The sequence below is a fragment of the Streptomyces sp. A012304 genome (assembly GCF_026008495.1).
In the GTDB taxonomy this organism is placed as follows: domain Bacteria; phylum Actinomycetota; class Actinomycetes; order Streptomycetales; family Streptomycetaceae; genus Streptomyces.
In genome coordinates this window covers 10,189-65,414 of record NZ_BQUN01000134.1, presented here as the reverse complement: position 1 = coordinate 65,414, position 55,226 = coordinate 10,189, and the positions used below count along the sequence as shown (strand labels likewise).

Annotated in this window: 57 protein-coding genes and 1 tRNA gene (1 of these 58 running past the window's edge); 25 read left to right on the top strand and 33 right to left on the bottom strand. The window is 72.5% G+C overall.

Annotated features, from left to right (window positions below):
* The 4 genes from ALMP_RS33425 to rsmI all read right to left on the bottom strand — a co-directional run.
* Window positions 1–359, bottom strand: the beginning of a protein-coding gene (locus ALMP_RS33425; RefSeq protein WP_375803566.1) for a ubiquitin-like domain-containing protein. The gene continues 955 nt to the left of window position 1, outside the view; 359 of the gene's 1,314 nt are visible here — the first part of the coding sequence; it begins with the start codon at window positions 357–359; its stop codon lies beyond the left edge, outside the window.
* A gap of 210 nt (window positions 360–569) precedes the next feature.
* On the bottom strand, window positions 570–1,460 hold the full coding sequence (locus ALMP_RS33420; RefSeq protein WP_264935270.1) for a TatD family hydrolase: 891 nt from the start codon (window positions 1,458–1,460) through the stop codon (window positions 570–572).
* A gap of 73 nt (window positions 1,461–1,533) precedes the next feature.
* Window positions 1,534–1,935: a hypothetical protein gene (locus ALMP_RS33415; protein WP_264935268.1), complete on the bottom strand. Its 402-nt coding sequence runs from the start codon at window positions 1,933–1,935 to the stop codon at window positions 1,534–1,536.
* A gap of 218 nt (window positions 1,936–2,153) precedes the next feature.
* Window positions 2,154–3,011 (bottom strand): 16S rRNA (cytidine(1402)-2'-O)-methyltransferase, encoded by an 858-nt coding sequence (gene rsmI, locus ALMP_RS33410; RefSeq protein WP_264935266.1) that lies wholly within the window; start codon window positions 3,009–3,011, stop codon window positions 2,154–2,156.
* A 63-nt stretch (window positions 3,012–3,074) separates the two neighbouring features.
* On the opposite strand from rsmI, the gene ALMP_RS33405 reads away from it, so the two are divergent.
* The 3 genes from ALMP_RS33405 to ALMP_RS33395 all read left to right on the top strand — a co-directional run bounded on the left by ALMP_RS33405 (window position 3,075) and on the right by ALMP_RS33395 (window position 8,494).
* Window positions 3,075–4,826: a dolichyl-phosphate-mannose--protein mannosyltransferase gene (locus tag ALMP_RS33405; protein ID WP_264935264.1), complete on the top strand. Its 1,752-nt coding sequence runs from the start codon at window positions 3,075–3,077 to the stop codon at window positions 4,824–4,826.
* 168 nt (window positions 4,827–4,994) lie between these two features.
* Window positions 4,995–6,635 carry a penicillin-binding transpeptidase domain-containing protein gene (locus tag ALMP_RS33400; RefSeq protein WP_264935262.1) on the top strand — a complete coding sequence of 547 codons (1,641 nt, stop codon included), beginning with the start codon at window positions 4,995–4,997 and terminating at the stop codon, window positions 6,633–6,635.
* Window positions 6,636–6,823: 188 nt separating this feature from the next.
* Complete coding sequence (locus tag ALMP_RS33395) at window positions 6,824–8,494, top strand: penicillin-binding transpeptidase domain-containing protein (protein WP_264935259.1); 1,671 nt, start codon at window positions 6,824–6,826, stop codon at window positions 8,492–8,494.
* Between the two features lie 61 nt (window positions 8,495–8,555).
* On the opposite strand, the gene ALMP_RS33390 is transcribed toward ALMP_RS33395, so the two are convergent.
* The gene (locus tag ALMP_RS33390; protein ID WP_264935257.1) at window positions 8,556–8,912 is read right to left on the bottom strand and encodes an SsgA family sporulation/cell division regulator; all 357 of its coding nucleotides are present in this window, start codon (window positions 8,910–8,912) and stop codon (window positions 8,556–8,558) included.
* 179 nt (window positions 8,913–9,091) lie between these two features.
* On the opposite strand from ALMP_RS33390, the gene ALMP_RS33385 reads away from it, so the two are divergent.
* The 6 genes from ALMP_RS33385 to ALMP_RS33360 all read left to right on the top strand — a co-directional run bounded on the left by ALMP_RS33385 (window position 9,092) and on the right by ALMP_RS33360 (window position 13,906).
* A complete protein-coding gene (locus tag ALMP_RS33385) occupies window positions 9,092–10,147 on the top strand; it encodes an energy-coupling factor ABC transporter permease (protein ID WP_264935256.1) in 1,056 nt (351 codons plus the stop codon).
* Window positions 10,148–10,153: 6 nt separating this feature from the next.
* Entirely contained in the window at window positions 10,154–10,915 is a 762-nt protein-coding gene (gene cbiQ, locus ALMP_RS33380; RefSeq protein WP_264935254.1) for a cobalt ECF transporter T component CbiQ, read from the top strand.
* Window positions 10,903–11,661: an energy-coupling factor ABC transporter ATP-binding protein gene (locus tag ALMP_RS33375; RefSeq protein WP_264935252.1), complete on the top strand. Its 759-nt coding sequence runs from the start codon at window positions 10,903–10,905 to the stop codon at window positions 11,659–11,661. Before cbiQ ends, ALMP_RS33375 begins: the two co-directional genes overlap by 13 nt.
* Complete coding sequence (locus ALMP_RS33370) at window positions 11,658–12,119, top strand: MarR family winged helix-turn-helix transcriptional regulator (protein ID WP_264935250.1); 462 nt, start codon at window positions 11,658–11,660, stop codon at window positions 12,117–12,119. Before ALMP_RS33375 ends, ALMP_RS33370 begins: the two co-directional genes overlap by 4 nt.
* A gap of 134 nt (window positions 12,120–12,253) precedes the next feature.
* Entirely contained in the window at window positions 12,254–12,700 is a 447-nt protein-coding gene (locus ALMP_RS33365; RefSeq protein ID WP_264935248.1) for an organic hydroperoxide resistance protein, read from the top strand.
* A 36-nt stretch (window positions 12,701–12,736) separates the two neighbouring features.
* Window positions 12,737–13,906, top strand: a complete 1,170-nt coding sequence (locus tag ALMP_RS33360; RefSeq protein ID WP_264935246.1) for a serine hydrolase domain-containing protein — start codon at window positions 12,737–12,739, stop codon at window positions 13,904–13,906.
* Window positions 13,907–13,927: 21 nt separating this feature from the next.
* On the opposite strand, the gene ALMP_RS33355 is transcribed toward ALMP_RS33360, so the two are convergent.
* Window positions 13,928–14,203, bottom strand: coding sequence for a DUF1876 domain-containing protein (locus ALMP_RS33355; RefSeq protein WP_264935244.1), 276 nt, complete (start codon window positions 14,201–14,203; stop codon window positions 13,928–13,930).
* A gap of 5 nt (window positions 14,204–14,208) precedes the next feature.
* Window positions 14,209–15,054, bottom strand: coding sequence for an arylamine N-acetyltransferase (locus ALMP_RS33350; RefSeq protein ID WP_264935242.1), 846 nt, complete (start codon window positions 15,052–15,054; stop codon window positions 14,209–14,211).
* 149 nt (window positions 15,055–15,203) lie between these two features.
* Between ALMP_RS33350 and ALMP_RS33345 the strand changes: the two genes are divergently transcribed.
* Window positions 15,204–15,602 carry a VOC family protein gene (locus ALMP_RS33345; protein ID WP_264935240.1) on the top strand — a complete coding sequence of 133 codons (399 nt, stop codon included), beginning with the start codon at window positions 15,204–15,206 and terminating at the stop codon, window positions 15,600–15,602.
* 1 nt (window position 15,603) lies between these two features.
* Complete coding sequence (locus ALMP_RS33340) at window positions 15,604–16,092, top strand: N-acetyltransferase (protein ID WP_264935238.1); 489 nt, start codon at window positions 15,604–15,606, stop codon at window positions 16,090–16,092.
* A gap of 41 nt (window positions 16,093–16,133) precedes the next feature.
* Here the strand turns inward: ALMP_RS33340 and ALMP_RS33335 are convergent, their stop codons facing one another.
* The 7 genes from ALMP_RS33335 to ALMP_RS33305 all read right to left on the bottom strand — a co-directional run bounded on the left by ALMP_RS33335 (window position 16,134) and on the right by ALMP_RS33305 (window position 19,469).
* Window positions 16,134–16,328 (bottom strand): hypothetical protein, encoded by a 195-nt coding sequence (locus ALMP_RS33335; protein WP_264935236.1) that lies wholly within the window; start codon window positions 16,326–16,328, stop codon window positions 16,134–16,136.
* Window positions 16,329–16,445: 117 nt separating this feature from the next.
* Window positions 16,446–17,291, bottom strand: a complete 846-nt coding sequence (locus ALMP_RS33330) for a DMT family transporter (protein ID WP_264935234.1) — start codon at window positions 17,289–17,291, stop codon at window positions 16,446–16,448.
* The gene (locus ALMP_RS33325) at window positions 17,288–17,779 is read right to left on the bottom strand and encodes a YbaK/EbsC family protein (RefSeq protein ID WP_264935232.1); all 492 of its coding nucleotides are present in this window, start codon (window positions 17,777–17,779) and stop codon (window positions 17,288–17,290) included. Before ALMP_RS33325 ends, ALMP_RS33330 begins: the two co-directional genes overlap by 4 nt.
* Window positions 17,780–17,820: 41 nt before the next feature.
* Window positions 17,821–18,012, bottom strand: a complete 192-nt coding sequence (locus ALMP_RS33320) for a DUF397 domain-containing protein (protein ID WP_264935230.1) — start codon at window positions 18,010–18,012, stop codon at window positions 17,821–17,823.
* 41 nt (window positions 18,013–18,053) lie between these two features.
* Window positions 18,054–18,356, bottom strand: coding sequence for a hypothetical protein (locus ALMP_RS33315; RefSeq protein ID WP_264935228.1), 303 nt, complete (start codon window positions 18,354–18,356; stop codon window positions 18,054–18,056).
* 76 nt (window positions 18,357–18,432) lie between these two features.
* Window positions 18,433–18,627: a DUF397 domain-containing protein gene (locus ALMP_RS33310; protein WP_264935225.1), complete on the bottom strand. Its 195-nt coding sequence runs from the start codon at window positions 18,625–18,627 to the stop codon at window positions 18,433–18,435.
* Window positions 18,624–19,469 (bottom strand): helix-turn-helix transcriptional regulator, encoded by an 846-nt coding sequence (locus ALMP_RS33305; RefSeq protein ID WP_264935223.1) that lies wholly within the window; start codon window positions 19,467–19,469, stop codon window positions 18,624–18,626. Before ALMP_RS33305 ends, ALMP_RS33310 begins: the two co-directional genes overlap by 4 nt.
* Before the next feature lie 138 nt (window positions 19,470–19,607).
* On the opposite strand from ALMP_RS33305, the gene ALMP_RS33300 reads away from it, so the two are divergent.
* Entirely contained in the window at window positions 19,608–20,093 is a 486-nt protein-coding gene (locus ALMP_RS33300; protein WP_264935221.1) for an ATP-binding protein, read from the top strand.
* A gap of 3 nt (window positions 20,094–20,096) precedes the next feature.
* Here ALMP_RS33300 and ALMP_RS33295 read toward each other — a convergent pair whose 3' ends face one another.
* The 3 genes from ALMP_RS33295 to ALMP_RS33285 form a co-directional block, all read right to left on the bottom strand.
* Complete coding sequence (locus tag ALMP_RS33295) at window positions 20,097–20,666, bottom strand: lamin tail domain-containing protein (protein WP_264935219.1); 570 nt, start codon at window positions 20,664–20,666, stop codon at window positions 20,097–20,099.
* Between the two features lie 292 nt (window positions 20,667–20,958).
* Window positions 20,959–23,193: an MMPL family transporter gene (locus ALMP_RS33290; RefSeq protein WP_264935217.1), complete on the bottom strand. Its 2,235-nt coding sequence runs from the start codon at window positions 23,191–23,193 to the stop codon at window positions 20,959–20,961.
* A 122-nt stretch (window positions 23,194–23,315) separates the two neighbouring features.
* Complete coding sequence (locus ALMP_RS33285; RefSeq protein ID WP_264935215.1) at window positions 23,316–23,918, bottom strand: TetR/AcrR family transcriptional regulator; 603 nt, start codon at window positions 23,916–23,918, stop codon at window positions 23,316–23,318.
* Between the two features lie 177 nt (window positions 23,919–24,095).
* Here ALMP_RS33285 and ALMP_RS33280 point away from each other — a divergent pair, with 177 nt between their 5' ends.
* Complete coding sequence (locus ALMP_RS33280; RefSeq protein ID WP_264935214.1) at window positions 24,096–27,329, top strand: S41 family peptidase; 3,234 nt, start codon at window positions 24,096–24,098, stop codon at window positions 27,327–27,329.
* Window positions 27,330–27,512: 183 nt separating this feature from the next.
* On the opposite strand, the gene ALMP_RS33275 is transcribed toward ALMP_RS33280, so the two are convergent.
* The 4 genes from ALMP_RS33275 to ALMP_RS33260 all read right to left on the bottom strand — a co-directional run bounded on the left by ALMP_RS33275 (window position 27,513) and on the right by ALMP_RS33260 (window position 31,221).
* A complete protein-coding gene (locus tag ALMP_RS33275; protein WP_264935212.1) occupies window positions 27,513–27,734 on the bottom strand; it encodes a hypothetical protein in 222 nt (73 codons plus the stop codon).
* Window positions 27,735–27,824: 90 nt separating this feature from the next.
* Window positions 27,825–28,709, bottom strand: coding sequence for an SDR family oxidoreductase (locus ALMP_RS33270; protein ID WP_264935211.1), 885 nt, complete (start codon window positions 28,707–28,709; stop codon window positions 27,825–27,827).
* Window positions 28,706–29,623, bottom strand: coding sequence for an alpha/beta fold hydrolase (locus ALMP_RS33265; RefSeq protein ID WP_264935209.1), 918 nt, complete (start codon window positions 29,621–29,623; stop codon window positions 28,706–28,708). Before ALMP_RS33265 ends, ALMP_RS33270 begins: the two co-directional genes overlap by 4 nt.
* Window positions 29,620–31,221 carry an NAD(P)/FAD-dependent oxidoreductase gene (locus tag ALMP_RS33260; RefSeq protein WP_264935207.1) on the bottom strand — a complete coding sequence of 534 codons (1,602 nt, stop codon included), beginning with the start codon at window positions 31,219–31,221 and terminating at the stop codon, window positions 29,620–29,622. Before ALMP_RS33260 ends, ALMP_RS33265 begins: the two co-directional genes overlap by 4 nt.
* Before the next feature lie 127 nt (window positions 31,222–31,348).
* Here ALMP_RS33260 and ALMP_RS33255 point away from each other — a divergent pair, with 127 nt between their 5' ends.
* The gene (locus tag ALMP_RS33255; protein WP_264935205.1) at window positions 31,349–32,005 is read left to right on the top strand and encodes a MerR family transcriptional regulator; all 657 of its coding nucleotides are present in this window, start codon (window positions 31,349–31,351) and stop codon (window positions 32,003–32,005) included.
* Between the two features lie 44 nt (window positions 32,006–32,049).
* Here the strand turns inward: ALMP_RS33255 and ALMP_RS33250 are convergent, their stop codons facing one another.
* Complete coding sequence (locus ALMP_RS33250) at window positions 32,050–32,853, bottom strand: exodeoxyribonuclease III (protein ID WP_264935204.1); 804 nt, start codon at window positions 32,851–32,853, stop codon at window positions 32,050–32,052.
* A gap of 78 nt (window positions 32,854–32,931) precedes the next feature.
* On the opposite strand from ALMP_RS33250, the gene ALMP_RS33245 reads away from it, so the two are divergent.
* Window positions 32,932–33,423 (top strand): GNAT family N-acetyltransferase, encoded by a 492-nt coding sequence (locus ALMP_RS33245; protein WP_264935203.1) that lies wholly within the window; start codon window positions 32,932–32,934, stop codon window positions 33,421–33,423.
* A 7-nt stretch (window positions 33,424–33,430) separates the two neighbouring features.
* Here the strand turns inward: ALMP_RS33245 and ALMP_RS33240 are convergent, their stop codons facing one another.
* A complete protein-coding gene (locus tag ALMP_RS33240) occupies window positions 33,431–34,072 on the bottom strand; it encodes a response regulator transcription factor (RefSeq protein WP_264935306.1) in 642 nt (213 codons plus the stop codon).
* The gene (locus ALMP_RS33235; protein WP_264935202.1) at window positions 34,063–35,421 is read right to left on the bottom strand and encodes a sensor histidine kinase; all 1,359 of its coding nucleotides are present in this window, start codon (window positions 35,419–35,421) and stop codon (window positions 34,063–34,065) included. The genes ALMP_RS33240 and ALMP_RS33235 overlap by 10 nt, the downstream gene beginning before the upstream one ends.
* A 167-nt stretch (window positions 35,422–35,588) precedes the next feature.
* Here ALMP_RS33235 and ALMP_RS33230 point away from each other — a divergent pair, with 167 nt between their 5' ends.
* Window positions 35,589–36,362 (top strand): ABC transporter ATP-binding protein, encoded by a 774-nt coding sequence (locus ALMP_RS33230; protein WP_264935201.1) that lies wholly within the window; start codon window positions 35,589–35,591, stop codon window positions 36,360–36,362.
* Complete coding sequence (locus ALMP_RS33225; RefSeq protein ID WP_264935199.1) at window positions 36,356–38,821, top strand: FtsX-like permease family protein; 2,466 nt, start codon at window positions 36,356–36,358, stop codon at window positions 38,819–38,821. Before ALMP_RS33230 ends, ALMP_RS33225 begins: the two co-directional genes overlap by 7 nt.
* A gap of 99 nt (window positions 38,822–38,920) precedes the next feature.
* On the opposite strand, the gene ALMP_RS33220 is transcribed toward ALMP_RS33225, so the two are convergent.
* The 7 genes from ALMP_RS33220 to galU all read right to left on the bottom strand — a co-directional run bounded on the left by ALMP_RS33220 (window position 38,921) and on the right by galU (window position 44,627).
* Window positions 38,921–38,994, bottom strand: a tRNA-Ala gene (locus ALMP_RS33220).
* A 100-nt stretch (window positions 38,995–39,094) separates the two neighbouring features.
* A complete protein-coding gene (gene glpR / locus ALMP_RS33215) occupies window positions 39,095–40,480 on the bottom strand; it encodes a gephyrin-like molybdotransferase receptor GlpR (RefSeq protein WP_264935198.1) in 1,386 nt (461 codons plus the stop codon).
* 171 nt (window positions 40,481–40,651) lie between these two features.
* Window positions 40,652–41,299: a GNAT family N-acetyltransferase gene (locus tag ALMP_RS33210; RefSeq protein ID WP_264935197.1), complete on the bottom strand. Its 648-nt coding sequence runs from the start codon at window positions 41,297–41,299 to the stop codon at window positions 40,652–40,654.
* Window positions 41,300–41,316: 17 nt separating this feature from the next.
* Window positions 41,317–41,832, bottom strand: a complete 516-nt coding sequence (locus tag ALMP_RS33205) for a molybdenum cofactor biosynthesis protein B (RefSeq protein ID WP_264935196.1) — start codon at window positions 41,830–41,832, stop codon at window positions 41,317–41,319.
* Complete coding sequence (gene moaC / locus ALMP_RS33200; RefSeq protein ID WP_264935194.1) at window positions 41,829–42,308, bottom strand: cyclic pyranopterin monophosphate synthase MoaC; 480 nt, start codon at window positions 42,306–42,308, stop codon at window positions 41,829–41,831. Before moaC ends, ALMP_RS33205 begins: the two co-directional genes overlap by 4 nt.
* An 85-nt stretch (window positions 42,309–42,393) precedes the next feature.
* Complete coding sequence (gene glp / locus ALMP_RS33195) at window positions 42,394–43,719, bottom strand: gephyrin-like molybdotransferase Glp (protein WP_264935193.1); 1,326 nt, start codon at window positions 43,717–43,719, stop codon at window positions 42,394–42,396.
* 5 nt (window positions 43,720–43,724) lie between these two features.
* Entirely contained in the window at window positions 43,725–44,627 is a 903-nt protein-coding gene (gene galU / locus ALMP_RS33190; protein WP_264935192.1) for a UTP--glucose-1-phosphate uridylyltransferase GalU, read from the bottom strand.
* 93 nt (window positions 44,628–44,720) lie between these two features.
* Between galU and ALMP_RS33185 the strand changes: the two genes are divergently transcribed.
* Complete coding sequence (locus ALMP_RS33185) at window positions 44,721–45,335, top strand: 5-formyltetrahydrofolate cyclo-ligase (protein ID WP_264935190.1); 615 nt, start codon at window positions 44,721–44,723, stop codon at window positions 45,333–45,335.
* Between the two features lie 69 nt (window positions 45,336–45,404).
* On the opposite strand, the gene ALMP_RS33180 is transcribed toward ALMP_RS33185, so the two are convergent.
* Entirely contained in the window at window positions 45,405–48,239 is a 2,835-nt protein-coding gene (locus ALMP_RS33180; RefSeq protein ID WP_264935188.1) for a penicillin acylase family protein, read from the bottom strand.
* Window positions 48,240–48,456: 217 nt separating this feature from the next.
* Here ALMP_RS33180 and ALMP_RS33175 point away from each other — a divergent pair, with 217 nt between their 5' ends.
* The 6 genes from ALMP_RS33175 to mscL all read left to right on the top strand — a co-directional run bounded on the left by ALMP_RS33175 (window position 48,457) and on the right by mscL (window position 54,354).
* Entirely contained in the window at window positions 48,457–50,007 is a 1,551-nt protein-coding gene (locus ALMP_RS33175; RefSeq protein WP_264935186.1) for a potassium/proton antiporter, read from the top strand.
* 277 nt (window positions 50,008–50,284) lie between these two features.
* Entirely contained in the window at window positions 50,285–51,577 is a 1,293-nt protein-coding gene (locus ALMP_RS33170; protein WP_264935184.1) for an MFS transporter, read from the top strand.
* Window positions 51,578–51,643: 66 nt separating this feature from the next.
* Window positions 51,644–51,961 (top strand): FmdB family zinc ribbon protein, encoded by a 318-nt coding sequence (locus ALMP_RS33165; RefSeq protein ID WP_264935183.1) that lies wholly within the window; start codon window positions 51,644–51,646, stop codon window positions 51,959–51,961.
* A 100-nt stretch (window positions 51,962–52,061) separates the two neighbouring features.
* The gene (locus ALMP_RS33160) at window positions 52,062–52,895 is read left to right on the top strand and encodes an S-methyl-5'-thioadenosine phosphorylase (protein ID WP_264935182.1); all 834 of its coding nucleotides are present in this window, start codon (window positions 52,062–52,064) and stop codon (window positions 52,893–52,895) included.
* Between the two features lie 250 nt (window positions 52,896–53,145).
* Entirely contained in the window at window positions 53,146–53,769 is a 624-nt protein-coding gene (locus tag ALMP_RS33155; RefSeq protein WP_264935181.1) for a hypothetical protein, read from the top strand.
* Between the two features lie 111 nt (window positions 53,770–53,880).
* A complete protein-coding gene (mscL, locus tag ALMP_RS33150) occupies window positions 53,881–54,354 on the top strand; it encodes a large conductance mechanosensitive channel protein MscL (protein WP_264935180.1) in 474 nt (157 codons plus the stop codon).
* Window positions 54,355–54,360: 6 nt separating this feature from the next.
* Here mscL and ALMP_RS33145 read toward each other — a convergent pair whose 3' ends face one another.
* Window positions 54,361–54,543 carry a hypothetical protein gene (locus ALMP_RS33145; RefSeq protein ID WP_264935179.1) on the bottom strand — a complete coding sequence of 61 codons (183 nt, stop codon included), beginning with the start codon at window positions 54,541–54,543 and terminating at the stop codon, window positions 54,361–54,363.
* A gap of 98 nt (window positions 54,544–54,641) precedes the next feature.
* Between ALMP_RS33145 and ALMP_RS33140 the strand changes: the two genes are divergently transcribed.
* Window positions 54,642–55,226: P1 family peptidase (locus ALMP_RS33140; protein ID WP_264935177.1), on the top strand; the 585-nt coding region annotated here is incomplete at its 3' end.

Sequence of the window (55,226 nt, the reverse complement as noted above, 5' to 3'; positions counted from 1 at the left end):
GTGTGCAGAGTGCGGGGCCTGCCGTCGACGGTCAGCTCGACCGCCTTGTCCTTGGCGAGGAAGGCGGTGGTGCCGCCGGCGAGGAACGCCACGACCAGGGCCTGGGGCAGCAGGCGGCGCATCGGGGAGTCCGGGCGCTCGGCGGAACGCGTCCGGCGCCGGCGCGCGGCCCGCCGTCCCGCTCCCCACCGGCCCTCGCTCGCGTCGCCGCTCCCGCCGGGCAGCACCAGCGTCTCCGGCGGCTCCCGCGGCACCCGCGGCTCGGGGGGGTCCGGGACCTCGTAGGCGGGCCGGTAGGTGTCCTCGTACGAGCCGGGCGCCGCGTACACCCCGTACGCCCGGGTCTCCGCGCCGTGCACGTCGGGCTGCGGGGCGTAAAGGTCGTGGGGGTCGTGGGGCTCGCTCGGGCCGTACGGTGTCTCGAACGTCTGGTGGTGGGGGTTGCTCACGCCGACACGCTCCAGGGGGCCGGAGGGGTCCAGGGGGTCCGGATCGGGCCCCCAGAACCTAGCGGAGCGATCGTCACTCTCCAAAGCGACGCGGCTACTGAGAGTTGTGTTCGGATCGGTTCAGTAGGCGAAGGCGCGGGCCGTGTTCGCGGCGAGGGCCGTCGCCATCGCGTCCTCGTCGACGCCCCGGACGGCGGCCATCGCGCGCACGGTGACCGGCACCAGGTACGGGGCGTTGGGCCGACCGCGGTAGGGCACCGGGGTCAGGAAGGGCGCGTCGGTCTCCACCAGGACCAGCTCCAGCGGGGCGACGGCGAGCGCGTCGCGCAGGTTCTGGGCGTTCTTGAAGGTGACGTTGCCGGCGAAGGACATGAAGTACCCGGCGCGGGCGCAGATCTCGGCCATCTCGGCGTCGCCGGAGTAGCAGTGGAAGACGGTGCGCTCGGGGGCGCCCTCCTCCTTGAGGACGCGCAGGACGTCGGCGTGGGCGTCGCGGTCGTGGATGACCAGGGCCTTGCCGTGCCGTTTGGCGATCTCGATGTGGGCGCGGAAGGAACGCTCCTGCGCCTCCTTGCCCTCGGGGCCGGTGCGGAAGTGGTCGAGACCCGTCTCGCCGACGCCCTTCACATGGGGGAGCGCGGCCAGGCGGTCGATCTCGGCGAGCGCCTCGTCGAGCGCCGCCGCGCCCCCGGGCTCGCGCGCGCCCTGCCGGGACCAGCCGTCGGGGTCGCCGTGGACGATGCGCGGGGCCTCGTTGGGGTGCAGGGCGACGGCCGCGTGGACGGCGTCGTGGGCCGCGGCCGTCTCGGCCGCCCACCGGGAGCCGCGCACGTCGCAGCCGACCTGGACGACCGTCGTCACACCGACCGACGCGGCTTTCGCGAGGGCCTCCTCGACCGTGCCGGACTGCATGTCGAGGTGGGTGTGGGAGTCCGCGACCGGCACCTGGAGGGGGGCCGGGAGCGGCGGCGGCGTGTTCTTGTCGGTGCGGTCGGAGGCGTTCGAAGGCATGCCCCGATCCTACGGAAGGGGTCCACCCCCGGACCGCCGCCCGGCCGCCCCGCACGACCGCCGCGGCGCGGGGTCAGCCGGCCTTGCGCTGGAAAGGGTGGAGCAGGTCGGACAGGTGCCAGTGGTGCTCCCGTCCTTCGCGCCGCTGGGCGGGCACCGGCACCTCGACCGGTCCGGCCGGCGGCGCCGGCCGCCCGCGGGCCGCGTCGAGCGCCGAGGAGACCTGTCCCGCCCGCATGATGCGCACCAGGTGCCCGTCGCAGTTCTGGCACGTCGGACGGCTCAACGGGGACGGCACGGTCCGGCCGTCGGCCACGTAGAGGACGAACTCGTGTCCGTCGCCGTCCGTGTGGTGCTCGATCTCGTACGACTGCTCCCAGCCGTACCCGCAGCGCATGCAGGCGAAGGAGTACGACTCGTGCACGACGGGGATGGCCGTGGTGTGCGGGCGGGTCTGCCCGGTGGTCTCGCTCATGCCAGCTCCTCTTGTCCGCTGGACCAGGGGGACGGGTGCGTCCTGCGTCCAGTGGACTCCTCCCGCGGCCCGGACGGAGCGGACCTGTCGAGTGTTGGAGCCGTTTTGGGCTGTCCTTGCCGAAGCGGTTCACGCGGGGCCTGTGAGCTTTGCTTTTTACATTCGCCCTTTACCCGTGCATGACGAACGCCCGTCCATGACGACGTGGCCGGGCCGGTTCAGCCGGTGGCGTGCTTCGCCGCCACCACCGCGTCGAACACCTCACGCTTCGGCAGCCCCGCCTCCGCCGCCACCGCCGCGATCGCCTCCTTGCGGCGCTCGCCGGCCTCCTCGCGCGCCCGTACCCGCCGCACCAGCTCCTCCGGGTCGGGCTTCTCGGCGGCGCGCTCCGGCGCCCCGGAGACGACGACGGTGATCTCGCCGCGCACGCCCTGCGCGGCCCACGCCGCCAGCTCCGCCAGCGGGCCGCGCCGGACCTCCTCGTAGGTCTTGGTCAGCTCCCGGCAGACGGCGGCCCGCCGCTCGCCGCCGAACACCTCGGCCATCGCGGCGAGGGTGTCGTCGAGGCGGTGCGGGGCCTCGAAGTAGACGAGGGTGCGGCGCTCCCCGGCCACCTCCCGCAGCCGGGTGAGTCGCTCCCCCGCCTTGCGCGGCAGGAAGCCCTCGAAGCAGAAGCGGTCGACGGGCAGCCCGGACAGGGCGAGGGCGGTCAGCACGGCGGACGGGCCGGGCACGGCGGTGACCCGGACGTCGCGCTCCACGGCCGCCGCGACCAACCGGTAGCCGGGGTCCGACACCGACGGCATCCCGGCGTCGGTGACCAGCAGCACGCGGGCGCCGCCGAGCAGTTCCTCGACGAGTTCGGGGGTGCGGGCGGACTCGTTGCCCTCGAAGTACGACACCACGCGCCCCTTGGGGGCGACGTCCAGAGCCTGGGTCAGGCGCCGCAGCCGCCGGGTGTCCTCGGCGGCGATGACGTCGGCGCCGGCCAGCTCCTCGGCGAGCCGAGGGGGTGCGTCCGCGATGTCGCCGATGGGGGTGCCGGCAAGGACCAGGGTTCCGGGTGTGACTGTCACGTTTCCAGTCTCGCAGGGGGTGAGGCACGGGAATCCCACAGAAGGGTTCCCTACGATGGCGCGGTGACCAGTACCGCGTCCTCCATGGACTCCACGGACTACCGGCAGGGCCACGCGCCGCAGGACGAGCGGCCGCTGTGGCGGCAGCGACTGCGCCGTTTCGGATACGCGGCGGAGCCGGCCGGCGACGTCCGCGAGCGGCTGGTGCCGCCGTACACCGAGCCCGGACCGCGGCTGTGGCAGGCGCTGGGCGTGCCGCCCACGCTCGCCGGCCGGATCACCCGCTGGTCCGGCTGGGGCGGGCCGCTGCTGGTGACGCTGCTGGCGGGCGTGCTGCGGTTCTGGAACCTGGGCAGCCCGAAGGCGGTGATATTCGACGAGACGTACTACGCGAAGGACGCGTGGGCGATCGTCCACCGGGGTTTCGAGGTCAACTGGGACAAGAACGCCAACAACCTGATCCTCTCCACGGGCGGCGACGTCTCGGTTCCGACGGACGCGTCGTACGTGGTGCATCCGCCGGTCGGCAAGTACGTCATCGGGCTGGGCGAGCTGCTCTTCGGGTTCGATCCGTTCGGCTGGCGGTTCATGACGGCGCTGCTGGGCACGCTGAGCGTGCTCATGCTGTGCCGGATCGGGCGCCGGCTGTTCCGGTCGACGTTCCTGGGCTGCCTGGCGGGCGCGCTGATGGCGGTGGACGGGCTGCACTTCGTGATGAGCCGCACCGCGCTGCTCGACGGCGTGCTGATGTTCTTCGTGCTGGCGACGTTCGGCTGTCTGCTGATCGACCGGGACAGGGCGCGGGCGCGGCTCGCGGCGGCGCTGCCGTCGGACGCGGACGGCCGGTACCGGCCCGACGCGCACATCGCCGAGACCACCCGGCTGGGGTGGCGGCCGTGGCGCTGGGCGGCCGGGGTGATGCTGGGACTGGCCATCGGCACGAAGTGGAACGGCCTGTACATCATGGTCGCGTTCTGCCTGATGAGCGTGGTGTGGGACGTGGCCGCGCGCCGGGTGGCGGGCGCCCGCCACCCGTACGCGGCGGTGCTGAAGCGGGACACGGGCCTGGCGTTCCTCGCCACCGTGCCGGTCGCGCTGGTGACGTACCTGGCGTCGTGGACGGGCTGGATCCTCTCCGCCCGGGACGGCTCGGGCGGCTACTACCGCGACTGGGCGACGGCGAACGGGCGCAGCAGCAGCTGGTCGTGGCTGTTCCCGGACTGGTGGCTGAGCCTGTGGCACTACGAGCACGAGGTGTTCGAGTTCCACACCCATCTGACCTCGCCGCACCGGTACCAGTCGAACCCGTGGAGCTGGATCGTCCTGGGCCGGCCGGTGTCGTACTTCTACGAGTCGCCGACGCCGGGCAAGGACGGCTGTCCGGTGGACGCGGGTGAGAAGTGCGCGCGGGAGGTGCTGGCGCTCGGTACGCCGATGCTGTGGTGGGCGGCCTGCTTCGCGGTCCTGTTCGTGCTGTGGCGCTGGTTCTTCCGCCGGGACTGGCGGGCGGGCGCGATCGCCTGCGGTGTCGCGGCCGGGTATCTGCCGTGGTTCCTGTACCAGGAGCGGACGATCTTCCTCTTCTACGCGGTGGTCTTCCTGCCGTTCCTGTGTCTGGCGGTGGCGATGATGGTGGGGGCGATCGTCGGGCGGCCGGGGTCGAGCGACACCCGCCGGGTGGTGGGGGCGACGAGTGCGGGTGTGCTGGTCCTGCTGATCGCGTGGAACTTCATCTACTTCTGGCCGCTGTACACCGGTCAGGCCATCCCGATCGACTCCTGGCGTTCACGTATGTGGCTGGATACCTGGGTCTGATTCAGCCCCTGGAACCCCAAATGCCGGTCTCCCTTCGGACAACTTCCGGAAACTCCCGTCACAGGAGGCCCTGGGGCCGCATACAGTGCGAGCATGACCGGCCTTCCTGAACGCGTTCAAAAAGGTTCGGGAGGGTCGCACGGGGACTGAACGGGGAGGGTTCGCGCCATGCGCAAAGGGGCCAAGGCGACGATCGTCGGCTCGGTGTTCGCGGTGATGGTGGGCGGGGCCGGATACGGCGCCTACAACCTCGTCAACGCGCTCGACGGGGACGGGGGCGGCGGCTCCTCGGGGACGAGCGGGCCGGCCGAGGTGAAGAAGAGCGGGCCGCCGAGCAGCTCCGAGGTGAAGGAGACGGCCACCGCCTTCTTCGCGGCCTGGGAGAAGGGCCAGGCGGCCGCGGCGGCCGCGCTCACCAACAACGAGGCGAAGGCGGAGCCGCTGCTCACCTCGTACGCCGTGAACGCCCACATCACCGGGGTGAGGATCACCCCGGGTGCGGCGACCGGCGCCACGGTGCCGTACACGGTGAAGGCGACGGTGTCGTACGAGGGCACATCCAAGCCGCTGGTCTACCGGAGCCGGCTGACGGTGGTGCGGGGGATCACCACCGGGAAGGCGCTGGTCGACTGGCAGCCCTCGGTCGTCCACCCGCAGCTGAAGTCCATGGACGACACGCTGGTCACCGGTGACTCGGCGGCGCCGCCCATCGAGGCCGTGGACCGCGACGGCAAGGTGCTGACCAAGGAGAAATATCCCTCGCTCGGCCCGATCCTGGACGAACTGCGCGCCAAGTACGGCGACAAGGCGGGCGGCACGCCCGGCGTCGAGCTGGCGATCCGGCACGCCACCCCGGACACCGCCGACACCCCGCTGCTCACCCTCGCCGAGGGCAAGGCGGGCCGGCTGCCCACCACCCTCAGCGCGGGCGTGCAGGCGGCGGCCGAGAAGGCCGTGCAGAGGTACGGCGAGTCGTCGGTGGTGGCCGTGAAGCCGAGCAGCGGTGAGGTGCTGGCGGTCGCCAACCACCGTGGTGACGGCTGGAACGCGGCGTTCCTGGGCGAGGTGGCGCCCGGCTCCACCATGAAGATCGTCAGCGCGGCGATGCTGATCGACAACGGGCTCACGACGGCGACCGGGCCGGCGCCCTGTCCGCCGGAGGCGGTCTCGGAGAGCCAGACCTTCCACAACATCAAGGACCTGACACCGAACGAGAGCGCGACGCTCTCGTGGAGCTTCGCCCGCTCCTGCAACACCGCCTTCATCAAGTTCGCTGACGAGATCCAGGTCGACTCGCTCACCAACGAGGCGAAGGATCGATTCGGCATCGGTCTGGACTGGAAGACCGGCATCCCCTCCTTCGACGGCTCCGTCCCGGCGGCCGGCGGATCGGACACCGCGGCCGCCCTGATCGGCCAGGGCCAGGTGCAGCTGAACCCGCTGAACATGGCGTCGATCACGGCGACCGCGATGACGGGCACCTTCCGGCAGCCGGTGATCGTGCCGCTCAGCCTCGACGGGCGGGAGCCGGCCCGCGCCCGGGGGCTGGACTCCGCCACGGTGCAGCAGTTGCGGTCGATGATGAACCGCACCGCGACCAGCGGCACGGCGGCCGGGGTGATGTCGGGCCTCAGCGGCCGGATCGGCGCGAAGACGGGCTCCGCGGAGGTCGACGGCAAGGCCACGTCCGACAGCTGGTTCACCGGCTACCGCGACGACGTCGCGGCGGCGGCGCTGGTGCAGTCCGGCGGACACGGCGTCGACGCGGCCGGCCCGATCGTCGCGTCCGTGCTGGGGGCGGGCGGCTGAGACCCCACGGCCGTTCCGCGGCCGTTCCGCGGCCTTTCTCGGCCGTTCCCCCGGGTGGCTGACGTCACACCTGACGTCGGAGCGGGGCACGGGACTCTAGGCTGGTGGCCGTCGTTGGGGTCAGTGAGGGCAACGAGGGCACTGGGGCGTGAGGGCCGCCCCTCCGGGAGCGCGGAGGATCGCAGGCAGTGGGCAAAAGAAGGCGCGTCACGGAGCGGCGGAGCAAGCGTCCCGCGGTCGTCGGAGGGGTGATCGCCGTCGTGGTCGGCGGCGCCGGCCTCGCGGGCTACGCGCTGTTCGGCGGCGGGGCGGCGGCCGAGGACGGCTCGGCGAAGGCCACCGAGAAGGCGTCGGCCGTCAGGACCGGCCCGCTGACCGCGACCGAGGTCACCACCGCGGCCCGCGCGTTCCTCACCGCCTGGCAGCAGGGCAGCGTCGCCCGGGCGGCGGCCGCCACCGACGACCCCGCGGCGGCGACGGCCCTGCTCACCGGCTACACCAAGGACGCGCGCGTCACCGGCGTCGCGCTCACCCCGGGCGCCCGCTCCGGCGACAAGGTCCCCTTCTCCGTGAAGGGCACGGTCACGTACGAGAAGGTGAGCAAGCCGCTGGCGTACGGCAGCGCGCTGACCGTCGTACGGCGGGCGACGGACGGCAAGCCGCTGGTCGACTGGCACGCCTCGGTCGTCCACCCCGCCCTGGCCGACGGCGACACGCTGGTGACCGGCGAGGCGGGCGACCCGCCCGTCAAGGCCCTGGACCGCGACGGCGGCGAGCTGACCGCGAAGAAGTACCCGTCGCTGGGCACGGTGCTGGACGGGCTGCGCGAGAAGTACGGCAAGAAGGCGGGCGGCACGGCGGGCGTCGAGCTGCGCGTGGTGCGCGGCAAGGCGTCCAAGGCGAAGAAGGCCTCCGACAAGACGCTGCTGGAGCTGAGCGAGGGCACGCCGGGCACCGTGAAGACGACGCTGAGCCCGTCCCTCCAGGCCGCCGCCGAGCGGCAGGTGGCGAGCCGGGCGCGGGCTTCGGTGGTGGTGATGCGCGCCTCGACCGGCGAGATCCTCGCGGTGGCCAACAGCAACCCGAACTTCAACACCGCTTTCCAGGGCTCCCTGGCGCCCGGCTCCACCATGAAGGTCGTCACCGCGTCGCTGCTGATCGAGAAGGGCCTGGCGTCGGCCGACAAGGCGCACCCGTGCCCGAAGTACTTCCCGTACGGCGGCTGGAAGTTCCAGAACGACGACGAGTTCGAGATCAAGGGCGGCACGTTCAAGGCGAGCTTCGCGCGGTCCTGCAACACCGCCTTCATCAGCCAGGCGGGCGAGCTGGACGACGACAGCCTGACGAAGCAGGCGCAGCAGGTGTTCGGCCTGTCGATGAACAACTGGGCGATCGGTGTGCCGACCTTCGACGGCTCGGTGCCGGTGCAGTCGAAGGCGCAGATGGCCGCGTCCCTCATCGGGCAGGGCGGGGTGCGGATGAACCCGCTGAACATGGCGTCGGTCTCGGCGACCGTCACCTCGGGCCGCTTCCACCAGCCGTACCTGGTCGCGCCCTCCGTCGACGGCCGGGCGCTGGCGACGGCCGCGCGCACCATGTCGTCGTCGACGCTGGCGCAGCTGCGGGAGCTGATGAACTACACCGCCGCGTACGGCACGGCCGCCGAGGCGATGTCCGGCCTGGGCCCGAACTACGGCGCGAAGACCGGCTCGGCGGAGGTCGACGGCCAGGAGAAGCCCAACGGCTGGTTCACCGCCTACCGCGGCGACATCGCCGCCGCGGGCGTCGTCCAGGCCGCCGGCCACGGCGGCGAGACGGCCGGGCCGATCGTGGCGTCCCTGCTCAAGTCGGCCGGCTGAACCACCTTCAGGCGCGTCGACGGGCCGTGAGGCGCGTCGGCGGGCCTGGCCGGAATCCGGCTCAGTGGGTGACCGGCTGGGCCGCCGCCATGTAGGTGCGGCGGAGGAAGCGCAGGAGGGTCTTGGAGTCGAACTGGACGACCTGGACGCCGTGCGGGGAATGGAACTCGACGACTGCCTGGACGCGGCCGCAGGGCCAGACGCGGACCTCGCCGCTGCCGACCGGGGCGCGCAGGCCCTGTTCGAGGAGGGTGCGGGCGATGGGCCACTCATGGCGGTCGGGCAGGCCGACGCGGACGGTGCGCGGATCGTCCTCGGGGTCGTAGCGCAGGACGACGGGGACCGCCGGCTGTTCCGTCCCGATCAGATCCGCGTCGGTGACGATGTGGGCTCGCGCGTACTGCTCGACTACAGACATCGACCGGCCCCTTCACGCTGGGTGACCTTTGTGGAAGCTGTGCGTCCACCCCCCTCCCAATGTCGCACATTTTCCGGAAGCCGCTTCCCGGGACCGAGGTATCTCACATGTGCGATACACCGGTCATACACGACAGACTCGCTCTTGCAACCCGTTCGCATTTGGCCAATCATCTAACGGTGCACGTACCTGACGGATTCATAGACGCCCCCACCTCCGCCGCGGCCGGCCTGGTCGCCGCCGGCGCCGTCGCCGTGAGCCTGCGCGGCGCGCGCCGGGAGCTCGACGAGCGCACCGCGCCGCTGGCCGGGCTGGTGGCCGCGTTCATCTTCGCCGTGCAGATGCTGAACTTCCCCGTCGCGGCGGGAACCAGCGGCCATCTGCTCGGCGGCGCGCTCGCCGCGATCCTCGTGGGCCCCTACACAGGGGTCCTGTGCGTGTCCGTGGTCCTGCTGATGCAGGGCATCCTCTTCGCCGACGGCGGCCTGACCGCGCTCGGCGTGAACATCACCGTCATGGGCGGCGTGACGACGGTCGTCGCGTACGCCGTCTTCCGCGCGCTGGTGAAGGTGCTGCCGCGCGGCCGCCGTTCCGTGACCGCCGCCTCCTTCGTCGCCGCGCTGCTGTCGGTGCCGGCCGCCGCCCTCGCCTTCACGCTGCTGTACTGGATCGGCGGCACCACCGACGTCGCGATCGGCAAGGTCGCCGGCGCGATGGTCGGCGTGCACATCCTGATCGGCATCGGCGAGGCCGCGATCACCGCGCTGACCGTCGGCGCCGTCATCGCCGTACGCCCCGACCTCGTGTACGGGGCGCGCGGGCTGCGGCAGAGGCTCCGGCTGCGGGTGAACGGCGAGCTGGTCGACGTGCCGGACGCCGAGCCCGAGGCAGCGCCCGCGCCCGCCCGCGCCTCGCGGCGCACGCTGTGGGTGTCCGGCCTGGTCACCTCCCTCGTCCTCGCCGGGTTCGTCAGCTTCTACGCCTCCGCGAACCCCGACGGCCTGGAGAAGGTCGCCGCCGACAAGGGCATCGACGAGAAGGTCGAGGAGCACGCCGCCGCCGACTCCCCGCTCGCCGACTACGGCGTCAAGGACGTCGAGAACGCCCGCCTGTCCGGGGGGCTGGCGGGCGTCATCGGCGTCGGCGTGACCGTCGTCGCGGGCACCGGGGTGTTCTGGGCGGTGCGCCGGCGCCGCTCGGCCGAGGCGTCGCCGTCCGCCGTAGAGAACGTCTGACGCGGGATGGGCGCCGGGCACGCGCACAGGCTCTACCGGCACGGGCACTCGCCCGTGCACGCCCTGCCGCCGCACACCAAACTCGCCGCCACCTTCGCCTTCGTGGTGGTCGTGGTGTCGACGCCACGGGAGGCGATGTGGGCGTTCGGCGGGTACGCGGCGCTGCTCGGCGTCGTCGCGTTCCGCGCGCGCGTGCCGGCCGGTTTCCTGCTGAAGCGGCTGCTGATCGAGGTGCCGTTCGTCGCGTTCGCGGTGCTGATGCCGTTCGTGGCGGAGGGCGAGCGGGTGGACGTCCTCGGGATGTCGCTGAGCGTGAACGGCCTGTGGGGGGCGTGGAACGTCCTCGCCAAGGGCACCCTGGGGGTCGCCGCCTCGGTGCTGCTCGCCGCCACCACCGAGCTGCGCGAGATCCTCCTCGGGCTGCAACGGCTGAAGCTGCCGCCGCTCCTCGTCCAGATCGCGTCCTTCATGATCCGCTACGGGGACGTCATCACCGACGAGATGCGGCGGATGCGGATCGCGCGGGAGTCGCGGGGCTTCGAGGCGAGCGGCGTCAAGCACTGGGGGGTGCTCGCGAAGTCCGCGGGCGCGCTGTTCATCCGCTCCTACGAGCGCGGCGAGCGGGTCCACCTGGCCATGGTCAGCCGCGGCTACGCCGGCGCGATGCCGGTGATCGACGAGGTGACCGCCTCACGCGCGCAGTGGTCGTACGCCCTGGCGCTCCCCTTGTCCGCGCTTGTCGTCTGTGTGCTGGGATGGACGCTGTGACCGCTTCCCTCGAGGTCTCGGGCCTCGCCTTCGCCTACCCCGACGGCCATCAGGCGCTGTTCGGCGTGGACTTCTCGATCGCGCGCGGCGAGCGGGTGGCGCTGCTCGGGCCGAACGGCGCCGGCAAGACCACCCTGGTGCTGCACCTCAACGGCATCCTCGGCGGCGGCACCGGCACGGTGACCGTCGCCGGGCTGCCCGTCGGCAGGCGGCACATGGCGGAGATCCGGCGCCGGGTCGGCATCGTCTTCCAGGACCCGGACGACCAGCTGTTCATGCCGACCGTGCGGGAGGACGTGGCGTTCGGGCCGGCCGCCGCCGGGATCCGGGGCGCGGAGCTGGAGGAGCGGGTGGACAGCGCGCTCGCGCGGGTGGGGATGGCGGAGTTCAAGGACCGTCCGCCGCACCATCTGTCCTTCGGGCAGCGCCGCCGGGTGGCCGTCGCGACGGTGCTGGCGATGGAGCCGGAGATCCTCGTCCTGGACGAGCCGTCCTCCAATCTCGACCCCGCCTCGCGCCGCGAACTGGCCGAGATCCTGCGGTCGTTGGACGTCACCGTGCTCATGGTCACGCACGACCTGCCGTACGCGCTGGAGCTGTGCCCGCGTTCGCTGATCCTCAGCGAGGGGGTCATCGCGGCGGACGGCCGCACCGCCGATCTCCTCGCCGACGACGAGCTGATGCGCGCGCACCGCCTGGAGCTGCCGTTCGGGTTCGACCCGCGCTCCGTGACAATGGGCGCGTGACGAACGAGGAGACCGAGGGCTCGCTGCTGCTCGACGACCAGCTGTGCTTCGCGCTGTACGCGGCCCAGCGGGCGGTGACGTCCGCGTACCGTCCGCTCCTGGACGAGCTGGGGCTGACCTATCCGCAGTACCTCGTGCTGCTGGTGCTGTGGGAGCGCGGCGAGATCACCGTCAAGGACCTGGCCGACGCCCTGCGGCTCGACTACGGCACGGTGTCGCCGCTGCTGAAACGGCTGGAGACGGCGGGGCTGGTGCGCCGGCGCCGCTCGGCGCGGGACGAACGCTCGGTGCTGGTCGCCTGCACCGGCCGGGCGCAGGAGCTGAAGGAGCGCGCGGAGCGGGTTCCGGGCGCCCTGCTCACCGCGACGGGTCTGGAGACGGCCGAGGTGGTGCGGCTGCGCGAGGAGCTGTGGGGCCTCGCGGAACGGGCCCAGGGGGCGGTCGCGCGAGCCCGGTGACCCCGGGCCGCGCCCGCCGGTGCGGTGACCACGGATTACCGGGGGTTGCCACCCCTGGTGGGCGAGCGCTTTCCTACTGGCCGGTACCTTGTGCACGATGTATTTGCGCGCACCTGTTCTGGGGGGATCCAGCCATGTCTGACGCCGCCGCGGTCGACTCCCGTCCGACGAAGATCATGTATGTCGCCGAGGCGACCGCCCACGGTGGCCGGGACGGTCATGTCACCAGCCAGGACGGCCGGATCGCGCTGAAGGTCGCGATGCCTCCTCAGCTGGGCGGCGACGGCGACGGCACCAACCCGGAGCAGCTGTTCGCGGCGGGCTACAGCTCCTGCTTCCACAACGCGCTGATCCTGGTCGGCAACCGGGCGGGCTACGACCTGACGGGTTCCACGGTCGCGGCGAAGGTCGGCATCGGCCCCAACAAGCAGCGCGGCTACGGCCTCGCGGTCGCCCTCAGCGTCTCGCTCCCGGTCCTCGACGCGGACGTCGCGGCGAAGCTGGTGGACGCCGCGCACGAGGTCTGCCCGTACTCGAACGCGACCCGGGGGAACATCGACGTGACGATCCTGCTTGGGTGAGGGGGACACCCGAGCAGCGAGAACAGGAGTACGGGCGTGGACGTGCACGGTGCCGTGGCAGAGGGCTTCGAGCCGGTCCGGGAGGCGTTCGTACAGAACTTCGCGGTGCGCGGGGACCGGGGCGCGGCGGTGGCCGTCTACCGGGACGGGCGCAAGGTCGTCGACCTGTGGGGCGGGACCCGGGACGTGGACGGCGGGGCGCCGTGGGAGGCGGGCACCGCGCAGGTGGTCCGGTCGGCGACGAAGGGCGTCGCCGCCGCCGTCCTGCTGCTGCTGGCCCAGCGCGGGCAACTGGACCTTAAGGCTCCCGTCGGGGAGTACTGGCCCGAGTACAAGACGGCCGGCAAGGAGCGCACGCGGGTGCGGGACGTGCTCGCGCACCGCGCGGGGGTGCCCGTGCTGGACCGGCCGCTGACGCCCGCCGAGGCCGCCGACCCCGATCTCGGCGCGGCGGCGGTCGCGGCGCAGGCGCCGGTGTGGGAGCCGGGCGCGGACCACGGCTATCACGCGCAGACCTACAGCTGGCTGACCGGTGAGCTGGTGCGGCGGGTCACCGGGCGGACGATCGGCGCGTGGATCGCGGACGAGATCGCCGGGCCGGTCGGCGCCGACCTGTGGCTGGGGCTGCCGGCGGAGCGGGCCGGGCGCGTCGGGCGGGTGGGCCGGGTGGAGGTGCCGCTGCCGGCGGGGGGCCTGCGGACGCGGCCGAAGCAGGCCGTCACCGACGCGTACGCCGACCCGGACTCGCTCACCCGTCGGGCCTTCGCGGCGATCACCCCGCTGCCCGACGAGAACGACCCCGCGTACCGGGCGGCCGTCCTGCCCGCGTCCAACGGCATCGCGACGGCGGACGGGCTGGCCCGCTGCTACGCCGCGCTGATCGGGGAGGTCGACGGGGTGCGGCTGTTCACTCCCCGGACGGTGGAGCTGGCGCGCGGTGAGCGTGCGGCGGGGCCGGACCGGGTGCTGGTGGTGAACACCCGCTTCGGTCTGGGCTACATGCTGCACGGCGCCGCGTCCCCGCTGCTGTCCCCCGGCTCCTTCGGCCATCCCGGCCGCGGTGGCGCGCTCGGCTTCGCGGACCCCGAGTCGGGCATCGCCTTCGGGTACGTCACCAACGGCTTCCGGGCGAGCGTGACCGCGGACCCGCGGGCGCAGGCGCTGGTGCGCGCGGTGCGGGTGGCGAGCGGGGCGAGCGGGGGCTGAGCGGCTCAGCCCCCGCGGCCGTCAGACGTGGATCGGGTGGGACGTCCGGCCGGACGCCTCGTCGATCTCTCGGTGGGCCTTGGTGAGGAGCTGCATGGCCAGCTCGTTCAGGGCGCGGGCGCCCGCTATCTCCTCTCCGACCCGGGGCTGGTTGGCGTCGACGCGGTGCCGGCTGGCGTGCCCACGGGCCTTGACCTGGGTCCCGTCCGGTAGCCGCACCATGGCGACGGCGCTCGTGTGCTGCTCGTCCTCCTGGAACTCCAGCTCCACGTGCCATCCCACAGCGGTGTGCATCATGACCATCACCTCCGGAACATCTGCTTCCAGGGTGTCCCCTCCGGTACGGCGATGTCGAACTGTTCCTCCAGAACGCGGCGGGCGTCGTCCTCGTCGGTGAGGTCCCGTTCCGTCGTCGTGCCGTCGGCGCGGGTCTCGGTGAGGCGGGTGCCGTGCAGGAGGATGTGGCGGTCGGGGGTGACGCGCTGGGCGTAGGGGAGCGCGCTGAAGGGCGAGCGGGGGTTGGTGGCGATGTGCCAGTTGATGACCTCGAAGTCGGGGCGTTCGAAGGGCTCCAGGGTGAAGGCGTACTGCGGCTGCCAGGAGCCGGCGGTGTGCTGCTCCAGCACCCACAGCTTCAGCGGGCCGTGGTGGGGGGCGTGCACCAGGCGGTGGCGGCGGCCCGCGCCGTCGAAGGCGGTGTCCGGGGTGAGCGGGATCGGTTCGAGGAGCGCGCCGGCGGCGCCGAAGCCGACGTCCACGAGGTGGCGCCGCGGGTCGCCCGGGACCTCGACGATCAGTGCCATGTGGGTGCGGGGCCGGTCCTCGACGCGTTCCGCGCCGACGACGACCCGGGCCGCGAGCCGCGTCACCCGGAAGCCGAGCGCCTCCAGGACGCCCGCGAGGAGCGTGTTGTGCTCGTAGCAGTAGCCGCCGCGGCGGCTGCGGACCAGCTTGCCGATCAGGTCGGCGGGCGCGAGGGAGGGGACCTCGCCGCGGACGGGGTCGAGGTTCTCGAAGGGGATGGCGCGGATGTGCGCCAGGTGCACCCCGCGCAGGGTGGCCGCGTCGGCGCGGCGCTCCCCCGTCCAGCCGATGCGTCGGAAGTAGGCGTCCAGGTCGTCGGGGGTCAACTGCTCGGTCTGGGACATGAGTTCACCGTAACCGGGTGACCGTCGGCGGGGCCTCGGGCTCGGGAACGGGAGGGCCTGGGGCTCTGGTCGTAGGCCTGGGCGGAAACTTGCCACGGCCGGTATTTATCGATTGCGGGCGGCGCGCGAGCCGCATTAGCGTCGCGGCCATGTCCGCCCCCACCACCCTCCCCCAGCTGAACCACACCGTCGTCTACGCGCATGACCCCCAGCTCTCGGCCGAATTCCTCGCCGCCGTCCTCGGCCTGTCGGTCGGCGCGCGCTTCGGTCCGTTCCTGCCGCTCGACCTCGGCAACGGCGTCACCCTCGACTACTACGAGAAGCGTGACGAGCCGATCCAGTCCGCGCACTACGCCTTCCTGGTGGCGGACGACCAGTTCGACACGATGATCGGCCGCCTGGAGAAGCTCGGCGTGACGTACTACGCCGACCCGTCGCACACCGAACCGGGCCGGGTCAACGACCTGTTCGGCGGCCGGGGCGCGTACTTCGACGACCCGGACGGCCACAACATGGAGATCATGACGCGACCGTACGGCCGGCCCTGAGATGACCGACGTCGTCCTGAGGCTGTCGGCCCGTGACCTGGTCCACGCGGACCTGGCGTCGTGCGGATGGGCGGGGTCCGCCCTCCATTTGGCCAACGTGGCCGAGCAGTTGGAGCGGGTCCCGAGCGGTGAGGTCGACTACCTCGCGGTCTGCACCGCGACCGGCATCCCGGTGGCGAAGGGCGGCGTCGACTACCGGGTCAAGGAGGGCGCCGGCACCTTGTGGCAGCTGGCCGTCCACCCGGCGTTGCGGTCCTGCGGCATCGGCACGTTCCTCGTCGAGGCCGCGGAGCTGCGGATCAGGAACCGCGGCCTCCGCCACGCCGAGCTGGCCGTGGAGGAGAGCAACCCCCGGGCCCGCGCGCTGTACGAACGCCTGGGATACGTCGCGTACGACCGCCGGCCTGACTCCTGGGACGAGCAGGCCCCCGACGGATCGCTGCGCCGCTACGAGACGATGTGCACGGTGATGCGGAAGGAACTGGCGTAGCCAGGTCACTTCACGGCATCCGCCCGGGGCCGGCCCGGCGCTCAGCCGTTCGGTCCCACCGCCGCGCGGTCCGGCTGCTGCGGCTCCGCCGCCCTCCCCGGCACCAGGACGGCGAGCGTCCTGCGCGCCTCACGCCGCAGCGAGCGGCGCGGGGCGAACGTCGCGGTGAGGGCGAGGACGGAGACCGTGCCCCCGTAGAACACGGCGGCGATCGTGGAGAGAAGCCCGACCGTCATCGGGCACGCACCCTTCTTCCCCCGCTCGGGCCGCCCGGCTCACAGCCATGGGCGGACGTCGATGCGCTTCCCCTCCACCCTACGCATGCTGTCAACTCCCCCTGCCGCCAAGGGAGATCAACCGGAGTGCAGCATCAGGCCGATGCCGACGACGACCAGGGCCGCGGCGGCGACGCGGGGGGCGCCGAAGTGTTCCTTGAAGAACAGGGCGCCGATGGCCGCGCCGACGATGATCGACGACTCGCGCAGGGCGGCGATCGGGGCGAGGTCCGCGCGGGTCTGGGCCCACAGGACCAGGGCGTAGGCCGCGACGGACAGGGCGGCGCCGAGCAGGCCGAGCGCGGCGAACGGGCGGACGACGGCGAGGGTCTCGCCCCGCCGGCGGAACAGCATGTACGCGGGCAGGGCGGTCCCCTGCACGGCCATCAGCCAGGCGATGTAGCCGAGGGACGAGCCGGAGGCGCGCACCCCGAGGCCGTCGACGACGGTGTACGCGGCGATCGTCAGGCCGGTCGCGAGGGCCGCCCCGATCGCCGCCCAGTCGGGCCGGTGCCCGCGCAGTCCCCACAGCGCCACGCCGGTCAGCCCGGCGCAGGACACCGCGACGCCGGCCGCCGCCCAGCCGTCGGGCACCTCGTGCGCGAAGACGGCGGCCAGGACCGTGACGACCAGCGGCGCCGACCCGCGCGCGATCGGGTACGCCTGCCCGAAGTCACCCAGCCGGAACGACCGCATCAGCAGCGCGTAGTACGCGATGTGGATCACGGCGGAGGCCAGCAGGTACGGCCAGGCCCCCGCCGCCGGGAACGCCGCGAACGGGGCCATGGCCAGGCCTATCAGCAGCCCGCCGCCCGAGATCAGCGCGAAGCCCGTCAGCTTGTCGGTGATGCGGTGCGCGATCGCGTTCCACGCGGCGTGCGTGACTGCGGCGATCAGGACGGCGACCGTGACCAGCGGCGTCACGCGGTGCGCTCACGCGCGTCCACGAGCGACGCGCCGGCGTGTTCCACCAACTCCTTGGGCGCCATGGGGAAGACGGTGTGCGGAGTGCCCGCGGCGGCCCACACCACGTCGTGCGCGAGCAGGCCCCGGTCCGCGAGGACGCGGGTCCGGGTGCGGTGCCCGAACGGCGGCACACCCCCGATCGCGTACCCGGTCGTCTCCCGTACGACGCCGGCGTCGGCCCGCGTCACCTTCTCGACGCCGAGTTCCCTCCGCACCAGCTCCACGTCGACCCGGGACGCCCCGTCCATCAACACCAGCACCGGCACGCCGTCCGCCGCGAAGATCAGCGACTTGCAGATCTGACTCAGCTCACACCCGATCGCCTCCGCGGCCTCCGCCGCGGTCCGGGTGGCGTCCGGGAAGCGGCGGATGTGCTGATTGACCTCGCCGAGCCCCAGCTCGTTGAGGGCTTCTGCGAAACGGGGATGCGCTCCAGTCGTCGTCATGGCCGCACGCTAGCGGTGGTTGTACGACGCACGCGACCGGGTTACGCGCCTGCGCCGACCCCTCGGAGGAACGCGGACCAGGTGGTGGGAGCGACCGCGAGGGAGGCGTGCGCCGGCTTCTTGGAGTCGCGGACGTGGATCGTGGTGGGGGTGGTGGCGACCTCGATGCATTCGCCAGGCTCGCCACTGTCGCTGTAGCTGCTCTTGAACCAGTGCAGTTCCGTGGCCCTCATGAGCGCACCGTAGCGGGGCCGTGGACGGGCACGCGAGAGTGTTATGCGCCGCTGTTCACCCACGTCCACAGGGCCAGTGCCGTCGGGGCGGGGGCGGCCAGGACGCCCAGCAGGAGCAGGCGCGCGGACACGTCGAGGCGGCGGATGCCCGGGGCGGAGGCCAGGGCGGAGAGTACGGCCGCGAAAGCCGCGTAGATCAAGCCGTACCGGAGGAGGAACCCCCCGACCGGCTCACCCTCCGCCGCGAGCCACACGGCCACCATCCCGATGAGGAACGTCAGCCAGGCGAGCGACGTCATCGTGACCGTCCACAGCGCGCCCGCGAGCAGCGTCGTCGCTTTCATCGTCCGTTCCGTTCCTTCCGCGTGGGATCACTCCGATCCTCGCGGGAGGAACCCGCCCCGGCATGGGGGCGGGTACTCAATCCGCCTGGGGTGCCATCCCTATGAGGAAGGCGGACCAGGTGGTGGGGGCGACGGTCAGTGTGCCGTGGGCGGGGTTCTTGGAGTCGCGGACGTGGATGGTGGCGGGGGTGGTGGCGACTTCCACGCAGTCGCCGGGTTCAGGACCGCTGCTGTAGCTGCTCTTGAACCAATGAAGTTCCGTGGCGCTCATAGTCTCCCCAGCGCTTGCTCAATGAAGGCCAGCGACTCTCTCGGAGAGAGAGCCTGCGCCCGGATCATCCCATAGCGCTGCTCAAGGACCCGTAGGTCCCGAAGGCTTGAGACCGGGCGACCGTTGAACGCGCCGTCGGAACGCCCGATCCCAGTGCCGTCGGAGAACTTCAGCACTTCGATCAGCCCGTGCATTCCGGCGTGCTCCTCGCGATCGGTTGGCATCACCTGGAGCGCCACGTTCCGCAACTCGCCTACTTTCAGCAGGTGTTCGAGTTGTCGGCGCAACACCATCTTGCCTCCGAGGGGGCGTTCCAGCGTCACTTGTTCCTGGACGAAACTCAGCGCGGGAGCGGGATCCCGGTCGAAGATGGACTTCCGGTCCATGCGTGCAGCGATCGCGTGTTCCACCACGTCTTGCGAGAGCGCGGGCAGCCGGTTCTCGAACATCGCCATTGCGTACTCGGGCGTCTGCAACAGGTCATGGATGTGATGCGTGCTGTACAGCAGCAACTCCACCGCCCGCTCCTCCAACTCAGCCAGCTCCCTCGCCTTCTTGGGGTACCGCGCCCTCCGCATCTCCTCCATGAACGCCCTGAGATGCCCCTGCGCCTTCAGCAGCTGATCCGCCCGGTCCAGGAACTCCGGCCGAGGGATCCGCGCTCCTCGCTCGATCTTGCGGATCATGTCCTCGCCGTAGCCCATGACCTCGCCCAGCTCCGACGCCCGCATGCCGGCCGCCTCCCGGCACACCTTGAGCAGCTTCCCGACCGCCTGAACCACCGGTTCCATCTCGTCCCCCGGCTCGATGTCCCAACCGGCCTGGTCCACACCGTCGTTCATGGCTCCACCTCCGTCGCGCTTACGTACCCCTACAACGCCCGAGACAGCCGAGACAGCGCAGGACAAAGCCAGGACAGTCACCGTACGCACAGGCATCGTCACTCACTCCAGTAAGCAACATCGGCCACGCTCAGTGACATGAATCAAGAGATCCGTGCCCCTGAAAACCATCTCCACCCCCGCTTCCACGACTTCACCGTGCTGCTCTCCCCCACCCCCCGCGGCGCGCATCTCGCCCGGCTTCTCGCCACCGAGCAACTCCGGTCCTGGGGGCTCCCGTCCGACCCCGCGGAGCAGATCGTCATGGAGTTGGCGACCAACGCGGCGACGCACGGGCGGGTCGTCGGGCGGGACTTCCGGCTGTCCCTGTACGTCATCGCGGGCACCCTCCGTATCGAGGTCACCGACACCCGGGGGGACAGGCTCCCGCGCGTCAGGAGGCCCGGGGGAAGTGCGGATTCCGGGCGCGGGCTGCTGCTCGTGGACGCGCTGGCGGACCGGTGGGGCGTGGTCACGGAGCCGTTTCCGCGCAAGACCGTGTGGGCCGAGGTAGGGCTGCGGACATGGAAGAGCGGCGCGCCCGACCCGGGAGGGGGTGGTCGGACGCGCCGCGTTCAGGGCTGAGCGTCAGTGGCGGTTGCCACCGTGGTGACGGTCACCGTGGTGACGGTCCTTGCCGTCGTGGTCGTAGCGGTCCTTGCCGTCGTAGTGGTGACGGTCCCCGCCGTCGTGACGACGGCCGTCACGCCACGAGTACTCGTGGACGAGGCGGTCGTGGTCGTTGCGCAGCGTGGCCGTGTCCGCGTGGTTGTCCCAGACGTGGCGGCGGCGGTCCTGGTACAGGTCGGCGCGGGTGTCGCGGCCCTCGCCGGTGTGGACGCGGACGGTGGCGCGGGCGGCCAGGCGGTAGTGGTGGAAGGTGTAGGTGTCACCCTCCTCGTCCGACAGCGTCCACCCGTCCAGGTTGATCGCGCGGCGGGTGGTGTTGGTCAGCTCGACCCACTCCTTGTTGAGGGAGTGGTTGGAGCGGGTGTCACGGCCCGGCGCGTCGTACTGCACGGCGCTGATCTCCACCTTCGGCCGCTCGTGGTGCGGGTGGCCGGCGGCGGACGCCGGGAGCGCCACGGCCCCGATCACGGCCGCGGCCGCGAGTGACGCGGCGGCCAGACGACGGGCGGAAACAGGCGAAACAGACACAAGGTCTCCTTGCGTGGTGCGAGCCACGGCCGGTCGGCCGCGGCACGCATACCTGATCACCCGACACGGGCCGTTCGCACGATCCGCGCCCCGTGTTACAAATCCTCCACATACCGGTGACACTCACCTGCAATGTCCATTGATGTGGTGAATACACCGGAATGGCGCTCGCTGGGCCCGCGCGGGGCGGCAGCCGCCCGGGTCCTCACCCGAAAGTGCGTCACAGAAGAAAGCCGGTGAGGGCGCCCCGTCCCCACGGAGCCCTCACCGGCGGTTCTTCAGATGCGGTACGTCAGGCCCGTACCAGCTCCTTGCTCTCCTCGGCCGTGGCGTCCTGGGTGCGCAGGCCTTCGCCCTCCACGTCGACGTTGGGCAGGGCGCGGTCCAGCCACTTGGGGAGCCACCAGGCCTTCTGGCCCAGCAGGGCGAGGACGGCCGGGACGATGGCCATGCGGACGACGAACGCGTCGAAGAAGACGGCGATCGCGAGGCCGAAGCCGATCATCTTGATCATCGACTCGCTGGAGCTGATGAAGCCGCCGAAGACGGCCATCATGATGACCGCGGCCGCGGCCACGACCCGGGCGCTGTGCCGGAAGCCGGTCACCACGGCCTGGCTCGGCGACTCGCCGTGGACGTACGCCTCCCGCATGCGGGTCACGAGGAACACCTCGTAGTCCATCGCGAGACCGAACACGACGCCCACCATGAAGATCGGCATCATCGACATGATCGGGCCGGTCTCCTCGACGCCGAGCAGGCCGGAGAGCCAGCCCCACTGGAAGACCGCGACCACGGCACCGAGCGCGGCGAGCACGCTGAGCAGGAAGCCGAGGGCCGCCTTCAGCGGGACCAGGATGGAGCGGAAGACCACGATCAGCAGCAGGAAGGCCAGGCCGACGACCAGGGCGAGGTAGGGGACCAGCGCGTCGTTGAGCTTCTGCGAGAAGTCGATGTTCATCGCGGTGGTGCCGGTGACCAGTACCTCGGCGCCCGTGTCGGCCTTGACGTCGGCGCCCTCGCCGCGGATGGCGTGCACCAGGTCCTCGGTCTGGGTCGAGGACGGCTTGGAGTCGGGGATGACGGTGATCGTCGCGGTGTCGCCGGCCTTGTTGAAGGCGGCCGGGGTGACCGTCACGACGTCCTGGAGACCCTTGATCTGATCGGTCACCGTGGTGGCCGCCGCCTTGGGGTCGTCGCTGTTCTTGGCGTCGACCACGATCATCAGGGGGCCGTTGAAGCCGGGTCCGAAGCCCTCCGACAGCAGGTCGTACGCCCGGCGCTGGGTGGTGGACGTCGGCTGCGAGCCGTCGTCCGGCAGGCCCAGCTCCAGTTGGGTGGCCGGGACGGCGATCGCGCCCAGACCGACCACGCCGAGCAGCAGCACCGCGGCCGGACGGCGGATGACGAAGCTCGCCCAGCGGGTGCCCAGGCCGGGCTTGGCCGGTGTCGTGGACGTCTCGGGCTGCTCGGACGTCACAGCCTTGTCGCCGCCGCGCGCCTTGCGCTTCTCGCCCGCCGGCCGGACCCGCTTGCCCGCGTACCCGAGCAGCGCCGGGATCATGGTCAGCGCGATGAGGACGGCGACCACGACCGTGCCGGCCGCCGCGAGGCCCATCTTGGTCAGCATCGGGACGTTGACGACCGCGAGGCCCGCCAGTGCGATCACGACGGTGAGACCCGCGAAGACCACGGCCGAGCCGGCCGTACCGGTGGCCCGGCCCGCCGCCTCCTCGCGGTCCCGGCCCTCGGCCAGCTCGCCCCGGTAGCGGGAGACGATGAACAGCGCGTAGTCGATGCCGACCGCGAGACCGATCATCAGCGCGAGCGTGGAGGTGGTGTCGCCGAGGTCGAGCGTGCTGGCGAGGGCGGTGATGGTGGAGACGCCGATACCGACGCCGATGATCGCCGTCAGCAGCGGCAGTCCGGCCGCGACCAGCGAACCGAGGGTGACGACGAGGACGACGGCGGCGATGGCGAGGCCGACGATCTCGCCGACCGCCCCCGGCTCGGACGCGGCCTGGAGGGCGTCACCTCCGATGTCGACGGTCAGCCCGGTGGCCCGCGCCTCGTCCCCGGCCGCCTCAAGGGCGTCGCGGGTCGAGTCCTTCAGCTCCATGCCGGGGGCGTCGTACTTCACCGAGACGTAGGCGACCGTGCCGTCCTTGCTCACGGCGTTGGTCGTGAACGGGTCGGTGACGGAGACGACCTCGGAGCCGTCGCTCAGTTCCTTGACGGTCTTGGCGACGGTCGCCTTGTTGTCGGCGTCCGTCATCTTCTCGCCGGCGGGGGCCTTGAAGACGACGCGTCCGGTCCCGCCGTCGGCGCTGGCGCCGGGGAACCGCTGTTCCAGCAGGTCGAAGGCCTTCTGCGCCTCGGTGCCGGGGATCGAGAAGGAGGTGGTTCCCGGGGCGGGCGCGGAGGCCGCGCCGACACCCGCGAGAGTGAGCAGCGCCACCCATATCAGGGCGACGAAGTGTCGCCGCCGGAAGGCGAACCGGCCGAGTTTGTAGAGGAAAGTGGCCACGAGGGCGTACTCCCGGTCAGGTCGTGGGATCAGGGCAGGGGTGACCAGCCCGGCTTGGAGGCAGGGGTGATCGGCCCGACGACGTGAGCGGTGACGTCAGGATGGGCGGACCGTGGGGACGGTCAGGTGGTGGTGGTGAGGCCGAGGGCGGGGAGGACCACGGCGTCGGTGTACGAGTGCAGGAACGCCTGCGTGGGCGGCCGGTCGTCGATCATGGTGCGGGTCGCGAACGCGCCGACCAGCATGTGCACGACGTACTCGAGCGCCGGGCAGTCGGCCCGGATCTCGCCGCGGTCGACGGCGCGCCGCAGGACGTTCTCGAACTCTTCCATCTCGGGTTCGAGGAGCAGTTCCTTGAAGGCCCGCCGCAGGTCGGGATGCGAGTGTGCCGCCATCGCCAGCGCCCGCATCAGGTCGGAGTTGCGCTCCATGGTGCAGTCGTCCTCCTGGGCCAGGAGGGCGTGCAGGTCGCCCCGGAGGGATCCGGTGTCGACGTCCTTGATGTTGCCGGGCTTGTTGTGGCGCATGGCCTTCACGACCAGCTCGGCCTTGCCGCCCCACTGGCGGTAGAGCGTCGCCTTGCTGGATCGGGTGCGCGCGGCCACGGCGTCCATGGTGAGGGCGTCGTAGCCGACCTCGCGGAGCAGGTCCAGGACGGCCGCGTACAGCTCGGCCTCGCGCTCGGGGGTGAGCCGGCTGCGCCGGGCCGTGGTGACCTCGGTCATGTCCGATCCCCTTCCACTCCGGTCCCGCTGCTGAACGGTTCGGTTTCGTACAGGACGAGCGTAGCGCACCCCATCATCGAAACGAAACGGTTTCGTTCGTGTTGTGGGTCACGCCGGTCGACACGGCCGGATATGACACGAGTTGCCCTGCTCTGCCGAGAGGAAAAGCATGGGGAGGTGACCTATCTGCGTCTGCCCCACCTCAGCGATGACCTGTTGTGCTTCGTGGCCGAGGACGACCTCTGGCTGGCCCCTCTCGACGGGCCGGGCCGGGCCTGGCGGCTCACCGTCGACCGCATCAAGGCCGGCCACCCCCGCTTCTCACCGGACGGCCGCCAGATCGCCTGCACGAGCTGGCGCAGCCTCGTCCCCGAGATCCACCTGGTGCCCGTGGACGGCGGACCGGGACGGCGGCTGACCTACTGGGGCAGCCCCGACACCCAGGTCTGCGGCTGGACACCGGACGGCGACATCCTCGCCGTCGCCTCCCACGGCGAGCCCTTCGCCCACTTCACCTGGGCCTACAAGATCACCCCGGACGGCGACCCCGGCCGCAAGCTGCCCTGGGGCCCGGTCGCCGACATCCAGGTCGCCGACATCGACGACGAGCGCCGCACCCTGCTGCTCACCGGCACCCCGCCGCACGAACCGGCCTCCTGGAAGCGGTACCGGGGCGGCGCCACGGGCCGGCTCTGGCTGCACGGGCAACGGCTGCTGCCCGACCTCGGCGGGCACCTCCACTCCCCGATGTTCGTCGGCGGACGCGTCGCGTTCCTCTCCGACCACGAGGGCGTCGGCAACCTCTACTCCTGCGCCCACGACGGCTCCGACCTGCGCCGGCACACCGACCACGACGCCTTCTACGCCCGGCACGCCTCCAGCGACGGTACCCGGGTGGTGTACCAGTGCGCGGGCGACCTGTGGGTCGTCGACGACCTGTCCGCCGGGTCCGAGCCGCGCCGGATCGACGTACGGCTGAGCGGGCCGCGGGCCGGGCGGCGGCCGTACCAGGTGCCGGCCGCGCAGCACGTGGACGGGATCTCCGTGGACGACACCGGGCGGGCCAGCGCGGTCGTCGTCCGCGGCAGCCTGTACTGGCTGACCCACCGCGACGGACCCGCGCGCACCCTCACCGACACGCCCGGGGTGCGGGTGCGGCTGCCGGAGATGCTGGGCGCGGGCGGACAGGTCGCCTACGTCACCGACGCCGAGGGCGAGGACGCCGTCGAGATCGCCTACCTGCCGCGCGCGAGCGGACAGCGCGCACCGCGCCGGCTGGCCTCCGGGCGCCTCGGACGGGTGCTGGAGATGGTGTCCGACCCGGAGGGCGAACGGCTCGCGATCGCCACGCACGACGGGCGGCTGCTGCTCCTCGACGCCACCGAGGACGCCGACGGCGAGGTGACCGAGCTGATCCGGTCCATCAACGGGCCGGTGCGCGACCTGGCGTTCGCGCCGGACGGGGCCTGGCTGACGTGGTCGCACCCGGGCATCGGACGGTCGCTGCGGCAGATCAAGATCGCCCGCATCAAGGACCGGCTGATCGTGGACGTCACCAACGGCCGCTTCGAGGACGAGAATCCCGTCTTCACCCGCGACGGCCGCTATCTCGCCTTCCTGTCCTGGCGGGGCTTCGACCCCGTCTACGACGTGCACACCGGCGACCTGTCCTTCCCGCTGGGCTGCCGGCCCTACCTGGTGCCGCTGTCCTCCGCGACGCCGTCGCCGTTCGCGCTGAACCCGGAGGGCCGGCCGGCCGCCGGCGGGCTGGACCCGGCCGAGGACGACGAGGGCGGGGACGGGACGGTCACCGTCGAGACCGAGGGCCTGGCCAGCCGCGTCACGCCCTTCCCGGTGGCCGCCTCCAAGTACTCGGCGCTCTGCCCGGTCGCGGGCGGCGGGCTGGTGTGGCTGCGCTGGCCCATCTCCGGCGCCCTCGGCGAGACCTTCGCCAACCCCGACGACACCAGCGGGCGGCCGACCCTGGAGTACTTCACCATCACCAAGGCCAAGAAGTCCGAACTCGTCGGGCACCTCGACTGGTTCGCCGTCAGCGGCGACGGCACCCGGCTGGTCGTGGTCGACGAGGGCGACCTGCGCGCGGTCCCCTCCACCGAGTCCGGCGACCTCGACACCACGGTCTGGATCGACGTACGCCGCATCATGCACGAGGCCGACCCGGGCGCCGAGTGGCGGCAGGCGTACGAGGAGGCCGGGCGGCTGATCCGCGCCTACTTCTGGGACCCCGGGATGTGCGGCATCGACTGGGACGCGGTACTGGAGCAGTACCGGCCACTGGTCGAACGGGTCGCCTCCCCCGACGACTTCGCCGACCTGCTGCGCGAGGTCCTCGGCGAGCTGGGCACCTCCCACGCCTACGTCAGCGCCGCCCGCCGCAACGAGGGCCCGCCCCACTACCAGCGCCGGCAGGGCCTGCTCGGCGCCAACTTCGCCCACCGCGAGGCGGGTTGGACGCTCCGGCGGATCCTGCCCGGCGACTCCTCCGACTCCCGGGCCCGCTCCCCGCTCGCCGGGACCGGGATCCGGGAGGGCGCGGTGCTCACCCATGTCGACGGGCGGCCGGTGGACCCGGTGGCCGGGCCCTACCCGCTGCTCGCGCAGGCGGGCGGCACCACCGTCGAGCTGACCTTCGACCCGGCCGACGGCGAGGGCGGCGGCCCGCGGCGCGTCGCCGTCGTCCCGCTGCTCGACGAACGGCCGCTGCGCTACCAGGACTGGGTCGCCAAACGCCGCGCCGTCGTACGGGAGTTGAGCGGCGGGCGGTGCGGCTACCTGCACATCCCCGACATGGGCGGCTCCGGGTGGGCGCAGTTCAACCGCGACCTGCGCATGGAGGTGTCGCGGCCCGCGCTCATCGTCGACGTGCGCGGCAACGCGGGCGGGCACATCAGCGAACTCGTCGTGGAGAAGCTGACCCGCACGATCCTCGGCTGGGACCTCACCCGCAACGCCCAGCCCGTGTCGTACGCCTCCAACGCGCCCCGGGGGCCGGTGGTGGCGCTCGCGGACGAGGCGACCTCCTCCGACGGCGACATGATCACCGCCGCGTTCAAGCTGCTGAAACTCGGGCCGGTGGTCGGCCAGCGCACCTGGGGCGGCGTCGTCGGCATGACCGGGCGGCACCAGCTCGGCGACGGCACGGTCATCACCGTGCCGATGAACGCGGCCTGGTTCGACGCCTACGGCTGGTCCATCGAGAACCACGGCGTCCTCCCCGACCTGGAGGTCCTGCGCACCCCGCTGGACTGGGCGGAGGGCCGGCACGCCCAGCTCGACGACGCGGTACGGCTCGCCCTGGAGCTGCTGGAGACCAACCCCCCGGCGTCCCCGCCGGACCACCGCGGCGTCCCGGACCGCTCCCGGCCGAAACTGCCGCCCCGGGGGGCGTGATCGGCGCGGGCCGCCGGCGCGGAGAAGGCGGAGACACGGAGAAGGGGTGCCCCCCGTCGGGAGCACCCCTTCCGCAGCGACGTCAGAACTCAGGCGTCAGGCGTCAGGCGTCAGGCGTCAGGCGCCGTTCGTCGTCCGTCGTCCGTCGTCCGTCGTCCGTCGTCCGTCGTCCGGAGAACGGCGTCAGGCGTCGAAGTCCTCGTCGGTCCGCTCCCGCTCACGGTCGCGCTCACCGCGCTGCGGCGTGCGCTCGGGGCCACCCTGCGGCGTGCGCTGGGGGTTCTCCTCGCGGTCGCGTCGGTTGCCGCCGCGGCGCTGCACCTGCTCCCGCGCCTCGTCCATCTTCTGCTTGGCCTGGTCCTGCCACTGCTCGGACTGGTCGCGGAACTTGTCCTTCATACCCATGTGGGTTCACTCCCGTGGTGGGTGGGGGGATCGGCCGCCTTGGTGGGGCCTCGACCAGATTCACACGGGCGGTGACCCCACGCATGTCGATCAGTCACGGTACGTAGTCCGTTGCTGCTCATCGGCCGCGCCGCCCGCCCCCACGAGCCCCGTGCGCATGCCCGTCAGACGCGGCGCGAAGCGTTTCATCTCGCGTGCGCCGACGGTCCCGATGAGTCCGGGCAGGTATCCGCGCACGCCCTGCATGCCGCGCAGCCACCACTGGCCGTAGACGTGGGCGGAGCGCCGCTCGATCCCGGCGACGATCCGGTCGACCGCCGGACCGAGGGGGTAGGTCTTGTTCGCCGGCCACGGCAGCCGCTGCCTCAACTCCCGCATGACGTCGTCCTGGTCGGCTCCGCGCACCATGTCGGTGTCGGTCCAGGACAGGTAGCCGACGCCCACCCGCACGCCCCGGTGGCCGACCTCCGCCCGCAGACTGTGCGCGTACGCCTCCACACCCGCCTTGGACGCGCAGTACGCCGTCATCATCGGCGCCGGGGTGATCGCGGCGAGCGAGGCGATCTGGAGCAGATAGCCGCGGCTCTCCAGCAGCACCGGCAGGAACGCGCGGGCGGTGACGGCCGAGCCGACGAGGTTGACCTCGATGACGCGGCGCCAGGCCCCCGGGTCGGAGTCGGCGAACGGGCCGCCGGTGGCCACGCCCGCGTTGGCGACGACGACGTCCACCTTCCCGAAGCGTTCCTTCACCTCTCCCGCGACGCGTGTCATCGCCTCGTGGTCGGTGACGTCGGCGTGCCAGTGGGCGCTGTCGGTGTGCAGCCGCTCGGAGACCTGCTTGAGCAGGTCCGGCTCCAGTCCGACCAGCGCGATCTTCACGCCGCGCGCGGACAGTTTGCGGGCGAGCAGCTCCCCGACGCCGCGTGCGGCCCCGGTGACGACCACGACCTGGCCCTGAAGACCGACCCTGCTCATGCGCCCTCCTTCAACTGGATGTGTGCGGCGGTCAGTTCGCGTATCTTCCCGGTGACCAGCTCGGGCGCCTCCACGGGCGTCATGTGGCCGAGGCCGGGCAGTTCGGTCAGGCCCACGCACTGCGGCAGCGCGGCGGCCAGCGAGCGGGCGTGCACCGGCGGGGTGAGCCGGTCGGCGGTGCCGACGACGACCCCGGTCGGCACGCGCAGCTCCCGTACGGCGTGGTCCAGGTCGAGCAGGGCGAGGACGTGGGACCAGGCGTGGCGGACCTCGCGCGGACAGGCGTGCACGATCCGCGCGCACGCCTCCACCATGTGCGGGGCGGAACCGGCGCCCATCGTGGCGTACTTGAGGATCCGCCGGGCGAGCGGCGTGACCGGGCCGAGCGGCGCCCGCGACCCGAGGACGTGCTCGGTCAGCCAGGTCCGCAGCCGGCCGGGCCGCATCGGGACCACCGTCGACTCCGCGACCAGCCGCGAACTGCCCGTGCTGCACAGCAGGGCGGCCGCGACGTGCGCGCGGAAGGCGGGGCGTGCGGAGGCGGCCATGACGGTCATGCCGCCCATCGAGTGCCCGGCCACGACCGCCTTCTCACCGGGTCCGAGCGTCGCGGTGAGCACCGCCTCCAGATCGTCGGCGAGCACCTCCGCACTGCACACCGCGCTCACCGGGGTCCGCCCGTGCCCCCGCTGGTCGTAGGCGACGACCCGGTGGTCGACGGCCAGTTCCCGGATCTGCGCGGCCCAGAAGGCGGTGGAGCAGGTCCACCCGTGCACCAGCACCACGACCGGCGCCCCGTCCGGCCCGTGCACCTCCACATGCAGCGGGGAGCCGTCGGCGGAGGCGACGGTGAGTTCCCGGGCGGGGGCGGGCGGGGTGTAGGGCCCGGCGGCGGGACTCGTGAGACGGCTCACAGGGAGGCCTCCGTCGGTGCGTGGGCCGGGGTGGGTTCGGCGGCCGGGGTGGGTTCGGGGGCCGACGCGGATTCGGCGGCCGACGCGGGTTCGGGGGCCGACGCGGGTTCGGGGGCTGCTTCATTTTCGAGGGGCGAGGGGCGGACGAGGGCGTATTCCGCCAGGTCCACGCGGCGGGTCGCGCGGCGGAACTCGCTGGTCGTGCCCGGCCAGATGGTGGTGTTGCGGCCGTTCGCGTCCAGGTACCAGCTGGTGCAGCCACCCGTGTTCCACACCGTGCGCCGCATACGGTCCTGGACGCGCCGGTTCCAGGCGTGCACCGCGCCCGGGCGGGCGTCGAGGGCGGCGCGGCCGCCGAGGACGTGCAGCTGGCGCAGGTAGTCGGCCATGTAGTTCAGCTGGGACTCGATCATGAGGATCATGGAGGAGTTCCCCAGGCCGGTGTTGGGCCCGATGATCGTCATCCAGTTGGGGAAGCCCGGCACGGTCGCGCCCCGCAGGGCCTCCATGCCGCCCTTCCAGGTCTCCGCGAGGGTCCGCCCGTCCGCGCCGACGACCCGCTCGGCGATCGGCATGTCGGTGACGTGGAACCCGGTGCCGAAGACGATCGCGTCCACCTCGGCCGTACTGCCGTCGGCCGCGACGAGCGTCGCGCCGCGCACCTCGCGCAGACCGCTCGCGACGACGTCCACATTCGGGCGGGCCAGCGCCGGGTAGTACGCGCTCGACAGCAGGATCCGCTTGCAGCCGATGCGGTAGTCGGGCGTGAGCCGGGCCCGCAGCGCGGGATCCTTGATGGCCCGGGCCATGTTGCGCCTGGCGAGCTGCTCGACGAAGCCGAGCTGGTCCGGGTGCTTGGTGAAGGCCTGCACCTGGAGTTCCCGGATGCCCCACAGCAGCCCGCGCCGCAGCCGGGTGGTGAACGGCAGCCGCTCGTGCAGCCGGCGCTCCGCGCCGGTGATGGCGCGGTCCACGCGGGGCAGCACCCACGGCGGGGTCCGCTGGAAGAGGGTAAGACGGCCGACCCTCGGCTGGATCGCGGGCACGATCTGGATGGCGGAGGCGCCCGTGCCGACCATGGCGACCCGCTTGCCGGTGAGGTCGTAGTCGTGGTCCCAGCGGGCCGAGTGGAAGACCTTGCCGGGGAAGGACGCCAGGCCGGGCACGTCCGGGATCTTCGGGTCGGACAGCGGCCCGGTGGCGGAGACGACGACGTCCGCCGACAGCGCCCCGCTCGCGGTCTCGATGTCCCAGCGCAGCCGCTCGGTGTCCCAGGTCATCCGCCGCACCTCGGAGTCCAGGCGCAGATGGGGCCGCAGCCCGAAGACGTCCGTGACGTGCTCCAGGTAGGCGCGGATGTGCTCCTGCCCGGAGAAGGTGCGCGGCCAGTCGGGCTTGGGCGCGAAGGAGAAGGAGTACAGATGGGAGGGCACGTCACAGGCGCACCCGGGGTAGCTGTTGTCCCGCCAGGTGCCGCCCACCTCGCTCGCCCGCTCCAGGACGACGAAGTCGGTGATCCCCTCGCGGCGCAGCCGCACGGCGGCCCCGAGCCCGCCGAACCCGGACCCGATCACCGCCACCCGTACGTGCTCGGTCATCCCGCAACCTCCTGCCCGTGCGACTCCGCCAGTGAACACTGGCGCAGTGGGACTGTAGAGCAGCTTCGTACCGATGGGTAGGGGCCGGACGGAGGAAGTTACCGGGGGTACGACATAGGCTTCCGGCGTGACGGACAAGCGGGAATACCGAATGGAGGAGCTGGCCAGGGAGGCCGGCATCACCGTGCGCACCCTGCGCTTCTACCGGGAACGCAAGCTGCTCGCGCCACCCCGCCGCGAGGGCCGTATCGCCTGGTACGACGACCATCACCTGGCCCGCCTGCGCACGATCGCGGCGCTGCTGGAACGCGGCCACACCCTCAACGGCATCGCCGAACTCGCCGACGCCCTCGACCACGGCCGGGACGTGGCCGACCTGCTCGGCGTCGGCGGTCCCACCGAGGAGGAGCCGGTCCGGCTCACCCCGGAGGAACTCGCCGCCCGCTTCGAGGGCCAGGTCACCCCCGAGAACCTCGCCGCCGCCCTGGACCTCGGCTACCTCGGCACCGACGGCGACGAGATCGTCCACATCAGCCGGCGCCTGCTCGACGTCTCCGCCGCCCTGGTCCGCGAGGGCATACCGCTCGCGGACGTCCTGGCGGCCGGCGCCCGCGTCCGCGAACACGCCGACGCCCTCGCGGAGATCTTCACCGAGGTCCTCCTGCGCCACGGCAAGCAGGCGGACCTGCCCCGCCTGCGCCCCCTGGCCCGCAGCGTGGTGGAGGCGGAACTCTCCCTCGCGCTGGACCGGCGACTGCGGGAGCGGAGCGACCGGAGGCCGTAGAGGTCCCGCAGGCCGTAGAGGTAGCCCTACCGGTTGCGGATGCCCTAGAGGTCGTAGACGACCGTCACCGGCGCGTGGTCCGACCAGCGTTCGGCGTGGGTGGCGGCGCGCTCGACGTACCCCTTGACGGCCTTGGCCGCGAGGCCGGGCGTCGAGACGTGCAGGTCGATCCGCCACCCCGTGTCGTTGTCGAAGGCCCGCCCCCGGTACGACCACCAGGTGTAGGGGCCGGTCATGTCCGGGTGCAGGGCGCGGACCACGTCGACGTAGCCGCCGGCCTCCGGCGCGAACACCTGGGTCAGCCACTCCCGCTCCTCCGGCAGGAAGCCGGAGCTCTTCTGGTTCGCCCGCCAGTTCTTCAGGTCGGCCTGCTGGTGGGCGATGTTCCAGTCACCGACGACGAGGACCTCGCGGCCGTCGGCGGCGGCGCGTTCCCGCAGCTCCTTGAGGTGGGCGAGGAACTCGGACATGAAGCGGACCTTCTCGTCCTGGCGCTCGGTGCCGACCTCGCCGGAGGGCAGGTAGAGGGAGGCGACCGTGACACCGGGCAGGTCGGCCTCGACGTACCGGCCGGACGCGTCGAACTCGGCCGAGCCGAAGCCGATCCGGACGGCGTCCGGTTCACGGCGGCTGTAGAGCGAGACACCCGCGCGGCCCTTCGCCGCGGCGGGGGCGTGGGTGACGTGCCACCCCTCGGGGGCGCGGACCTCCTCGGGCAGCTGCTGCGGCTCGGCGCGCACCTCCTGGAGGCACAGCACATCGGCGGAGGTGTCGGCGAGCCACTCCACGAAGCCCTTCTTCGCGGCGGCGCGCAACCCATTCACGTTCACGGAGGTCACGGTCAGCACCGGGGCACCATACCCGCACACTGGACTCCGTCCAGAAATCGACCGACCACCGAGACGTATGGATGTACCTTGACCAGCATGCGTATACGCCGCGTGTCCTTCGACCACCCCGACGCCGTCAAGCTGAACGACGAGGTCCAGGCCGAGTACCACGAGCGCTACGGCGACGGCGGGGACGCCACCGTCCTGGAACCCGCCGACTTCCAGCCGCCGCGTGGCGTGTATCTCATCGCGTACGACGAGCAGGACCGGCCCGTCGCGACCGGCGGCTGGCGCAGCCAGGACGAGAACGGCGAGGGCAACCAGGACGGCGACGCCGAGCTGAAGCGGATGTTCGTGATCCGCGAGATGCGGGGGCGGGGGCTGGCCCGGCGGATCCTGGCCGAGCTGGAGGAGGACGCGCGGGCGGCCGGCCGCCTGCGGATGGTCCTGGAGACCGGCACCGAGCAGCCGGAGGCCATCGCCCTGTACACCTCCAGCGGCTACGAGCCGTGCGTCAAGTTCGGCTACTACCGCGAGTACGAGTCCAGCCGCTGCTACGCCAAGCCCCTGACCTCCCCGGGCGCCTGAGGCCCTGCTAGCTCCTGAGGTAGGCCAGGACCGCCAGGACCCTGCGGTGGGTGTCGTGCGCCGGGGGCAGGTCCAGCTTGGTGAGGATGCTGCCGATGTGCTTGCCGACGGCCGCCTCCGAGACGACCAGCTGCCGGGCGATCGAGCCGTTGGACCTGCCCTCCGCCACCAGCGCCAGCACCTCCCGTTCGCGTGGGGTGAGCCGGGTGAGCGGATCACGGCGGCGGCGCAGCAACTGCCGTACCACCTCCGGGTCGACGACCGTGCCGCCCGCGGCCACCTCGCGCAGGGCGTCCACGAACTCCTCCACCTGGCCGACGCGGTCCTTCAGGAGGTAGCCGACGCCGGTGCCGTCGCCGGAGTCGAGGAGTTCGGCGGCGTAGGCGCGCTGGACGTACTGGCTGAGGACGAGGACCGGCAGGCCGGGGCGTTCGGCGCGCAGCCGGACCGCGGCGTGCAGGCCCTCGTCCTGGAAGGCGGGCGGCATCCGGACGTCGGTGACGACGATGTCGGGGGTGTGCTCGGCGGCGGCCGCGAGCAGGGCCCCCGCGTCGCCCACCGCCGCGACGACCTCGTGCCCGAAGCGGGTCAGCAGCGCGGTGAGGCCGTCGCGCAGCAGGACGCTGTCCTCGGCGAGGACTACGCGCAGGCCGTGTCCGTCAACTGGCTCGGCTCCTGGCTCGGCTCGCGGCCCGGCTTCTGGCCCGGCTTCTGGCTCGGCTCGCAAGGGATCTCCACACGCAGCAGGGTCGGTCCGCCCGGCGGGCTGGTCAGCGACAGTGTTCCATCCAGCACCGACACCCGGTCCGCGAGTCCGGTCAGACCGGTTCCCCGGGTGGTGTCGGCGCCGCCCCGGCCGTCGTCCCACGTCTCCAGCACCAGCCGCCCGCCACGGTGCTCCCCGCGCACCCGGGCCCGGCTCGCACCGCTGTGCCGGGCCACGTTGGCCAGCGCCTCGCTGACCACGAAGTACGCGGCGGCCTCCACCGACTGCGGCAGCCGGTGCGGGAGGCGCACGTCGACGTCCACGGGGACGGGCGAGCGGTCGGCGGCGTCGGCGACGGCGGCCTGAAGACCGTAGTCCGCGAGGACCTTGGGGTGGATGCCGTGGATCAGCTCGCGCAGCTCGGTCAGGGCCGCGCCGGCCTGCTCGTGCGCCTTGGCGAGCTGCTCGGCCAGGGCGCCGCCGGGCGGGGCGTCGAGGCGGGCCAGGCCGAGGGTCATGGTGAGGGCGACGAGACGCTGCTGGGCGCCGTCGTGCAGGTCGCGTTCGATCCGGCGGCGTTCGGCCTCGAAGGCGTCGACGAGCCGGGCGCGGGAGCGGGTCAGTTCGACGACGCGGGCGTCGAGACCGGCCTCGCGCGGGGCGACCAGCAGCCGGGTCAGGGCGGCCCGCGCACCGGCCGCGGCCCCGAGGGCGTAGGCGCCGACGGCCAGCAGCAGCACACCGAGCGCGGCGGCGGCCAGCGCGGTCGGCCCGTCGGTGACCGTCCACAGCTTCAGCACCTTCGTCTCCCGGCCCGCCCCGACCGTCGCCAGCAGCAGCGGCGTCGCGACGACGGACAGCGGCGCGCCGAGCGCGACGGTGAGCAGCAACGCCTCGGCGGGCCAGAGCAGGCCCGCGACCAGCAGGGTGTGCCCGAGCTCCCGCCAGGTGGCGCGTTCGCGCAGGCGGGTGGTGAGCCAGCCGCGCAGGCCGGGCTCGGGCGGATCGGCGTGCGGGTCGGGTGCCTCGGCCGCGTCGACCAGCCGCAGCCGACGCCGCTCCAGCGCGGCCACGGGCAGCCCCGCCAGGGCGAGGACCGCGAGCAGCGGCAGTCCGACGAGCACGATCGCGAGGACGCCGCCCACCGCCGCCGTCACCACCAGCACGACCAGGACGACGGCACCCGTGGCCGCGCCCGTCAGCAGATAGGCGGCGGACCGCCAGGGCCACGGGGACAGCAGGTATCCGGGGCGGGCGAGGGCCTGCCACACGGTGTGGGGTCGGGGACGCATGCGGATCACGGTAGGAGGAGGGCCTCGGCCGGGCCATCCGTTCAGGGCGAGACCCGGGGGTATGCCTGGCCCTACCCCAAGTGTCGTTCCCGCCCCAACGACCTGAGGGGCCGTCCGGCGGTTTCGTGGAGGCACCGACAAACGAACGAGCGGGAGCACAGGTGGAGATGACCGACCACGCCGTCCGACTGACCGCCGTACGGCGGAGATACGGGACGAAGGGCGCGCTGGTGACCGCGCTCGACGACGTCTCCCTCGCCTTCCCGCGAGGCTCCCTCACCGCCGTGATGGGGCCGTCCGGGTCGGGCAAGTCGACGCTGTTGCAGTGCGCCGCCGGGCTGGACCGCCCCGACGCGGGGTCGGTGCGGCTCGGCGTGACGGAACTGACCGGGCTGAGCGAGCGGCGGCTGACACTGCTGCGCCGCGAGCGGATCGGGTTCGTGTTCCAGGCGTTCAACCTCCTGCCGGCGCTGACCGCCGAGCAGAACGTCGCCCTGCCGCTGCGGCTGGCCGGCCGCCGCCCGGCGAGGGCGCGGGTGCGGGAGGTGCTGCGGCAGGTGGGGCTGGCCGAGCGGGGCGGGCACCGGCCCGGTGAGCTGTCCGGCGGGCAGCAGCAACGCGTCGCGCTGGCCCGCGCGTTGATCACCCGCCCGGAGGTGCTGTTCGGGGACGAGCCGACCGGCGCGCTGGACTCGACGACCGCCCGGGAGGTGCTGACGCTGCTGCGCGCCATGGTCGACGACGAGGGCCAGACGGTGGTGATGGTCACCCACGACCCGGTGGCCGCCTCGTACGCGGACCGGGTGGTGTTCCTGGTCGACGGCCGCGTGCACGGCGAACTCGCCGGTGCGGACGCGCAGACGGTCGCGGCGCGGATGGCCGGCCTGGAGAGCGGGTCGCTGAAGGGCGGCGCGCCGACGACGGGGGGTGTGCGGTGCTGAGTGTCGCGCTGCGGACGCTGCGGGCCCGGTGGGCGGCGTTCGTCGGGAGTTTCGTCGCCCTCGCGCTGGGGGTGGGGCTGCTCGCCGTGATGGGGCAGGCGCTCGCCGCTTCCCAGCGCGCTCCGGAGCGCGCTCCGGAGCGGTTCGCGGTGGCGCCGGTCGTGGTGCAGGGACAGAGCGCCCTGCGGGTCGACACGCCGACCGGAGTACGGACGGCGGACCTGGCCCGGCCGCGTGCGGTGCCGGCGGCGACGGTGGCCGCGCTGCGGGCGCTGGGCCCGGTCACCGAGGACCGCACGTTCCCGATGAAGGTGACGGGCGCCCCGGGCGGGCTGGTCGGGCACCCCTGGTCGACGGCGCGTTTCGCCCCGTACGAGCTGACCGCGGGCCGCGCGCCCCGGGCGGACGGGGAGGTGGTCACCACGGGCGACTGGGCGGCCGTCGGCGAACGGCTGAGCACCGGGGAGCGGGTGGTCGGGACCGTGCGCGACCTGGGCTTCGAGCACGCGGTCTTCCACACCGACGCGGAGGCGGCCCGACGGGCGGCCGAGACCCTCCAGCTGGTCGTGGAGGCGGACCCGACCGCCGTGCGGGCGGTCGTGGCGGGCACCCGCATCGATTCCGGGACGGGGTCCGTCGCGGGGGCCGGGGCGGGTTCCGGCGCGCGGGTCCTCACCGGGGACGATCGTCGGCTGGCCGACGCGGACCCCGGGCGGGACGCCGAGGCCCTCACCGCGGTGAACGCCCTGTTCGGCACGGCCGGTGGTGTGACGGCGTTCGTGTCGGTGTTCGTCGTGGCGTCCACGTTCGCCTTCGCGGTGGAGCGCCGGCGCCGCGAGTTCGGCCTGCTGCGCACGGCGGGCGCGACACCGGGGCAGGTGCGGCGGACGGTCCTCGGGGAGGCGCTGCTGGTGGGCGTGCTCGCCTCGGCGGCGGGCTGCGCGCTCGGGGCGTACGCGGCGCCGTGGCTGGGCGAGGTGGTGGTGGACGGCGGTCTGGCGCCGGCCTGGTACGAGATCGGCGCAGGCCCGGAGTCGTGGCCGTACCACGTGGCCTTCTGGACGGGTCTGTCGGTGGCGCTGAGCGGCGCGGCCGTCGCGTCCTGGCGGGCCGGGCGGACCGCGCCGACGCGGGCGCTGCGCGAGGCGTCGGTGGACGGGCGCGCGCTGCCGTGGGGCCGTCGGGTGTGCGGGGCGCTGCTGCTGGCGGCGGCCGCCGCGACCCTGACGTACGCGCTGGTGGCCGATCCGGCGGACCTGCTGCACCGCAAGACGTACATCAGCCGCCCGATGCTGCTGATCACGGCGGTGGCGCTGCTGGCGCCGGCCCTGGTACGGCCGCTGCTGCCCCGGCTGCCGGGGACGACGGGCCTGCTGGTGCGGGCGCACACCCTGGCCGGGCTGCGGCGCACCGCCGCCGTCGCCGCCCCGGTCCTGGTCACCGTCGCCCTGGCGGGTTCCCTGCTGGGCGCCACGGCCACGCTGAACGCGGCACAGGCGGCGGAGCTGCGGGAGCGGACGACGGCGGACTTCGTGGTGACGCCGGCGGGCGGGACCGCGTGGGGGCCTCAGCTGGTGGAACGGCTGCGGCGGGTACCGGGCGCTGCCGTCGTCTCGGCCTCCGCCGCGACCGCCGTGTACACGCTGGAGGACGGTGTGGCGCTGGTGCGCTCCGAGGCCCGGGCGGTGGACCCGGACACCCTCGCCGGGACGCTCCGGCTGCCGGTGACGTCCGGGCGGGTCGCGGACCTCGACGACGACTCGATCGTCGTGAACGAGGAGTGGGACCGGCGGCGGGTCGGGCAGCGGATCCGGGTCTGGCTCGGCGACGGCACCGAACGGACCCTGCGTGTCGCGGCCGTGCTGGCCACCGGCACCGGCGACAACGGCGCGTACGTCACCGCCGCCAACGCGGGCGGGGCACGCCCCGACCGGGTGGACGTACGGGTGCGTGCGGGCGCCGACCGGGAGGCGGTCGGGGCGGGGCTGCGGCGGGCCGCCGCCGGGGACGGGCGGGTGATGACAAAGGCGGAGTGGGTGGCGGCCGCCCACCCGGAGACCAACCGCGCGACCCGCCTGGGCGTCTTCCTCGTCCTCGGCATCGCCCTCGTCTACACCGGCATCTCCCTCGCCAACACCCTCCTCATGTCCGCCGCGGAACGCCGCCGCGCGCTGACGGCCCTCCGCCTGACAGGCGCGACCGGCGGCCAGGTCCTGCGCCTCGCCGTGGCGGAGGCGCTGACGGCGGTGGGCGTGGGGGCGGTACTGGGGTCGGCGGTGACCGTCGTCAACCTGGCCGGGATGGCGGGCGCGTTGGGGCTGCTCGGGGCGCCGGTGGTGATGGCGGTGCCGTGGCCGGAACTCGGGTGGAGCGCGGGGGCGTGCGCGGTGATCGCGGTGGTCTCCGTGCTGCTGCCGACGGCGACCATGCTGCGCCGCCCCGCCGCGAGACTCACTTGAGCAACGCCCGGTGCGCGAACCGGCGGCCGGGCGGCAGGCGTTCACCGGGCAAACGACAGAGCCTCCGTCGGCTTTCGCCGACGGAGGCTCTATGCTGCGTGGACCTGAGGGGATTTGAACCCCTGGCCCCCTCGATGCGAACGAGGTGCGCTACCGGACTGCGCCACAGGCCCTTGCAACGAGTGAAACTCTAGCACCCCCATCGGCCTGCTTGGAAATCCGTTCCCGGGGCCCGACCAGGCGCCTCACGGACGCGTGGACCGTGGGGGCCGGTCACTCGTTGGCGGCGCGTGGCCGGTCGCCGTCCTCGTACTGGTCGAACAGAGGGGTGCGGCCCCGTTCCCGGGAGCGGCGGGCCGACGCGGCGCGGCGCGCGTCGCTGCGTTCGTCGGCCGCCTCGGCGCGGGCGGCCGCCGCCTCTTCCCGTGACGGTCCGCCGGGGGCGTCCGCGGCGGGCCGGTCGTCGTCCGTCTCCTCCGGCGTGACCGAGCTGGAGCGGGCCGAGCTCCAGGTGTCCGGCGCGCCCAGGTCCACGTCGGCCGTGGCGCGCGGCGCGACCGGCGCGGTCACATACGTGGGCAGCGGCACCGGCACCGGGTCCCAGCTCTCCCCGTGGCCCGGCCGCCGCTGCCGCTCGCGCTGCTGGTCGACCCACTCCGCGTGATCGGTCTGCTCGACGAGCGCCCTGCGGTCGGCGGCGAGCGCCAGCAGGCCCGGGTCGGTCTCCGGCTCGACGTCCTCGTGCGGCTCCTCTGCGTCGGCGGCGGGGCCGTTCTCGATCGGCGCGGCCCCGGACGCGGACGCCCGTCGGCGGGGCTGCCGCTCCCGCAGTCGCTGCGCGGCGGCCTCGGCGCGTCTGCGGTCCATCTGGTACGCGAAGCGACGGCGCTCCTGCGAGCGCAGATGGGCGATGTACGCGCTGAGCAGCACGGCGGGCACACCGGGCGCCCACAGGAACGCGAGCCCTCCGACGGCCGCGACGATCGCGCCCAGCGTGAAGGCGAGGAAGAGCACCACGGTGGTACGCCGACGGCGCGCGAGCACCTTCGAGCGCCGGGCGCGCGCGGCGGCCGCCTGCGCGGCGGCGGGCGTGGGCGCGGAGCCGGAGGCCGGGGCGGGCGCGGAGGCCTGGGCCGGTACGGAGGCCTTGGCCGGGGCGGAGGCCTTGGCCGGGACGGGTGCGGAGGCCGGGGCCTGCGCGGACGCGGGGGCCGGTGGGGAGGCGGGCGCCGGCGCGGAGGCGGGGGGCGTGCGCCGGGCGTCCGGCACGCGCTCTTGATCCCGCTCCTGCTCCGGAAGGGTCGCCCTGGCCTGCGGACCGGCCGCCTTGGCCTGCGGAACCGCCGCCTGGGGTTGCGGAACCGTCGCCTTGGACTGCGGGGACGTCGGAGGCATGGCGAAGGCCCGGACGTCCACCGAGTCGGTGACGGCGTCCGGAGCGTCGGCGTCGGGCTCCCCCGCCTCGGCGGAGCGCGCCCGCAGGTCCTTGGCGTACCGGCGCTCCATCCCCGCCCGTCCGGACAGCAACCGGATGGCGGTGCTGAAGCGTTCCGTCGGACGGGCCTCGTTCAGCTCGTCCTGCCTACGGAGCCACATAGGCACCAAGTAGGCGGCCCAGGCCCCGACAATGACTGCGTAGATGAGGCCGCTGCTGCTCACGCCTCACACGGTAGAGGGGTTTGCGTGAGGCCATCCGCCAATTGGGCCGGTGTGTCGCACGATCTGGCTGATATTTCGAGCTTTTTTTGCGACTGATGCGATCAGCAGCCCTCCGGAGCCGCGAATTCACGGCCTGAGACGGTCACCGTCCGATCATTTTCGAACAGATATTCAATTTCCCGGGCCGGTGGCATTCCCTCGCGTGTTCTGCGGGTCCCGGGGCACGCCCCGAGCCCGGCTGCGCCGCCAGCGGCTCAGCAGCCCGTCCGGGACTTCCTCCGCTGTGAGCGCGAAGACGAGGTGGTCCCGCCAGGCCCCGTCGATGTGGAGATAACGCGGCCGCAGCCCCTCCTCGCGGAATCCGAGTTTCTCCACCACCCGCCGGCTCGGTTGGTTCTCGGGCCGAATGCAGACCTCGATGCGGTGCAGTCCGACCGTGCGGAAACAGTGGTCGACGACGAGCGCCACCGCCGTCGGCATCACCCCGCGCCCGGCGACCGCCTCGTCCACCCAGTAGCCGACGTGCCCCGAGCACATCGACCCCCAGGTGATCCCGGCCACCGTCAACTGGCCCACCAGCCGCCCCTGGTACTCGATGACGAACGGCAGCATCCGCCCCGCGTTCGCCTCGGACCGCAGATGACGGACCATCTGGCGGTAGGTCGGCCGGTGCGCGATCGGCCCGCTCGGCGCGGGCGGCGGGATGGTCGCCTCCCAGGGGCGCAGCCAGTCCCGGTTGCGCCGGTTCACCTCGCGCCACGCCCGTTGGTCGCGCAGCTTTATCGGCCGCAGGACGACATCGCCCTCCGCGAGTTCCACCGGCCAGGACGGGCTGTTCAGCTCGCACCCCCGGGGCCGGCGTCGGGTCTGGGGTGGTCGCCGCCGCGGAGCTGCTCCACGGCGTGCGTCAGCAGCGGCTCGAGGACGGCCAGTCCGTCCTTCACACCGCCGGTGGAGCCGGGCAGGTTCACGATCAGCGTGCGGCCCGCGACCCCGGCCAGGCCCCGGGAGAGCACCGCCGTCGGCACCTTCTCGCGGCCGTACGCCCGGATGGCCTCCGCGATACCCGGCACCTCGTACGCGATCACCGCGCGGGTGGCCTCGGGGGTGCGGTCGGTGGGCGAGATGCCGGTGCCGCCGGTGGTGACGATCACGTCGTACCCGGCGTCCACGCCGGCCAGCAGCGCGGCCCGCACCGGATCGCCGTCGGGGACGACCTGCGGCCCGTCGACGGCGAACCCGAAGCCCTGGAGGCCCTGCGCGATCAACGGACCGCCCTTGTCCTCGTAGACGCCCGCGGCGGCCCGGTTGGAGGCGGTCACGACCAGTGCGCGGTGGGGCGCGGCGCTCATGCCCGGCTCCAGTCGCCCGACTTGCCGCCGGTCTTCTCCTCGACCCGCACGTCCGTGATGACCGCTCCCTTGTCGACCGCCTTCACCATGTCGACCACGGTGAGCGCGGCGACGGAGACCGCGGTGAGCGCCTCCATCTCGACGCCCGTGCGGTCCGTCGTCTTCACCGTGGCGCTGATCTCCACGGCGTCGTCCGCGACCGACAGGTCCAGTTTCACACCGGAGACCGCCAGGGGGTGACAGAGCGGGATCAGGTCGGGGGTGCGTTTGGCGCCCATGATGCCCGCGATGCGCGCGGTGGCGAGCGCATCGCCCTTGGGGACGCCTTCGCCGCGCAGCAGCTCGACCACACGGGGCGAGACGAGGACGCGTCCGCTGGCCCGCGCGGTGCGCGCGGTCACGTCCTTGCCGGATACGTCGACCATGCGGGCGGCGCCCGCGTCGTCGATGTGCGTCAGTCGGTCTGGCGTGCTCATGCTGTGTCGGGCTCCCGGTCCGGGCCCGTCGCGGTGCGGCGCACGGGCCTGTTGTGCGCGACACGGTACCCCCAACCTCGGGTCCTCAGCCGAGCAGGACCACGTCGACTTCCGTGCCCGGCTCGACGCGCTCCACGTCCTCCGGTACGACGATCAGCGCGTCGGCGTGCGCGAGGGCCGCGACCAGGTGCGAGCCGGCCCCGCCGACCGGGCGGACCGTGCCCTCGGTGTGGGTCGCGCGCAGGAACTGTCTGCGCCCCTTCGGCGAGGTCAGCGCCCCGTCCGCGACGAGCTTCGCGCGCGTGGTGGGCCGGTGGACGTCCGTCAGCCCCATCAGCGTGCGGATCGCGGGCCGCACGAACAGCTCGAAGGAGACGTACGACGACACCGGATTGCCGGGCAGGGCCAGCAGGGGGATGTGGTCGGGGCCGATGGCGCCGAAGCCCTGGGGCTTGCCGGGCTGCATTGCGAGCCTGCGGAACTCGACGCCGCTGCCGGCCTCGTCCTCGTCCCCGACGTGCGACAGGGCCTCCTTGACCACGTCGTACGCGCCGACGCTCACGCCGCCCGTGGTGACCAGCAGATCGGCGCGGACGAGCTGGTCCTCGATGGTGGAGCGGAGGGTCTCGGCGTCGTCGGCGACCGCGCCGACCCGGTAGGCGATGGCGCCGGCGTCCCGCGCGGCCGCGGTGAGGGCGAAGCTGTTGGAGTCGTAGATCTGGCCGCTGCCCAGCTCCTCGCCGGGCTGGACGAGTTCGCTGCCGGTGGACAGGACGACCACGCGCGGGCGGGGGCGCACCCGGACCGTGCCGCGGCCGATCGCGGCGAGCAGGGCGATCTGCGGCGGGCCGATCACCGTACCCGCCGTGAGGGCGCGGTCGCCCGCCTTCACGTCGCTGCCCTTCGCGCGTACGTGCGCGCGTGCCTCGGCGGGCCGGTGCACGCGCACGTGTCCCGAGGCCTGCTCGGGGGCGAGGCTGCGGGCCCGCATCCCGTCGACCGGGCCCTGGCCGAGGCCCCCGTCGGTCCACTCCACCGGGACGACGGTCTCGGCACCGGCCGGCAGCGGGGCGCCGGTCATGATCCGCGCGGCCTGTCCCGGCCCCACGTGCAGCAGGCCGGACGCCTGCCCGGCGGCGACGTCCCCGACGACCTCCAGCACGGCCGGGAACTCCTCGCTCGCGCCCGCGACATCCGCGACCCGCACCGCGTACCCGTCCATGGAGCTGTTGTCGAACGGCGGCAGCGAGACGGGCACCGTGACGTCCTCGACCAGGACACAGCCCTGGGCGTCCGGCAGTTGCAGCTCGATGGGTTCCAGCGGGCGGACGGTGGCGAGGATGTCCTCCAGGTGCTCGTCCACCGACCAGAGGTGCTCCTGGCCGGCGGGGCGGGGCGCGGGGGTGCTCAAGGTGGCTACAACTCCTCGGTGACGTAACTGCGAAGCCAGGAACGGAAGTCCGGACCCAGATCTTCACGTTCGCACGCGAGTCTGACAATGGCCCGCAGATAGTCGCCGCGGTCGCCGGTGTCATAGCGGCGGCCCTTGAAGACCACGCCGTGCACCGGGCCGCCGACCTTCTCGTCCTGGGCGAGCTGCTGGAGGGCGTCGGTGAGCTGGATCTCGCCGCCGCGGCCGGGCTCGGTCGTGCGCAGCACGCCGAAGACGGCCGGGTCGAGGACATAGCGTCCGATGATCGCGTAGCTGGACGGGGCGTCCGCCACGTCGGGCTTCTCCACCAGGCCGGTCACCTTGACCACGTCGCCGTCGGTGGTGGCCTCGACGGCCGCGCAGCCGTAGAGGTGGATCTGCTCGGGGGCGACCTCCATGAGCGCGACGACGCTGCCGCCGTACAGCTCCTGCACCTCGATCATCCGCTGGAGCAGCGGGTCGCGCGGGTCGATCAGGTCGTCGCCCAGCATGACGGCGAACGGCTCCTGCCCGACGTGCGGGGCCGCGCACAGGACCGCGTGCCCGAGGCCCCTGGGATCGCCCTGTCGCACGTAGTGCATGGTCGCGAGGTCGCTGGACTGCTGGACCTTGGCGAGCCGCTCGGCGTCGCCCTTCTTCTCCAGCGCCGACTCCAGCTCGTAGTTGCGGTCGAAGTGGTCCTCGAGGGGGCGCTTGTTACGGCCCGTGATCATGAGGACGTCATCGAGGCCGGCGGCCACGGCCTCCTCGACCACGTACTGGATCGCCGGCTTGTCCACGACCGGCAGCATCTCCTTGGGAGTGGCCTTGGTGGCCGGCAGGAACCGGGTGCCGAGGCCGGCCGCGGGGATGACAGCCTTGGTGATCCTGGGGTGCGACTGAGTCATGGCGGCAACCTTATCCGGTGGCTTTGTGAGGAATCTGTAGCTCCGGTTAATTAGTGACCTTATGAGCGTATTGAAACGGCGCAGGAGCGACGCATGAGTCATCTCGAAGGCGGACCGGAGTCTGACAAACGTATGTTGCGGCGTGAGCTCCTGGCTGTGAGAAACACATTGACGACGGATGAGCTGCGGGAGGCCGCCCGGGCGCTCGCCGAGCACGCTCTGGAGCTGCCTGAGCTGGCCCGGGCCCGGACGGTCGCGGCGTATGTCTCCGTGGGGAGCGAGCCCGGGACGCTCGCGCTGCTGGACGCGCTGGGCGCCCGGGGCGTGCGCGTCCTGCTCCCCGCGCTGATGCCCGACAACGACCTCGACTGGGGTGCGTACGCCGGTGAGGGTTCCCTCGCCCGGGTCCAGCATGCCGGGAAGATGGCTCTCTTCGAGCCGGCCGGCGAGCGCCTGGGGCCGGACGCCGTCACCGAGGCCGACGCGGTGCTGCTGCCGGGCCTCGCGGTCGACGCGCGCGGGATGCGCCTGGGACGTGGCGGGGGCTCCTACGACCGGGTGCTGGCCCGCGTCGACCGCGCCGGCGCCCGGCCCGCGCTGGTGGTGCTCCTGTACGACACCGAGGTCGTCGAGCGGGTCCCGGCGGAGCCGCACGACCGGCCGGTGGACGCGGTGGTGACGCCGTCGGGGGTGCGCCGCTTCACCTGAACGGCGCCCGATGCGGAAGGTGCCCTCCACGCGCGCGTGGAGGGCACCTTCCGGTCGTTCGTCCGGCGCTCAGGGCTTGAGCACCAGCGTGTCGCTCGTGGCGGCGTCGACCGCCTTCGCCGAGAACGCCCAGTCGAGCAGCTCGCCCTTGGCCCACTTGCTCGTCTGGTCCGTGTAGTGGGAGCTGTAGGCGTGCCCGGAGGCACCGGTGAGGTTGATCCACTTCGACTTGTCGAGGTCGTCGAGGTTGACCACCATCCGCATCGACGGCACCCACACGACGCCGTAGCCGCCGGCGGCGTTCCAGCCGGTCGCGTTGACCGCCGCCTCACCGCCGCTGAGCTTCCACGGGCCGCGGTTGAGCATGTACTGGAGGAAGCCGGGGCCGCTGGTGCCCAGGGTCTGGTTCTTCAGGAACAGGCGGTGCAGCCGGCCCCAGCTCCAGGTGTCGATGTCCTTGCCGAGCTTGGCGGTCAGCTCCCAGCGGGCGTCGATCATGGCGCGGGCGAACAGCTTGTCGCGGTCGTGGTCCGCGCCGGGACGCGTGCCCGACTCGGGCGTCGTCCACCATTCGCTCTTCGGCTTCTGCATGAGGTTGCGCACCACCTCGAACCAGCGGTCGCCGCCGTCCGGCTGCGCCTGGTCGGCGTCGCGCTGGCCGCACTCGCGGACCTTGCCGGTCTCGTCGACCGGGGCGGTGGCGTTCACCGGGTCGACGTAGACGCACTGGCCCTTGACCCGCACCTCCTTGGGCAGCTTGTGGCCGAAGGCGAGCTTCAGGATGTTGCGCCAGACCGCGTTGAAGTAGGCGGCCGCGGCCGAGTCGGCGTCCTGGGTGTAGTCCCAGCCCTGCAACAGCTCCTGCGCCTCGCGGACGTCCGGGTCGCTCAGGTTGATGTCCAGCAGCGTCGGCACGAGCAGCCGCGCGATCTGGCTGTCGCTGTCCAGCTGCATCTGGCGCATGTCGTCGGTGGAGATCTTGCCGCCGCCCTTGATCTTCAGCTTGATCAGGTCGGTGATGCGCTGGCTGCGGGTGCCGTAGCCCCAGTCCGTGGTGAGGGTGTAGGGGTACTTCTTCGGGTCGATCACGGCCTGGTTGGCGGTGACGATGTAGCCGCGTTCCGGGTCGTACTCGTAGGGCAGCTCGTCGAAATCGACGTAACCGGTCCAGCGGTACTTCGAGTCCCAGCCCGGCGCCGGGACGGAGCCGTCGTGGCCCTTCGCGCGCGTGGGGATCTTTCCGGGCAGCTGGTAGCCGATGTGGTTGTCGGTGTCCGCGTAGATCAGGTTCTGCGAAGGCACGTCGAAGAGCTCGGCCGCGCCGCGGAAGTCCTTCCAGTCCGCCGCCTTGTTCATGGCGAAGACGGCGTCCATGGTCCGGCCCGGCTCCAGCGCGGTCCACTTCAGGGCGACCGCGTAGCCGTCGCCGCGGTCGGGGGCGGGCTCCTCGACGGTGGCCTTCTTGCCGACCTTCACCAGTTCGTCGTCACGGTCGGACAGCAGGGGCATCCCGTCCTCGGTCTGCCGGACGACGATCTTCTTGGGCGCGCCGCCGGCGACCTGGATGGTCTCCTCGCGCGTGGTGAAGGGCTTCACCTTGTTGTCGTACTGGTAGCCGTCGCCGGAGAGCTTCTCCAGGTAGAGGTCGGTGACGTCGACGCCGGAGTTGGTCATGCCCCAGGAGATCTTCTGGTTGTGGCCGATTATCACGCCCGGCATGCCGGCGAAGGTGTAGCCGGAGACGTCGTACTGGCACTTGCTGGAGACCGTGCGGCAGTGCAGGCCCATCTGGTACCAGACGGAGGGCAGCGAGGCCGACAGGTGCGGGTCGTTCGCCAGCAGCGGCTTGTTGGTGATCGTGTACTTCCCGCCGACGACCCAGGAGTTCGAACCGATGCCGTTGCCGTTCACGCCGACGGCCGCGGGCAGGTCGTCCAGGACGTCGTAGAGGCCCGAGAGCTGGCTCTGGAGGGCGGAGTTCTCGGTGCCCGTGCCGACGGTGGAACCGTCCGTGGAGCCGCCCGTGGAACCGTCGGTCGAGCCGTCCGAGGAGGAGTCGCCGGAGGAACCGTCCGGGGAACCGTCGGAGGAACTGTCCGAGTCGCTCGATCCGTCGCCCTGTTCGAACGTCTTCGTCAGCTCGTCGTACTGGCCCTCCTGGACGATCGCCTGGTTGCGGCTGTACGGGTACTGCGGGTACAGCTCGGCGATCTGCTGCGGGCCGAGGCGGCTGGTCAGCAGGGCGCGGTCGATCTCGTCCTGCATGTTGCCGCGCAGGTCCCAGGCCATCGCCTTCAGCCAGGAGACGGAGTCGACCGGGGTCCACTCGGCGGGCTTGTAGTCGTTGCTGAACCCGAGCGCCGCGTACTCCAGGGAGATCTCCTCGCCGGACTTGCCCTTGAGGTAGGCGTTGACTCCCTTGGCGTAGGCCTGGAGGTACTTCTTCGTGTCGGCCGACAGCTCCTTGTCGTACTCCTGCTTGGCGACGCGGTCCCAGCCCAGCGTGCGCAGGAACTCGTCGTTGTCGACCTGGCTCTTGCCGAACATCTCCGACAGACGCCCGGAGGTCATGTGCCGGCGCACGTCCATCTCGTAGAACCGGTCCTGCGCCTGGACGAAGCCCTGCGCCATGAACAGGTCCTCGTCGGAGGAGGCGTAGATCTGCGGGATGCCGTAGCCGTCCCGCTTCACGTCGACGGGTCCGGACAGGCCGTCGAGCGTGATCGAACCCTGGGTCTGCGGGAAGGAGGCGCGCACGGTGCTGATGGTCCAGTAGGCGCCGTAGGCGATGCCGCCGATGATGGCCAGCACCAGTACAAGCACGATAAGACGGGCTTTGCGCCCCTTCTTCCTGCCGGACTTGCCGGGCTTGTCACCCGTTGTGGCGGTGGTGTTGGGGGGCATCGCTGTCCTTGCTGTCCTAACGCGAGCGGCAGGTCGGGCTGTGACTATGAATGAGCGCTGGAGCAACCATAGGCGCAGGGCCCGACACCACTTGACGCGGAGTCGGGAACCGGCGCGGAAGGATGTTCGATCTTGCCCCGTCGAACGTCAAGAAATCGTCAAGAGTTAGGTAAGGTAACGAAGTAGTTGGGGCCGGAGCGTGCCGCTCTCGTGTCCCATGTACGTGTGCCCCCGCGCGCGATGCGCGCGCCAGGGAAGGGAACCGCCGCTGACTGTCCACGACCTCAACCAGCTCCTGCTCGTCTGCTCGCTCGTCCTGCTCGTCGCCGTCGCGGCGGTCCGGGTCTCCTCGCGCAGCGGGCTCCCCAGCCTGCTCGTGTACCTGGGCATCGGCGTCCTCATGGGCCAGGACGGCATCGGCGACATCCACTTCGACAACGCCGAACTGACCCAGGTCATCGGATACGCGGCCCTGGTCGTGATCCTGGCCGAGGGCGGTCTGGGCACGAAGTGGAAGGAGATCAAGCCGGCCCTGCCGGCCGCCTCCACGCTGGCCCTGGCCGGCGTCGCGGTGAGCGTCGGGGTCACGGCGGCGGGCGCCCACTACCTGACGGGGCTGGAGTGGCGGCAGGCGCTGATCATCGGCGCGGTGGTGTCCTCGACCGACGCGGCGGCGGTCTTCTCCGTCCTGCGCAGGATTCCCCTCCCCGCGCGCGTGATGGGCACGCTGGAGGCCGAGTCCGGCTTCAACGACGCCCCGGTCGTCATCCTGGTCGTCGCCTTCTCCATGGCCGGCCCCGTCGAGCACTGGTACATGCTGATCGCCGAGATAGCCCTGGAGCTGGCCATCGGCGCCGCCATCGGCCTCGCGGTGGGCTGGGCGGGCTCCTGGGGCCTGCGGCACGTCGCCCTGCCCGCCTCCGGCCTCTACCCGATCGCCGTCATGGCCATCGCGGTCGTGGCCTACGCGGGGGGCGCCATGGCGCACGGCAGCGGCTTCCTCGGTGTCTACCTCGCCTCCATGGTCATGGGCAACGCCAAGCTGCCGCACTGGCCCGCCACGCGCGGGTTCGCCGACGGGCTCGGCTGGATCGCCCAGATCGGCATGTTCGTCCTGCTCGGTCTGCTGGTCACCCCGCACGAGCTGGGCGACGACGTGTGGCCGGCCCTCGTCATCGGCCTGGTGCTGACCATGGTCGCCCGCCCGCTGAGCGTCGTGCTCTGCCTGACGCCGTTCCGGGTGCCCTGGCAGGAGCAGACGCTGATGTCCTGGGCCGGACTGCGCGGCGCCGTGCCCATCATCCTGGCGACGATCCCGATGGTGGAGGGCGTCGAGGCCAGCCGCCGCATCTTCAACATCGTCTTCGTCCTGGTCGTCGTCTACACCCTGCTCCAGGGGCCGACGCTGCCCTGGCTGGCGCGCAAACTGCGGCTGGGCGAGGAGACCGAGACCACCGACCTCGGCATCGAGTCGGCACCCCTGGAGCGGCTGCGCGGACATCTGCTGTCCATCGCGGTCCCCGACGGCTCGAAGATGCACGGCGTCGAGGTCAACGAGCTGCGCCTGCCCTCCGGGGCCGCCGTCACCCTCGTCGTACGGGACGGAAAATCGTTCGTTCCGCTGCCCACGACCGTGCTGCGGCACGGCGACGAACTCCTCGTCGTCGCCACCGACCCGGTCCGGGACGCGGCCGAGCGGCGGCTGCGCGCCGTTTCCCACGGCGGCAAGCTGGCCGGCTGGCTGGGCACCAACGGCGGCACACGTTAAGGGCAGATTTCCACCTGTTCACACCCCCGTCATTCGGAGGCGCCAGGGCCCGCCGTGCTCATTTTCACAGGTCCGGCGGCCCGCGCCCCCTGTACGATGAAGGCGCACCTAGATCGAACCAACTCTGCCTGACGCAGAGCTGGCGCGACCGTATGGCGGCCGGCCCCCTCCCGCGGGTGGGCATCGGCATCTACCGCAGTACGCGCAAGAGGACAGCTCTCGGCGCGCACGGCCCTGTCACGGGTCCGCGCTACCAGGCGGCAGAAAGGCACGGGCCGTGGCATCCACGGTCACCAACCGGCCGTCGAAGGACTCGCCGGCCTCCTCCCGCCCGGGATACGGGCAACTGCTGCGCACCCGCGGCGCGTGGACGTTCCTGCTGCCGGGCTTCGCGGCGCGCCAGCCGTTCGCGATGCTGACCCTCTCCATCGTGCTGCTCGTGCAGCACACCACCGGCTCCTACGGCGCGGCGGGCGCCGCCGCGGCCGTCACCGGGGTGTCCATGGCGGTGTTCGCGCCCTACAGCGGGCGCCTGGCCGACCGCTACGGGCAGCGCGCGGTGCTGATCCCCGGCGTGCTGGTGCACGCCGTGTCGGGTCTCACCCTGACGGCGCTCGCCCTGGCCCACGCCCCGCTGTGGGCCCTGTTCCTGGCGGCCGTCCCCACGGGCGCCTCCGTCCCGCAGATCGGCCCCATGGTGCGGGCCCGCTGGGCCGTGCAGCTGAAGGGCTCGCCGCTGCTGACCACCGCGGCGGCCTTCGAGTCCGTCACCGACGAGCTCACCTTCGTCGTCGGCCCCCTGCTGGCGACCGCCCTGTGCACCGCCGTGAACCCGGCCGCGGGCCTGGTCGCGGAGGCCTCCCTCACCCTGCTCGGCGGTCTGCTGTTCGCCGCTCGCAAGAGCACCCAGCCCCCGGTCGCCGTCGAGGGGCACGCGCGCGTGGAGCACGCCTCGGCCCTGCGCGTGCCCGGGGTGCGCGTGCTGATCGTGACCTTCCTGGGCATCGGGTCCGTCTTCGGCGGCATGCAGGTGTCGCTGGCGGCGTTCACCGAGTCGATCGGCGAGCCCGGCCTGAACGGCGTCCTGTACGGCACCTTCGCCGCGGGCAACATGCTCTCCGGCCTGGTCTGCGGCGCCATCGCCTGGAAGGCCGCCCCGCGGCACCGGCTCGTCGTCGGGTACGCCGCGCTCGCGCTGACGGCCTCCGGGCTGTGGGCCGCGCACTCCGTGCCGGTGCTGGCCGGCCTCGGCCTCCTGGTCGGCATGTGCATCGCGCCCGCGCTGATCACCGGCTACACGCTGGTCGAGAACCTGGTCCCGGCCGGGGCCCGCACCGAGGCGTTCACCTGGCTGACCGGCGCGGTCGCGCTGGGGCAGGCGGCGGCCGTGACGATCGCCGGACAGCTGGAGGACCGCCTGTGGGGCGGCGCCGGGTTCCTGGTGCCGATGGGCGGCACGCTGCTCGCCCTGGCGACCCTGCTGGCGCTTCGGTCACGGCTGGTGGCGCCGCCCCGGGGACGCACCGTCGCACGTGGCGTCGGTCACCGCCTGCCGGTGGCAGTGGACTGAGCGGCTGGAATACGTCACTATGGATGCTCGTTAGCACTCATTGAGTGAGAGTGCCAGGAGGAGACAGTGCCGACCTACCAGTACCAGTGCACCGAGTGCGGCGAGGGCCTCGAGGCGGTGCAGAAGTTCACCGACGACGCCCTGACCGAGTGCCCCAGCTGCGGTGGCCGCCTCAAGAAGGTGTTCTCCGCGGTCGGCATCGTCTTCAAGGGCTCCGGCTTCTACCGCAACGACAGCCGCGGCTCCTCGTCGAGCAGCGCGCCGGCGTCGTCGTCCTCGAAGTCGTCGACGTCTTCTTCCTCTTCGTCTTCGTCGTCCTCTTCGTCCTCGTCGTCGGACTCGAAGTCGTCGAGCGCGAGCACCTCGTCCAGCTCCGCGGCGTAAGCCTCACTCCCGGGACCCTGCCGTCATGGCGACGGCGGGGTCCTCGGTGTTTTCCCGAGCGGACCACCACGCGTTTTCGAGGCCAGCTACTGTGCTGGTCATGGCGAACGCAGAGATCGGCGTAATCGGCGGCTCGGGCTTCTACTCGTTCCTCGACGACGTGACCGAGATCCAGGTGGAGACCCCGTACGGGCCACCCAGCGACTCCCTCTTCCTCGGCGAGATCGCCGGCCGGCGGGTCGCCTTCCTTCCCCGGCACGGGCGCGGCCACCATCTGCCGCCCCACCGGATCAACTACCGGGCCAACCTGTGGGCGCTGCGCTCCGTGGGCGTGCGCCAGGTCCTCGGGCCGTGCGCGGTGGGCGGCCTGCGCGCGGAGTACGGGCCCGGCACGCTGCTCGTGCCGGACCAGCTGGTGGACCGGACGAAGTCACGCGTGGGCACGTTCTTCGACGGGCTGCCACTGCCCGACGGCACGGTGCCCAACGTGGTGCACGTGTCCCTCGCCGACCCCTACTGCCCCGCCGGACGCTCGGCGGCGCTGAAGGCAGCCCGGGGGCGGGAGTGGGAGCCGGTCGACGGCGGGACGCTGGTCGTCATCGAGGGGCCGCGGTTCTCCACCCGTGCCGAATCGTTGTGGCACCAGGCGCAGGGCTGGTCGGTGGTCGGTATGACGGGCCATCCGGAGGCCGCGCTCGCCCGGGAACTGGAACTCTGCTACACGTCGATAGCCCTGGTCACCGACCTGGACGCGGGAGCCGAGACCGGTGAGGGCGTCTCCCACGAGGAGGTGCTCCAGGTGTTCGCGGCGAACGTGGACCGGATGCGGGGCGTGCTGTTCGACGCGGTGGCGGCGCTGCCGGAGACGGGTGAGCGGGACTGCCTGTGCACGAACGCGTTGGGCGGGATGGACCCGGGGTTCGCGTTGCCGTAGCGGGCGGCGGGGGTTTCGGACGGGCGGCTGCGGGCGGCGGGGCTGCGGAGCGGGCGGCTGCGGGCGGCGGGAGCGGTGGCCGGGGGCTGCGGGCGCCGGCGGGCGGGCGGGCGGCGGGGTGTGGAACGGCTCGTTCGGGTGAGGGAGTTGTCCACAAACCGGTGGTGGTCCACGGGTCGCGGCGGGAGTCGGCGCGAGGGCGCATCGTGGTGTGCGCAGGCCGAATCCTCGTCGCAGGCGGTGTTCTCCCATGTCCGTTCCCCCGTCCTTCCCCCCTTCTTCGTCCGCCCCTTCCTCCTCCCCCTCTTCCTCCTCTTCTTTTGTGTTCCCGTCCGTCGTGCGTCCGCCCGGTGCGGACGCTCCCGCCACCTGTGAGGTGCCGCAGTTCGCCCCGGTGCGGGTGCGGGGCGGGCGGTACCGACTGCGACGGCTCGTGCGCAGCCGCCGGCGGGCCCTGGCGCTCGGTCTGGCGGTCACGGCGGCAGCACTCGTGGCGGCGGGTCCGGGGTCGCCGGGCCGGGAGTCCGGTTCCGGGGCGAGTCCCGGTTCGGGGGACGTCGACCGGGCTCGCGGGCGGCCCGCCGTGGAGACCGTCGCGGCGCCGGTGCGGATCGCCGACGCGGCCACCGTGCGGCTGCTGCGGCCCGGTGACCGGGTCGACGTCATCGCCGCCGAGGAGCGGGCCACGGGCGGACACGCCCATGTGGTCGCCCGCAAGGCGCTGGTGACGAAGGTGCCCGGGCCCCTCCCGGAGGAGGAGGCGGCGGGCGTGGTCGACGGTGGCGCGCTCGTCGTGTTGTCGGTGCCCCGGCCCACGGCGGCGCGGCTGGCGGGCGCGAGCGCGACGGCCCGGCTGGCGGTGACGCTGTGGTGAGGCTGTCACGTCCCTCGTTGGTGCCGGGTGACTGGACACGCCCGCATCGGCCTGACGTAGGTTGCGGAGCTGTTCGTTCCACAAGCTGTGCAGACGAGGAGAGCATCCGAGGTGAGCGAGAACAAGAAGGAACCGAGCATCTGGCAGGGCTTCAAGGCCTTCCTGATGCGCGGCAACGTCGTCGATCTGGCAGTGGCGGTGGTGATCGGCGCGGCCTTCACGAACATCGTCAACTCGGTGGTGAAGGGGATCATCAACCCGCTGGTCGGCGCTGTCGGCACGAAGAACCTGGACAGCTACAGCTCGTGCCTGAAGGGCCCCTGCACGGGGACCGGCGACACGGCGACGGGCGTCCGGATCCTGTGGGGTTCGGTCCTCGGCGCCACCCTCAGCTTCGTGATCACCGCGGCGGTGGTCTACTTCCTGATGGTCCTGCCGATGGCGAAGTACCTGGCGCGGCAGGATGCCCGCAGGAAGGCGCGGGAGGGCGCCCACGAGGTCGTCGAGGTGACCGAGCTGGAGGTCCTCAAGGAGATCCGCGACGCGCTGGTCGCCCAGCGCGGTGCGGGCCACCGCGAGCCGTAGCGGCGTTCAGAGATGGTGGGGCGGCTTCTCGTCGAGGAAGCGCCTGAGGTCGGCCGCGCTGTCGCCGCCGGCTCCGGGCCGCTCGCCCCACCCGCGGTCCGTGTCGTCCGAGGACTGCTGGTCCAGCGGGTCGTCGAAGATCAGCGCTGGCCTGGGCTCACGCGGCTCGGGGGTGGCGGGGGTGTCCATGCCCCCCAGGGTACGGACCGCGCGGCCGTGCCGCGGTCACCCCACGAGGTGGTGTGACCCTCGCCGCACCCGCCGCGCGGTGGGCGAGACTGACCGTCATGACAGTTGACGCTCTGACGGACGTCGCCGGGCTGCGGGTGGGGCACGCCACCCGCACCGGTGACGGCTGGCTCACCGGCACCACGGTCGTCCTCGCGCCGGAGGGCGGCGCCGTCGCCGCCGTGGACGTGCGCGGCGGCGGACCCGGCACCAAGGAGACCGACGCGCTCGATCCGCGCAATGTGGTGCAGCGGGTCGACGCGATCGTGCTGACCGGCGGCAGCGCCTACGGGCTCGACGCGGCGTCCGGGGTGATGGCCTGGCTGGAGGAGCAGGGACGCGGGGTGCCGGTCGGACCCGACCCCGCGCACGTCGTGCCGGTCGTGCCCGCCGCCTGCGTCTTCGACCTGGCGCGCGGCGGCGACTTCCGCGCCCGCCCGGACGCGGCCATCGGCCGGGCCGCGGTCGAGGCCGCCGCGGCGAGCGAGCCCGGCGCGCCCGTGCCGGAAGGCTGCGTGGGCGCCGGTACGGGCGCGGCGGTCGGGGCGCTGAAGGGCGGAGTCGGCACCGCCGCCAAGGTGCTCGACTCGGGGATCACGGTGGCCGCGCTGGTGGTGGCCAACGCGGTCGGCTCGGTGCTGGAC

Coding starts and splice junctions, on each gene's coding strand:
- ALMP_RS33420 (WP_264935270.1), bottom strand. CDS start 1,460: ATGCCTTCGAACGCCTCCGACCGCACCGACAAGAACACGCCGCCGCCG.
- ALMP_RS33415 (WP_264935268.1), bottom strand. CDS start 1,935: ATGAGCGAGACCACCGGGCAGACCCGCCCGCACACCACGGCCATCCCC.
- ALMP_RS33400 (WP_264935262.1), top strand. CDS start 4,995: ATGCGCAAAGGGGCCAAGGCGACGATCGTCGGCTCGGTGTTCGCGGTG.
- ALMP_RS33390 (WP_264935257.1), bottom strand. CDS start 8,912: ATGTCTGTAGTCGAGCAGTACGCGCGAGCCCACATCGTCACCGACGCG.
- cbiQ (WP_264935254.1), top strand. CDS start 10,154: ATGGGCGCCGGGCACGCGCACAGGCTCTACCGGCACGGGCACTCGCCC.
- ALMP_RS33375 (WP_264935252.1), top strand. CDS start 10,903: ATGGACGCTGTGACCGCTTCCCTCGAGGTCTCGGGCCTCGCCTTCGCC.
- ALMP_RS33365 (WP_264935248.1), top strand. CDS start 12,254: ATGTCTGACGCCGCCGCGGTCGACTCCCGTCCGACGAAGATCATGTAT.
- ALMP_RS33355 (WP_264935244.1), bottom strand. CDS start 14,203: ATGATGCACACCGCTGTGGGATGGCACGTGGAGCTGGAGTTCCAGGAG.
- ALMP_RS33350 (WP_264935242.1), bottom strand. CDS start 15,054: ATGTCCCAGACCGAGCAGTTGACCCCCGACGACCTGGACGCCTACTTC.
- ALMP_RS33345 (WP_264935240.1), top strand. CDS start 15,204: ATGTCCGCCCCCACCACCCTCCCCCAGCTGAACCACACCGTCGTCTAC.
- ALMP_RS33340 (WP_264935238.1), top strand. CDS start 15,604: ATGACCGACGTCGTCCTGAGGCTGTCGGCCCGTGACCTGGTCCACGCG.
- ALMP_RS33335 (WP_264935236.1), bottom strand. CDS start 16,328: ATGACGGTCGGGCTTCTCTCCACGATCGCCGCCGTGTTCTACGGGGGC.
- ALMP_RS33325 (WP_264935232.1), bottom strand. CDS start 17,779: ATGACGACGACTGGAGCGCATCCCCGTTTCGCAGAAGCCCTCAACGAG.
- ALMP_RS33320 (WP_264935230.1), bottom strand. CDS start 18,012: ATGAGGGCCACGGAACTGCACTGGTTCAAGAGCAGCTACAGCGACAGT.
- ALMP_RS33315 (WP_264935228.1), bottom strand. CDS start 18,356: ATGAAAGCGACGACGCTGCTCGCGGGCGCGCTGTGGACGGTCACGATG.
- ALMP_RS33310 (WP_264935225.1), bottom strand. CDS start 18,627: ATGAGCGCCACGGAACTTCATTGGTTCAAGAGCAGCTACAGCAGCGGT.
- ALMP_RS33305 (WP_264935223.1), bottom strand. CDS start 19,469: ATGAACGACGGTGTGGACCAGGCCGGTTGGGACATCGAGCCGGGGGAC.
- ALMP_RS33300 (WP_264935221.1), top strand. CDS start 19,608: ATGAATCAAGAGATCCGTGCCCCTGAAAACCATCTCCACCCCCGCTTC.
- ALMP_RS33285 (WP_264935215.1), bottom strand. CDS start 23,918: ATGACCGAGGTCACCACGGCCCGGCGCAGCCGGCTCACCCCCGAGCGC.
- ALMP_RS33275 (WP_264935212.1), bottom strand. CDS start 27,734: ATGGGTATGAAGGACAAGTTCCGCGACCAGTCCGAGCAGTGGCAGGAC.
- ALMP_RS33270 (WP_264935211.1), bottom strand. CDS start 28,709: ATGAGCAGGGTCGGTCTTCAGGGCCAGGTCGTGGTCGTCACCGGGGCC.
- ALMP_RS33260 (WP_264935207.1), bottom strand. CDS start 31,221: ATGACCGAGCACGTACGGGTGGCGGTGATCGGGTCCGGGTTCGGCGGG.
- ALMP_RS33245 (WP_264935203.1), top strand. CDS start 32,932: ATGCGTATACGCCGCGTGTCCTTCGACCACCCCGACGCCGTCAAGCTG.
- ALMP_RS33235 (WP_264935202.1), bottom strand. CDS start 35,421: ATGCGTCCCCGACCCCACACCGTGTGGCAGGCCCTCGCCCGCCCCGGA.
- ALMP_RS33230 (WP_264935201.1), top strand. CDS start 35,589: ATGACCGACCACGCCGTCCGACTGACCGCCGTACGGCGGAGATACGGG.
- ALMP_RS33205 (WP_264935196.1), bottom strand. CDS start 41,832: ATGAGCGCCGCGCCCCACCGCGCACTGGTCGTGACCGCCTCCAACCGG.
- moaC (WP_264935194.1), bottom strand. CDS start 42,308: ATGAGCACGCCAGACCGACTGACGCACATCGACGACGCGGGCGCCGCC.
- galU (WP_264935192.1), bottom strand. CDS start 44,627: ATGACTCAGTCGCACCCCAGGATCACCAAGGCTGTCATCCCCGCGGCC.
- ALMP_RS33185 (WP_264935190.1), top strand. CDS start 44,721: ATGAGTCATCTCGAAGGCGGACCGGAGTCTGACAAACGTATGTTGCGG.
- ALMP_RS33180 (WP_264935188.1), bottom strand. CDS start 48,239: ATGCCCCCCAACACCACCGCCACAACGGGTGACAAGCCCGGCAAGTCC.
- ALMP_RS33175 (WP_264935186.1), top strand. CDS start 48,457: ATGTACGTGTGCCCCCGCGCGCGATGCGCGCGCCAGGGAAGGGAACCG.
- ALMP_RS33160 (WP_264935182.1), top strand. CDS start 52,062: ATGGCGAACGCAGAGATCGGCGTAATCGGCGGCTCGGGCTTCTACTCG.
- ALMP_RS33155 (WP_264935181.1), top strand. CDS start 53,146: ATGTCCGTTCCCCCGTCCTTCCCCCCTTCTTCGTCCGCCCCTTCCTCC.
- ALMP_RS33145 (WP_264935179.1), bottom strand. CDS start 54,543: ATGGACACCCCCGCCACCCCCGAGCCGCGTGAGCCCAGGCCAGCGCTG.